This window comes from Caballeronia sp. GAWG1-5s-s (genome assembly GCF_023631445.1).
Classification (GTDB): domain Bacteria; phylum Pseudomonadota; class Gammaproteobacteria; order Burkholderiales; family Burkholderiaceae; genus Caballeronia.
On the sequence record NZ_JALQDC010000021.1, the window covers coordinates 1 to 48560 of the forward strand.

The 48560-nt window shown below is 61.6% G+C and carries 35 protein-coding genes, 2 pseudogenes and 2 CRISPR repeat arrays; of the genes and pseudogenes, 16 read left to right on the forward strand and 21 right to left on the reverse strand.

Going from position 1 to position 48560, the window contains the following annotated elements:
* Window positions 1–98 precede the first annotated feature (98 nt).
* Window positions 99–1028: direct repeats of the CRISPR family, unit length 28 nt; unit sequence TTTCTAAGCTGCCTACGCGGCAGCGAAC.
* A gap of 130 nt (window positions 1029–1158) precedes the next feature.
* The 4 genes and pseudogenes from cas6f to csy1 all read right to left on the reverse strand — a co-directional run bounded on the left by cas6f (window position 1159) and on the right by csy1 (window position 5045).
* Window positions 1159–1725, reverse strand: a complete 567-nt coding sequence (gene cas6f, locus NCR34_RS14175; protein ID WP_250500169.1) for a type I-F CRISPR-associated endoribonuclease Cas6/Csy4 — start codon at window positions 1723–1725, stop codon at window positions 1159–1161.
* A 5-nt stretch (window positions 1726–1730) separates the two neighbouring features.
* Window positions 1731–2747 carry a type I-F CRISPR-associated protein Csy3 gene (gene csy3 / locus NCR34_RS14180; protein ID WP_250500170.1) on the reverse strand — a complete coding sequence of 339 codons (1017 nt, stop codon included), beginning with the start codon at window positions 2745–2747 and terminating at the stop codon, window positions 1731–1733.
* Window positions 2748–2810: 63 nt separating this feature from the next.
* Entirely contained in the window at window positions 2811–3863 is a 1053-nt protein-coding gene (gene csy2, locus NCR34_RS14185; RefSeq protein ID WP_250500171.1) for a type I-F CRISPR-associated protein Csy2, read from the reverse strand.
* Window positions 3864–3876: 13 nt separating this feature from the next.
* Window positions 3877–5045: pseudogene (gene csy1 / locus NCR34_RS28205) on the reverse strand (type I-F CRISPR-associated protein Csy1).
* Between the two features lie 3 nt (window positions 5046–5048).
* Between csy1 and NCR34_RS14195 the strand changes: the two are divergent.
* Window positions 5049–5228 (forward strand): hypothetical protein, encoded by a 180-nt coding sequence (locus NCR34_RS14195; RefSeq protein WP_250500173.1) that lies wholly within the window; start codon window positions 5049–5051, stop codon window positions 5226–5228.
* Between the two features lie 78 nt (window positions 5229–5306).
* Here NCR34_RS14195 and NCR34_RS14200 read toward each other — a convergent pair.
* The 4 genes and pseudogenes from NCR34_RS14200 to gnd form a co-directional block, all read right to left on the reverse strand.
* A pseudogene (locus NCR34_RS14200) lies at window positions 5307–5989 on the reverse strand (helix-turn-helix domain-containing protein); the annotation flags it as partial.
* Window positions 5990–6333: 344 nt separating this feature from the next.
* Window positions 6334–9855 (reverse strand): type I-F CRISPR-associated helicase Cas3f, encoded by a 3522-nt coding sequence (cas3f, locus tag NCR34_RS14205; RefSeq protein WP_250500174.1) that lies wholly within the window; start codon window positions 9853–9855, stop codon window positions 6334–6336.
* Window positions 9852–10844, reverse strand: coding sequence for a type I-F CRISPR-associated endonuclease Cas1f (gene cas1f, locus NCR34_RS14210; protein WP_250500193.1), 993 nt, complete (start codon window positions 10842–10844; stop codon window positions 9852–9854). The genes cas3f and cas1f overlap by 4 nt, the downstream gene beginning before the upstream one ends.
* 208 nt (window positions 10845–11052) lie before the next feature.
* Window positions 11053–13309: direct repeats of the CRISPR family, unit length 28 nt; unit sequence TTTCTAAGCTGCCTACGCGGCAGCGAAC.
* Window positions 13310–13758: 449 nt separating this feature from the next.
* On the reverse strand, window positions 13759–15165 hold the full coding sequence (gene gnd, locus NCR34_RS14215; RefSeq protein WP_250500175.1) for an NADP-dependent phosphogluconate dehydrogenase: 1407 nt from the start codon (window positions 15163–15165) through the stop codon (window positions 13759–13761).
* Between the two features lie 284 nt (window positions 15166–15449).
* Here gnd and NCR34_RS14220 point away from each other — a divergent pair, with 284 nt between their 5' ends.
* The 11 genes from NCR34_RS14220 (at window position 15450) to NCR34_RS14270 (ending at window position 25314) form a co-directional block, all read left to right on the forward strand.
* Window positions 15450–15791, forward strand: a complete 342-nt coding sequence (locus NCR34_RS14220; RefSeq protein ID WP_206469091.1) for a hypothetical protein — start codon at window positions 15450–15452, stop codon at window positions 15789–15791.
* A gap of 39 nt (window positions 15792–15830) precedes the next feature.
* Window positions 15831–16769 carry a 2-dehydropantoate 2-reductase gene (panE, locus tag NCR34_RS14225; protein ID WP_250500176.1) on the forward strand — a complete coding sequence of 313 codons (939 nt, stop codon included), beginning with the start codon at window positions 15831–15833 and terminating at the stop codon, window positions 16767–16769.
* Window positions 16770–16849: 80 nt separating this feature from the next.
* A complete protein-coding gene (locus NCR34_RS14230) occupies window positions 16850–17395 on the forward strand; it encodes a chromate transporter (protein ID WP_206469094.1) in 546 nt (181 codons plus the stop codon).
* Window positions 17392–17919, forward strand: coding sequence for a chromate transporter (locus tag NCR34_RS14235; protein ID WP_250500177.1), 528 nt, complete (start codon window positions 17392–17394; stop codon window positions 17917–17919). Before NCR34_RS14230 ends, NCR34_RS14235 begins: the two co-directional genes overlap by 4 nt.
* A gap of 211 nt (window positions 17920–18130) precedes the next feature.
* A complete protein-coding gene (locus tag NCR34_RS14240; protein ID WP_175940888.1) occupies window positions 18131–18469 on the forward strand; it encodes a thioredoxin family protein in 339 nt (112 codons plus the stop codon).
* A gap of 101 nt (window positions 18470–18570) precedes the next feature.
* The gene (locus NCR34_RS14245) at window positions 18571–19275 is read left to right on the forward strand and encodes a FadR/GntR family transcriptional regulator (RefSeq protein WP_250500194.1); all 705 of its coding nucleotides are present in this window, start codon (window positions 18571–18573) and stop codon (window positions 19273–19275) included.
* Between the two features lie 27 nt (window positions 19276–19302).
* Window positions 19303–20196 carry an L-threonate dehydrogenase gene (ltnD, locus tag NCR34_RS14250; RefSeq protein WP_250500178.1) on the forward strand — a complete coding sequence of 298 codons (894 nt, stop codon included), beginning with the start codon at window positions 19303–19305 and terminating at the stop codon, window positions 20194–20196.
* Window positions 20197–20248: 52 nt separating this feature from the next.
* Window positions 20249–21037 carry a 2-oxo-tetronate isomerase gene (gene otnI / locus NCR34_RS14255; protein ID WP_250500179.1) on the forward strand — a complete coding sequence of 263 codons (789 nt, stop codon included), beginning with the start codon at window positions 20249–20251 and terminating at the stop codon, window positions 21035–21037.
* Between the two features lie 28 nt (window positions 21038–21065).
* Window positions 21066–22031 carry a D-erythronate dehydrogenase gene (gene denD / locus NCR34_RS14260; protein WP_250500180.1) on the forward strand — a complete coding sequence of 322 codons (966 nt, stop codon included), beginning with the start codon at window positions 21066–21068 and terminating at the stop codon, window positions 22029–22031.
* Window positions 22032–22411: 380 nt separating this feature from the next.
* Window positions 22412–23524 carry a DedA family protein/thiosulfate sulfurtransferase GlpE gene (locus tag NCR34_RS14265; protein ID WP_250500195.1) on the forward strand — a complete coding sequence of 371 codons (1113 nt, stop codon included), beginning with the start codon at window positions 22412–22414 and terminating at the stop codon, window positions 23522–23524.
* Window positions 23521–25314, forward strand: coding sequence for an FAD-dependent oxidoreductase (locus NCR34_RS14270; RefSeq protein WP_250500181.1), 1794 nt, complete (start codon window positions 23521–23523; stop codon window positions 25312–25314). The genes NCR34_RS14265 and NCR34_RS14270 overlap by 4 nt, the downstream gene beginning before the upstream one ends.
* 18 nt (window positions 25315–25332) lie before the next feature.
* Here NCR34_RS14270 and NCR34_RS14275 read toward each other — a convergent pair whose 3' ends face one another.
* Both NCR34_RS14275 and NCR34_RS14280 read right to left on the reverse strand, forming a co-directional pair.
* Window positions 25333–26769, reverse strand: a complete 1437-nt coding sequence (locus tag NCR34_RS14275; RefSeq protein WP_502800077.1) for a heavy metal sensor histidine kinase — start codon at window positions 26767–26769, stop codon at window positions 25333–25335.
* The gene (locus NCR34_RS14280; protein ID WP_206469105.1) at window positions 26766–27437 is read right to left on the reverse strand and encodes a heavy metal response regulator transcription factor; all 672 of its coding nucleotides are present in this window, start codon (window positions 27435–27437) and stop codon (window positions 26766–26768) included. The genes NCR34_RS14275 and NCR34_RS14280 overlap by 4 nt, the downstream gene beginning before the upstream one ends.
* Before the next feature lie 235 nt (window positions 27438–27672).
* Here NCR34_RS14280 and NCR34_RS14285 point away from each other — a divergent pair, with 235 nt between their 5' ends.
* The 3 genes from NCR34_RS14285 to NCR34_RS14295 are packed head-to-tail and all read left to right on the forward strand — an operon-like array spanning window position 27673 to window position 29627.
* Window positions 27673–28194 (forward strand): cytochrome b/b6 domain-containing protein, encoded by a 522-nt coding sequence (locus NCR34_RS14285; protein WP_250500197.1) that lies wholly within the window; start codon window positions 27673–27675, stop codon window positions 28192–28194.
* A 4-nt stretch (window positions 28195–28198) separates the two neighbouring features.
* The gene (locus tag NCR34_RS14290; protein WP_250500182.1) at window positions 28199–28966 is read left to right on the forward strand and encodes a molybdopterin-dependent oxidoreductase; all 768 of its coding nucleotides are present in this window, start codon (window positions 28199–28201) and stop codon (window positions 28964–28966) included.
* A 49-nt stretch (window positions 28967–29015) separates the two neighbouring features.
* Window positions 29016–29627 (forward strand): DUF5666 domain-containing protein, encoded by a 612-nt coding sequence (locus tag NCR34_RS14295; RefSeq protein ID WP_250500183.1) that lies wholly within the window; start codon window positions 29016–29018, stop codon window positions 29625–29627.
* Window positions 29628–29943: 316 nt separating this feature from the next.
* Here the strand turns inward: NCR34_RS14295 and NCR34_RS14300 are convergent, their stop codons facing one another.
* The 11 genes from NCR34_RS14300 to NCR34_RS14350 form a co-directional block, all read right to left on the reverse strand.
* On the reverse strand, window positions 29944–31344 hold the full coding sequence (locus NCR34_RS14300) for a KPHS_23130 family T6SS system protein (protein ID WP_250500184.1): 1401 nt from the start codon (window positions 31342–31344) through the stop codon (window positions 29944–29946).
* Between the two features lie 304 nt (window positions 31345–31648).
* On the reverse strand, window positions 31649–33298 hold the full coding sequence (locus tag NCR34_RS14305; protein ID WP_250500185.1) for a hypothetical protein: 1650 nt from the start codon (window positions 33296–33298) through the stop codon (window positions 31649–31651).
* Window position 33299: 1 nt separating this feature from the next.
* On the reverse strand, window positions 33300–34712 hold the full coding sequence (locus NCR34_RS14310; protein WP_250500186.1) for a hypothetical protein: 1413 nt from the start codon (window positions 34710–34712) through the stop codon (window positions 33300–33302).
* Window positions 34702–37275 carry a type VI secretion system Vgr family protein gene (locus NCR34_RS14315; protein ID WP_250500187.1) on the reverse strand — a complete coding sequence of 858 codons (2574 nt, stop codon included), beginning with the start codon at window positions 37273–37275 and terminating at the stop codon, window positions 34702–34704. Before NCR34_RS14315 ends, NCR34_RS14310 begins: the two co-directional genes overlap by 11 nt.
* A gap of 108 nt (window positions 37276–37383) precedes the next feature.
* Complete coding sequence (locus NCR34_RS14320) at window positions 37384–38295, reverse strand: phage late control D family protein (protein WP_250500188.1); 912 nt, start codon at window positions 38293–38295, stop codon at window positions 37384–37386.
* Between the two features lie 354 nt (window positions 38296–38649).
* Window positions 38650–41355, reverse strand: coding sequence for an aconitate hydratase AcnA (gene acnA, locus NCR34_RS14325; protein WP_250500189.1), 2706 nt, complete (start codon window positions 41353–41355; stop codon window positions 38650–38652).
* Between the two features lie 69 nt (window positions 41356–41424).
* Window positions 41425–42876 (reverse strand): bifunctional 2-methylcitrate dehydratase/aconitate hydratase, encoded by a 1452-nt coding sequence (locus tag NCR34_RS14330; protein ID WP_250500190.1) that lies wholly within the window; start codon window positions 42874–42876, stop codon window positions 41425–41427.
* A gap of 31 nt (window positions 42877–42907) precedes the next feature.
* Complete coding sequence (locus NCR34_RS14335; RefSeq protein ID WP_248322940.1) at window positions 42908–43429, reverse strand: hypothetical protein; 522 nt, start codon at window positions 43427–43429, stop codon at window positions 42908–42910.
* A gap of 89 nt (window positions 43430–43518) precedes the next feature.
* Window positions 43519–44691, reverse strand: coding sequence for a bifunctional 2-methylcitrate synthase/citrate synthase (gene prpC, locus NCR34_RS14340; protein WP_250500191.1), 1173 nt, complete (start codon window positions 44689–44691; stop codon window positions 43519–43521).
* A gap of 110 nt (window positions 44692–44801) precedes the next feature.
* Complete coding sequence (locus NCR34_RS14345) at window positions 44802–45794, reverse strand: HpcH/HpaI aldolase/citrate lyase family protein (protein ID WP_250500192.1); 993 nt, start codon at window positions 45792–45794, stop codon at window positions 44802–44804.
* 161 nt (window positions 45795–45955) lie between these two features.
* Complete coding sequence (locus NCR34_RS14350) at window positions 45956–46942, reverse strand: malate dehydrogenase (RefSeq protein ID WP_175940903.1); 987 nt, start codon at window positions 46940–46942, stop codon at window positions 45956–45958.
* A 572-nt stretch (window positions 46943–47514) separates the two neighbouring features.
* Here NCR34_RS14350 and NCR34_RS14355 point away from each other — a divergent pair.
* Complete coding sequence (locus NCR34_RS14355; RefSeq protein ID WP_175940905.1) at window positions 47515–48321, forward strand: GntR family transcriptional regulator; 807 nt, start codon at window positions 47515–47517, stop codon at window positions 48319–48321.
* Window positions 48322–48560: the final 239 nt, after the last annotated feature.

The following is a 48560-nucleotide window of genomic DNA, read 5'->3' on the forward strand; positions in this document are numbered from 1 at the left end:
TGCATGTGTCCACGCGGACACATAGGTTCAGACCTTCAGCCGCTCATTGGAAGGACGTTGTTTCTGGACCGCATACGTTCGAAACGGCATCTTGCGAATTTCTAAGCTGCCTACGCGGCAGCGAACTACAGGTCGTCGTTCTCAACGTCGAGCATGAATTTCTAAGCTGCCTACGCGGCAGCGAACGCCTGGCCACCTTGACGGGCGTCGCGCTGGGCTTTCTAAGCTGCCTACGCGGCAGCGAACGGCGAGCCCGCCTACTCACCTTCTCGTCAAATTTTCTAAGCTGCCTACGCGGCAGCGAACCAAGCGAAGCAGAGCGACGAAGCCGCGAAGCTTTTCTAAGCTGCCTACGCGGCAGCGAACGCGGAATGTGTCGTGTTAGATGTGCAGTGGCCTTTCTAAGCTGCCTACGCGGCAGCGAACGAGCAATTGGCGGCCAAGTGCGCATAGGCGTATCTCTAAGCTGCCTACGCGGCAGCGAACACGCCGTATCAGCTGGGGCTAAGTGTCTTCACTTTTCTAAGCTGCCTACGCGGCAGCGAACAAGAATATCTAGAGGCATGGGGCGCACTTAAGTTTCTAAGCTTCCTACGCGGCAGCGAACGGACACGCGCCGATGCAGTGCTGTTCCTGAAATTTCTAAGCTGCCTACGCGGCAGCGAACGCATCAGCCGCCGGTCTTGAGCTACTCGATCTTTTCTAAGCTGCCTACGCGGCAGCGAACATTACATGGCTAACCGTATGAACGAGTCGAGCCTTCTAAGCTGCCTACGCGGCAGCGAACGTCGTAGCGATCCTCTGCTCATAGGTGCGGACTTTCTAAGCTGCCTACGCGGCAGCGAACGCCAACCAGTGCGGGATGCCCTCGACGCAGTGTTTCTAAGCTGCCTACGCGGCAGCGAACGCAATACGGCAGACCAACGACCGTTTCCGCACTTTCTAAGCTGCCTACGCGGCAGCGAACATACACAGATCGTCGGCGTCGTTACGGGGCAGTTTTCTAAGCTGCCTACGCGGCAGCGAACTAGGCCCAAATGACAGCAACCCGCTGATTCAAAAGAAAACTAGCGAAGATACGGCCAAAGTACCCAAATTCTCGAACAGATCGCAACCCGTTGATCCTTCAGGCCCCGGAGCTCCACCGCCAAAAAAGGGTTAAAACCAAGGCACGCTGCCACCGCAACTGAGCCCGTAAGCGTTGAACGCACCTGCCACCGCACCAGACGCCGACACCACCTGCTCCACGAACAGGCAAAACGACTGCCCTGTGCTGGCACTGCGGAGTTGCACATACGGCAGATGCGGACGTCGTTCGACGCTGTCCGGAATCGCAGCCGCAGCCTGCTCCGCCGATTCGCCCTTGCGTCGCATACGACGTCGCCGCAACCGCTCGGCATTGGTTTTGAACTGCCGACGTTGTACGACACAGTGCGCCACATCCGGCGGCACCGATACGCAGCGCGTGACCTTCACATGATCCCTCATGCCCTGGAGCCAAGCTTGCGCCATCAGCGACTGCAGCTCGGCTTCCGTGCCATGCAATCGCAAAACGTCGCCCAATGTACGCGGGCGTAAGCTATACCCAGGAAAACTGATGCCGATCTGCTCCGCATGAAGCCGCACCAACGCTCGATGCAGCTTCGCCACGAGCGCGCCCAGCAGATGCGCCCGGTTGAACTCGGGATCGGGTAACAGCGTGATGTCGATGTAGTGGCTGGTCATGGCCGTCAGCTCGCATCGCCGAAAACGCCGCCACGGATCATCACGGCCATGACGAAGTGTTGCTGCTCGACAGGCGGCGTCTTGTCTCTGAGCAACCAGTCATCCAGTAGCGTGTAGAAATCCTGCTTCTGCTTGGGCTGACGATACGCCTTGCCTTGCGTCGTGACAGAGCCGTACGGCTCCACGGCAATCGGCCCGAGTTCGTGTGCGTCCGGGTACCACGTGTCGATGGTCCGCACAGCGTTTCCGATCTTTTGCGAGTGAATGGCTGCAACATCCTGCACGTCGTAGAGCGTTTTGCTTTTTCGGCTGCTGCCCTTGTCGAGAATCAGCTCTTGTGACGGGAACACTTCCTGTCCGAACCCAAGGCGCACGTAGGCCGTGACCTGCAACAGCACATGCGCATCGCCAGCCAGGCCGGCAGCTATCAGTTGACCCAGTGCCGCGATATCCGAATCGAATTCGCTCATCGCGCGAAGGCTGACGGACAGGGCGTCGAAGGACCAGGCTCGTTCGGATTGGCCGTTCTTCTGTTGCGCCACGTCCACCTGCACGCTTTCCGCTCCCATGCGGTTGCGCCAAAGGAAGCGTCCGTTAGCCAGATTGGCCGCGTAACGGGTCGCCAATTCGGTATAGCCTTGTTGCGCGACGTAGCTATCAACGACGCCTTGCAGTTTCGCCCGGTAAGGTGCGCTATTACACGCCGATGGCGTGCCCGCGCCCGACAGCACTCGCAATGTGAACTGAACCCTGAGCGTGTCGGCGTCGGCGGGCAACGCGGCGACATCGACTGTTTGCAGGTTGGGATTCTGGATGGACGCATCCAGCTTCGCCGGATCCTGATCCTTGGTCTTCTGACGGTTGGAGATCGTGCCGCGCACCGATTTTTCTCGAATACGGATCGGTGTCCAGGCGGATGCATCGCCGCGATCGTCCCAGCGGCCCGAGTGGAACAAGGCGTCCGATGGATCCAGTTTGCGCTCGAAGGCGAGGACGGATGCGGTAGTGATTTTTTCAGACATATCTTAGCTTAACTAAATGAGGTGATGAAAGGACGTGATGAGCCCGGCGTGGGCTACATTGATTCAATCGAATTCGAGGTTCTCGGTATCGGTCCGTGAGAGAGCCGAGTCATTGAACACGTAACCGCTTCGGCAGCGATATAAACCGGTCGCAGGATCGGTTTCCGGCCGCCACATCAGTTCATGGACGCCGCTCAGTCGATGGAGGCTGATCCATTCGCCGAACGAGTAGACCGACTCCACGAAGACGAAGGGTGTGGAAGCATCGCGCGCGTTGGCGACGCTGCCGGCAGGATGCGGCTCTCGGAGCGCCGCGTACCCTACGGGTATCGGCACGGTCCAGCCGCCGCCCTTTTGCCTGGCGGGGTCTGCCCATCGCAACTTTTTACTCGATGTTTCCTGAGCGTCGCCCTCCGACACGGGCTGATGATTGAACCGCGCCGCGTGTAGCCAGGCATCGAGCAACGTAGCACCGGACTCTTCGTTACTCAGTGTGCGAAGACGATCGGTCAACAGATCGTCGCGCCCAACCAGCGCATAGCCTGGCAGCCACTGGCGTCGCCAACGAGCGAAGGCGCGTGTCTTTTCATCGTGGTCTTCCGGAAGCAATGCCATCCACGGCCGTGTGCGTCGTCCCGGTTTGGGACGAGTCGGAAGCACGCTCCCGCCGGCGATGCGCATACGCGCGACCACTTCGCCGATCTGCGCAGCCCATTCGCCGAATTGCGCTTCCTGATTCAGTGGCCACGGAGCGCTGACACCGTTGTTTGCGTGCGGTGTCGCCAAAAAAAGCAAGGTAACGTCCAAATGCATCCGACCTTCTTCTGCAATGGCCGCACTCTGGCCGCTGCTATCGAGGGGATTGCGCGTCAGGCGAAAGGTCTTGACGTATCCATCCGTTACCTGCTCTTCGTGGTGATGGCACACCACGCCCACCGCGTCGAGCTTGATGGGTATATGAGCGGCAACGAGCTTGCGTTGCAATGCCCACATATGCCCCGTGAAGGCGGTAATGGACGGGAAGCCATGTGTGAGGGGGCTCGAAATGGCGTTGGCGTTTTGCACGCGCAGATGCGGCAGTACGAGCAGCGCCTCGGGAGCGTTTGATCTGGTCATGTCTGTGACCCTGTTAGCTGGTTATTGCGCATCGGGAATCGAGCCGTTCACGTACGATGCGTAGGTGTTGCATCCAGCTACCCTCATCGTCCAGGAGGATTCTTCGCCACTCGCGAGACTCGAAGTATCCGACCTCGGGTAGCTTGTCCCGCAGCCGGGCATTGAGCCATTTGCCGAAACGTTCTCCCACATGCGCGGGCCAGTCCAGCGACAACCAGCGGCTGGCGAACTCGCCTTCTTCCGGCAATTCGGCCCGAAGCGGATCGAGCCACAGTTGCTCCTCTTCCGCCAGATCCTCAAAGGCTTCGTCCCTCGTCCAGCCCGCCGGATGTTGGAGCAGTTCGCCGGCGTAGGCGACGAGTTCATCGACAAGCTCGTTGACGAGCTCGCCGACGCGATCGCGCGTGTGCATGTTTTTCGGTCGGCTGTCTAACAGTACGGACTCGAGTTCGCGCAGGACCGTACGCACCAACGGGCGCGCGCCGAATGCTCTTTCGAAGATGGAGCGCGCATTGACGGGAAGGTAGTGGCGCTGGCTCTGCCAGACGGGCGGTGGCAGCGACGACAGTAAGTAGTTGTTCCCGCCGCGTTCGCTATTGAGTTGGGAAATGTTCTGCGGCTTCGTGCCTCCCAATTTCTGAACGGCGAGATCACGGTATTCTCGGTACACGCCGTCGAAGGGCAAGCCGTCGCGGCGAGCTTGCCGGGCGAGCTTGTTCTGCTCGCCGAAACGCACGTCTTGAACGTCCTCGTAAACCGTTTGAGCGAGCGAGGTGGCGTAAGCGGCGCGAGAAGATGATATTGCGCATCGTCAGCGGCATCTTCACCTACGAGCCAATACAACTGCTTGGCTCTTACATGTGAGGTAGCGCCGGCATCGCGCTCGTCGGTCAGGCTGATTAGTGCGTCTCTTAGTGACTTGGCTTTGGCGGGTTCATCGTCGAGCGCTTGGAGCGCGTCTGTGTCGTTGGCACGGAGGGCCTCCAGCAAGTTGCGCCCCTGGACCTGCAGCTTTAACAGCTTGTACACATCCAGTGCTGCTGCGTTTCCCACGACATCTACCGCAAACTGACTGCCGAGCGCGTGACTGCCTAACTCGTTCAGCGCCGGCAAACTGGATGGTGTTATGTAGATGTTGGTGCCGCGTGCCTCGGGATGCATCGGTTTCAGGGAATGCGTCACGGCTTGAATCTGCTCGACGCGCCGCGCTGCGCTTTCGAGCCACGTGTCGCGTTCATAATCCGCGATAACTTCGGCGCGCCTCGGATCCTCGGGCGGAAGCTTGTCGAGTTTTGTTTGAAGACGGTTAAGCAGGAATGCATTGATGGCGGCACCGAAGTTCGGATGATCTTCAATGGCGGGTGAGTCGGACATTGGGCTTTCCTTTTGGGCAAAGACTCATAAAAGGGTTGATATAGGCTTACCGAAATTCTGCGCAGACTACGCCTCGATCTTCATTTCGTATGCCGTAGTCATGACGATGGCGATCGCGATCGCTTCGATGCGCGCCGCGATGCGATCGGAACGCTGCTCGAGCAGGCGCGGGCCGTCTCGCGCGAGCGTCCCGCGCTGATCCACAGCAACTGCCGGCCGAGCGGATCTACCAGCACCGTGGCGTGTCGATGGCACCTGTGTAGCGGAAACTCGTCAATCACCAGATACTGGACGCGCGACGAGAGGGGCGCCGCGACGCGCTTACGCAGGCGCATCTGGTCGATCGAATTGACCGTATGACAGCTCAGACCGTAGAAAGCCGCTACCGCGTTCACACTGGATGTCTGCAGTCGCTTCTCGCACGCTTTGGCAAGACGCTCGGTTATCCGCCGGTAGCGGCCCAGCCACGGCAACCTCTCCAGTCGCGGTCCACCGCAGCGTTCGCACCAGACCCGGCGGCGCGGCACGTGCAAGACGACCGGATATCCGTTACACGGCAGGTCGCGCACGCGTCGCATGGTCGTCTCATGAACCTGAGTGCAACGACTTCCGCATTGCCCGCAATGCATGACCTTGCTAATTGGCTTCAGATGCACCGATAGCGTAGGACCTTCGTCTTGCACCCATTCGACCTGCTCTGGCTGATAGCGAGGCCAGCAACCGTGCGCCTGAAGTTCACTCATATTAAGCAAATTGGTCTCCTAAACACTGTAAAGTTGGACGGGCACCACGCAGCTGCGCTGGAAAGCTCCACGGTCTCCTGCCATGAACCCGTAGAAAGCATCGCTCGGTGCTAGGACCGGCGCGGCGCGCGTCTGGCATATGCTTAACATCGGGCGCGGGACGAAGAGTCTCCCGTGTTGGAGAAGCGTATTCGGCTCGTGGGGAGCCAGTCAACTCTCAGAGAATAGATTTCGGAATAACCTCAACTATTTAGTTATGCGGTATGATTAACGCTCATGCTGCCGAAGAGGTAGCTCAGCAAAGTCAGCTCTCCGGAATTGGCGTCTTTTTCTGCCGCACAGGCAGCCCTCTGTCACACCTTCTTGAAGCCCAATGCCGGGTGGTATTTCCAGCCGTCTTCCGACTTGGGCAAGCTGACGACCGCCATACTTCGAGCACTGGCCAAGAGACTCTGATCTTGCGCGACGGCCCATTGCCGCAGAAGGTCAATGAGGTCGACGTGGAACCATGAGCCAATGCCGGGACCGCTCAGATCAGAGTCCGAAATCGTGAACAAGAGATTGCGAATATCGACGAAAGGCCTCTTCTCGCCATCCGACTGATCGATGACACGATACAGGCGCAACCTGTTCTCGTCCTCCGTGGGCAGCAACACGACGTCTTCGCGTGGCTGAGATTCGCGGCGAAATCGCTGCAACTGCGGCAGCACACCGGTTAGCCAAATTCGCGTCTGCCGGTCTTCCCGACTGTACCAATGCCGTGTGGCATCGCGGGAGACGGGCGTGCAGAGCCGGCTGGTTTCGTCGCGCGGCAACATCGTGTCACGCATGCGGGCGTGCTCTAGGTCGGCCAGGCGGGAACGCGGATGCAGCGTTTTCGGCTGCTGAATGCGGGGCTGCGCATCGATAGGCCAATCATTGTCGGAAGGAGGCAGATCTAGCAAGCTGCTCAACTGATGCGACTCCAGATGGAAAAACTCCTGGGAGTCTTTTACGTGGTCAGCTCGATTGCCGGTGCGTCTGTTCATCTCGAAGCCGGGCTTGGAGAAGACGGGGTCCGCTTCGCTGCGCCGCTCGAAGTACCTCAGGTTCGTATCGAATAGCGCGATGTTCGCCCGCTCGACGCACCCGGACCGATGGCGTCGCACACGCCCAGCAAGCTGGATGAACGAACGCATCGACGACGGTTCGGCGATCGCCCAATCCGCATCCCAGTCTCGACCGACTTCGCAAACCGGCGACGCAAGGACCACGAACACGTGGTGCGGCTCATCGTGCGCTTCTAGCAAAGCGCGCACGGAAGGGTGCTGCACTGATGCACTTCTCTCGTGCGCACTCGGGCGGCGATCGAACACGGCATCCAACTGCTGCTCGATGTGCGAGCGCGCGATAAGCGGGAATTGCGAGTGATACACGCAAAGGTGCACGCGCACGCCCTCTGCCGGTGAGCCCTGCCGATACATCGCCAGTGCGACGTCGAATAGCGCGTCGATATTGGCCATTCGAATCAGGCCGAAACTCACACGCTTGCCTGTCGCGGGGTCGACGGTGTGGTTCTGCGCGTCTTGGTGCAAGGTCCACGCGCGCTCGAGTGCAAGCGATGCGAACGCTTCACGGCGCTTCTGCTTGCGCATCGCTTTCCATTCCTGCACAGGCACTTTTATCAGTTGGACTCGTCGCCGGACTTCCGCCTTGGCCAGATGTAAGCAGCGCTTCTGCACGAACGCATCATGCACTGCTGAGAATTCGTCGCCAGTGGCGCAGTCCGCATGCGATTGCGCGAACTCGTCGACCCACAGGCACGGGACACGCGGCGGTTCGTCGGGCCGTTCGCCGCGGTTACGTTGATAGTGACGCCGACCATCCAGATAGGCGAGATACAGCCCTTGCACCAACGCCGGCGGCAAGGTAGCTGAAGACAACAGCACGCGCGAACCCAGAAGCCCTGCCCAATGCACGAGTCGCGTCAGCGCGGGAAGGTCGTCCATGTCGAAATCGTCCGGCTCGTCGAGAACCAGATCGCCAGTCATCAGCCGCAGCATCGGTGCAATCTGGCGCCCTCCGCGCAGACTTTCGGTGGCGGGCGTCAGGTGGTCGACGGTGCAGACGAGCAACGGGGCCGCGATGAGCGAACGCATGCGCGGATCATCGACTAGTCGCTGTAGAAGGGGATGGCGGTCGTTGCCCTCGAAGAGCACCTGCCCGCCTTCGTCGAGCAAGTCCTGAGCGGATGCAGATCCGGTCGATTCAGCCTGACTCTCTCCATATTCGAATAACGCACGGCTGGCCGCTCCGCCCACCTTGATGGCTAGTTGTTCGTCGTTCAGCGCGAGATCACGCTGGAAGCTGCGCCCCGTTTGCAAGGTGAGCGTACGAAGGCCGATTGCAAACGCACAGCGCATGCCAAACTGTGGGTCGGCAAGCGCGTTCATGATCCGTGCGTTGCCGATTGTTTTGCCGCAGCCCGTCGATGCCATGTTGACCACGAACGCACCATGCTCGGCCGCACGTAGCCGTACACCGGCAGCAAGATCGGTTGCTTTGTCCTGCCATTGGAAGCGCGGGTCGGTGTTGCGTTTCTTTAGGCTGCGATGGTTCTGAAGCGTGGGCAGGCTGCGCGCCAGCGTCGGCAGCGAACGCGTGATGAGCGAAGCGTGTGCTTGCACACCGAGCAGGTGCTCATCTAGCGTTTGATTGAACGCCAGACGCGGCAACTGGTCGGAGTTCGTTTGACGGCGCGTATTCGCGTACAGCGGATAGTCTGGATTGAGATACGGCTTGCGACGCGCTTCGTCTTCGATGCTCGAATAATGATGATCCGCAAGCATCAGGCATAACCGCGACACGTGCATCATGAACGGATCGTCCAGCGCGGTGGGTATGGCTGCTTTCGGCAAGTCCAGTAGCTTGCGTGCGTAGCGCGCCGCTTGTTTCCGCCAAGAAGATGTCGCAACCGGCAGGCCGAAGGGAAAGGACCAGTGGGCGTCCAGTACGGCATGCGACACGTCTTCCCGAGGCTCATTCCAGTCCGCGTCAACTCGACCGAGTAAATCGAGCAGTTCGTGCTGATGCACCGATCTGAGGTTGGCTCCGAAACGGCGCCAGCGGTGCTCCGGCTCCTCGAGATCGGCGTCCACGTTGCCGTCTTCTTTTCTGACCGGTTTGCACGGCATGCGGTGATGCGTCATGATCAGCCATGCCACGGCCTGCGCCAAAGGCGGCATGGTGGCGAACGGCAAGCGAGCGCTCGCTTGCGGCTCATCGCGTCCGTCGCGCAGCAGGCGACCGCCTCGGTGATCAAGCCACTGCGCCTCGAACGCCTGCACGTCGGTGGACGCATCCGCACTGGATGCCAGACGACGCAGCCAGTCCGCATCGTCCTGCGCGTCCCCGACGAACGCCTGAAACAAGCGCACCGATACCCATTCATGACGGTAGTGATTGCGCTCCCTCAAGCCGGGATTGCGCAGTCGGTCCTGAAAAGCCCGGGAGGACTTGCCCAAGTCATGCAGCAGAGCGGCGAGGGCGGACAGTGCCGACACCGCGGGTAGCCGGTGCCACGCGGTTTCATCGTCGGCATGCAGCACGTCGTTCGCGGTGACATTGGTCGGCACTGCTCCTTCAGCATTGAATTGCCGTGCATCACCGACGATCCACAGAAGCTCGCTGTGGTCACGCGCGCGTATCCAATGGCAAGCGACGGCCGTGTTCTTGCGCGCGTTTTGGCGCAACAGCTTGCGTACCGTATCGAGTCCCGCTTGCGTGATCGGCGTCTGCCAAGTGCGGTCGCCGCGCCGTTCGGCGAACTGGTCGAGAACGCGCCGTGTCTCAGTGAGCGCGCGCTTGGTACATTGCGAGACGAACAGCACGTTCATGGGAGAACAGCGGGTGGCTTGGCGCGAGCAGCAGTTTCGATGGCGATGGCTTTCAGCGCGTCGATGATGAAGTCCACTGACTCGTCGCGCGTGAGCGCCTCGATGCATTGCCGGCGGAACTGCTGCTCGTCGTCGCCGCGCATAGCCGACAAAAATGCCTGCGGTAGTATCACGGCATCCTTGATCAAATCGGCGGCATCGAACACGAGCGCACCGCGTCGCGTTTTGCAGTGCAACACGGCGAGTCCGTGGGGCAGGCCCAGAACCCAGGTCGCCGTGGCGCCGAGGCCGTAGCCGAGATAGTTGCCGTGATCGAGGAAACGATTGGCGGCATCGGTGCCGCTGCCACGTTTCGCGCGAGTGAATTCCCCGTAGCCGACGGTGTCCACCGCGAGCTTGAAGGGAGCCTTGGTCAGGCGAGCTTCGACGGTGAGCAGCGCGGTAGAGTCCGGTGCATGCGCGATCTGGTCGACAGCCTGCCGGACGAGCGCCTGCAAACGGTCGACGTCGACGGAGAATCCAGTCTCTCGCAACGGTTGTGCGGTCCACGCCTGCTGAAGTCGTTCGAGCCGCTTTGTCTGCAACTGCTTGGCGGCGGCTAGACGCAGCGCATCGTCGAACCAGAAGCGAACCCACGCCTGAAGATACTCGGTCGGCCGGTATTCGCTTTGAGGCGACATCCACGCCACTTCGACGTCAGTCTCGTTCGCGCTGAAGAGCGGCGTGCCGCCACCGCCGCAAAAGCCCACCAGCACTCCCGCCTTGGCGAGCTCGCGCATGGCCGCCTGCGTGACGGACGTGCCTGTTCCGAGCAGAATACTGGTTGTATTGGCGATCGGGATATTCCAATAGAGACTTTTCTTACCCGCGTCAGTCACGTATTCGACGCGTCCACCCTTCACGAGTACGCGGCAATGTTCCAAGTAGTACAGATTGGCGCGCTTTGAATGCAGGATGGTCTTAAGGTCCGTAGTCCGTATCGATTCCATGCTGCCTTGAATGTGTGTGAAGAGTCCGATTGGTCGATGTGGGATCGACTCTAGCAGAGGGGTAATCGATTGTCGTACTCGGGAATCGTCAATTTTGCGCTGGCGCAAGGAGGGCGAGGGTTGAGGGTTTGTTTATGGTCCTTCCGGGTGGTTCTAGCTGCCTGGCGGCAGCGGATAACATGGACCGTTGCAAACTGGTCTTCAACGCTTTGTGAGCTGCCTACGCGGCAGCGAACCCGGGCGTGTCACCGTCAAGAGAATCATCGTCTTTCTAAGCTGCCTACGCGGCAGCGAACACCGTGTCAGTAACTTCCTTTCTCATGCGATGTTTCTAAGCTGCCTACGCGGCAGCGAACTATCTCTCACGGCAGCAGCGGTCGCCGCGTCATTTCTAAGCTGCCTACGCGGCAGCGAACTCGCCGTAGCGCGGGATGTAGCCCTCCATTTCTTTCTAAGCTGCCTACGCGGCAGCGAACCGCACACGATCGCGTCGTCGGTGCCTGGCACCTTTCTAAGCTGCCTACGCGGCAGCGAACGCGCAATACACTGTCCGCGCTGATGCACAAACTTTTCTAAGCTGCCTACGCGGCAGCGAACAAGTCGAAGCTCTTAACTGGGCCATCAACAATTTTTCTAAGCTGCCTACGCGGCAGCGAACTCGCCGCGGTGCTGGCCGGGAATCGCTTCGTTTTTCTAAGCTGCCTACGCGGCAGCGAACGGCGTGCCGGGGCCGGGCGCCCCGTAGGCTCATTTCTAAGCTGCCTACGCGGCAGCGAACGCGAACACGATGCTCGAGTCGTCATGACGTGAGTTTCTAAGCTGCCTACGCGGCAGCGAACGTTCTCTGATCCGCTCATCGCTCGGCGCAGCATTTCTAAGCTGCCTACGCGGCAGCGAACCAAGGTTTGCAGCAGTGTGCTTCTTGCAGGAGTTTCTAAGCTGCCTACGCGGCAGCGAACGCGAAGCGGATCGGTCATCTCGATCCTCGGTGCTTTCTAAGCTGCCTACGCGGCAGCGAAGTCTTCCCGAAGCAGGACAGCGTGCCGGCCGACTTTCTAAGCTGCCTACGCGGCAGCGCACGATACGAGCGAAAGACGCTGGCTCCCGGTGACTTTCTAAGCTGCCTACGCGGCAGCGAAAGACTTGCGTGCTTCCCTTCACTGCCATGACGATTTCTAAGCTGCCTACGCGGCAGCGAACGCATTCAAAGCAGCGTTATGCGCGGCAACGATTTTCTAAGCTGCCTACGCGGCAGCGAACGCGGATCGCTGCTCCCGCAAGCCCCGGTGTGCTTTCTAAGCTGCCTACACGGCAGCGAACGCAGCGTCGCATCGTCTATCCGCTCGCGCACTTTTCTAAGCTGCCTACGCGGCAGCGAACTTGACGCAGCCTTCCCGTCACTGATCCATCGATTTCTAAGCAGCCTACGCGGCAGCGAACGGCTGCACGCGCGTCATCAACGGTCCGGCAATTTTCTAAGCTGCCTACGCGGCAGCGAACTACACAGACGATGTTTCTTTTCAGCCGATGGATTTCTAAGCTGCCTACGCGGCAGCGAACTTCCGGGCAACAGCGATGCAGGCGGCGGAGGTTTTCTAAGCTGCCTACGCGGCAGCGAACTCAGGCCAGCGATGTTCAGGAGGCACCTGAGTTTTTCTAAGCTGCCTACGCGGCAGCGAACTTCAGCGTCTTGTCCATCTTCACTCCTGTCGGTTTTCTAAGCTGCCTACGCGGCAGCGAACAACGGGTGGCCGCTTGTGTCTTGATGCGACGTTTTCTAAGCTGCCTACGCGGCAGCGAACAGTGGAGGCCGGCGTACGGGTCCGAGGTCATGTTTCTAAGCTGCCTACGCGGCAGCGAACTCGAAACTGCAGCGCGGTTGCGTGCCGGTCGCATTTCTAAGCTGCCTACGCGGCAGCGAACTCGTGCGGTTTTCGACGGACGGCCCCACGACGTTTTCTAAGCTGCCTACGCGGCAGCGAACGATGCGTCGCACGAGCGTGCGGCGTTTGCAGTTTTCTAAGCTGCCTACGCGGCAGCGAACGTTGGTCGCGCGCAGGCGGTGCCACTTGCTGTTTTTCTAAGCTGCCTACGCGGCAGCGAAACCGGCGAGATGCGAGTGCGCCCACGCACAAATTTTCTAAGCTGCCTACGCGGCAGCGAACTGCCAAGCCCGGCGCTTAGAGCGCACCACATTTTTCTAAGCTGCCTACGCGGCAGCGAACGGCACACCGAGACGCGAGGAGCCGCTCGGCAATTTCTAAGCTGCCTACGCGGCAGCGAACCCGCCGTTCGCGGTCGGCTTGTATTGCAGATATTTCTAAGCTGCCTACGCGGCAGCGAACCGTTCATCGACTGGCCGACGCTCGTCGTATAGTTTCTAAGCTGCCTACGCGGCAGCGAACGGTGAGCCATTGACGCAGCCGGTGCCGATGATTTTCTAAGCTGCCTACGCGGCAGCGAACTAGACACAAAAGACACCAAACTATTGATCCGCAACGGATTCGCCCGTTGCCAGACTAAGATACCCAAAAAACCGGCATCGTCGCAAACCCTTGAATCAAAAGGCTCGAATTAGCCCAACAAAAAAAGGGTAGTTCGCAGTCGGCAGACTCCTCTGCACCCGTTCCCGCGATTCTACCGATCGACGCCACAGACGTGCACATCCGCAGTGAGCGACTGCGTATCAAAGCGTGTCGCCGGACGCTCAATTGCGGGGAAGTCGACAAGCGCGCCGCAAGAGTCCATAGCGAGCTGGCGCCGTCGACAGCGCAACCCCCGATGCGCGCTCCGAACCCCGAGAGTGCAACCGCAGCACGAAGCCACAAACGAAAAGCCCCGGCCAAAGCCAGGGCTCCCTCAGCGCTCAGTGCAACACAAACCGCCCATCACACCTAACGCCTAAACCAACTCCTCAAGCCCAATTCGCGTGAAAACTCCCCGCCTTATCCGTCCGTTCGAACGTATGCGCACCGAAGAAGTCCCGCTGCGCTTGCACGAGATTCGCCGGCAGCCGCTCCGACCGATACGCATCGAAATAAGCAATCGCCGATGAGAAAGCCGGCACCGGAATACCCGCCTTCACCGCCGCGACGACGACATCGCGCAATGCGTCTTGATACTTCGCGGCAATATCGCTGAAATACGGATCGAGCAGCAGATTCGCAAGCGCCGGGTTCGTCGCATAAGCGTCCGTGATCTTCTGCAGGAACCGCGCGCGGATAATACAGCCCGCACGGAAAATCTTCGCGATCTCGCCGTATTGCAGATTCCAGTTGTACTCTTCGGACGCCGCGCGCAACTGCGCGAAGCCCTGCGCATAAGAAACGATCTTCGAGAGATACAGCGCACGCCGCACCGACTCGATAAACGCCGCGCGATCGCCGTCGAACTTCGGCGACGGCCCCGACAGCACCTTGCTCGCCGCCACGCGCTGATCCTTCAGCGACGACAGCACGCGCGCAAACACCGCTTCGGTGATCAGCGGCAGCGGCGCGCCCACGTCCAGCGCGTTCTGGCTCGTCCACTTGCCCGTGCCCTTTTGCGCGGCGCGATCCAGAATGACATCGACGAGGTCCTTGCCGGTTTCCTCGTCCTTCTTCGAGAAGATCTTCGACGTGATTTCGATCAGATAGCTGTCCAGCTCGCCCTGATTCCACTCAACATAGACCTTGCCCAACTCTTCGTTCGACAGCCCCGCGACGCGCTTCAGCACATCGTAGCTTTCGGCGATCAGCTGCATGTCGCCGTACTCGATGCCGTTGTGCACCATCTTCACAAAGTGGCCCGCGCCGTCCGGTCCCATGTACGCGACGCACGGCTCGCCGTCCGGCGCTTTCGCGGCGATTTCAGTGAGGATCGGCGCGACGAGTTCGTACGCTTCCTTCTGTCCGCCCGGCATGATCGACGGCCCTTTCAGCGCGCCTTCCTCGCCGCCCGACACGCCCGTGCCGATGAAATGCAGGCCCGACTTCGCGAGGTCCTGATTGCGGCGGATGGTGTCGGTGAAATGCGTGTTGCCGCCGTCGATGAGAATGTCGCCTTTTTCGAGCAGCGGACGCAGCGCCGCGATGGTGTCGTCGGTGCCGGCGCCGGCCTTCACCATCATCAGGATGCGGCGCGGCGTTTCGAGCGACTGCACGAACTCTTCGAGCGTGTACGTGGGCACGAGCTTCTTGTCGGGGTGTTCGGCAATCAGTTCGTCGGTTCTGGCGCGGCTGCGGTTGTAGACCGACACAGCGTGCCCGCGGCTCTCGATATTCAAGGCCAGATTGCTGCCCATGACGGCGAGACCCACCACGCCGATAGCTTGTTTGCTCATGCTTGATCTCCGAATGACCGAAGCGATCGCGGCTCGTGGCGCGTGTCGCTCCGGGAAAGAAACGTGTCGATTGAATGCGGGCTTCGCGCGGGAGGGGTCGTCCTCATGTCCGACCGGCGAAGGATTGCGCCGCCGCCCGGCCGGTGCGCGAGCGCAGACCGCCCGAATTTACCACTTCGGGCGTTATCCGGCAGCGTGCGCGGTTGTGCGCGGCGCGGTTCGCCGGCATAGAATGGACGCCCGCCATCGGCGCAACGCGCCAAGAGCCACGCAATCAACGAATCATGGCGCTTTCCCGGCGCACGCGAGCGCATCACTATTCGGTTTATGTCGTCGAACTCTCGGACGCGGTCTGGAACGAGGCGCGCTTTCGTCGTGCGAATCCGGATTACGTGCTCGGCAAGCCGTTCGTGTATGTCGGCATGACGGGCGTGGACCCGGACGTGCGTTTCGACAAGCACAAGGCGGGCATCCAGTCGAATCGTTATGTGCGCGAATTCGGGCTGCGGCTCTTGCCGCATCTGTACGAGATGTACAACCCGATGCCCTACGACGGCGCACGCGACATGGAAGTGGAGCTTGCGATCGGCTTGCGCGAAGCGGGTTACGGGGTTTGGCAGGCGTAAAAGCGAAGATCCAACAACTATTGCGATAAGGAGCGAGACATGCGGATTCTGGTCGTAGGCGCGGGGGCGATCGGCGGCTATTTCGGCGCTCGGCTACTGGAGGCGGGCAGGGACGTGACCTTCCTCGTGCGTGAACGCCGCGCCGAGCGGCTGCGCGAAAGCGGCCTGAACGTGCGAAGCCCTGAAGGCGATCTGACGTTCGCGAATCCGCCTATCGTTCTCGCGCAGGATATCGACCAGCCTTTCGACCTCATTCTGCTGAGTTGCAAAGCCTACGATCTGCAAGGCGCGATCGATTCGTTCGCGCCCGCCGTGGGTCCGAACACGGCCATCTTGCCGCTCCTGAACGGCATGGCTCATCTCGATGCGCTCGACGCGCGTTTCGGCGCCGCGAACGTGCTCGGCGGCCAATGCGTGATTGCCGCGACGCTCGATGCAGAAGGCACGATCCTGCATCTGAACAACATGCAGTCGATGACCATCGGCGAGCGCGCGGGCGGCCGGACGCCGCGCATCGACGCCATCGCGCAGCAACTCGGCGGCGCGCGCTTCGAATTGAACGTGAGCGAGAACGTCCTTCAATCGATGTGGGACAAGTGGGTCTTTCTCGCGACGCTCGCGAGCGGCACGTGTCTGATGCGCGCGCCGATCGGCGACATCGTGGCCGCGCCGGGCGGCGAAGAGCTGCTGCGACGGCTGTTCGACGAGTGCCGCGGCATCGCCGCCGACAACGGCCACGCACCCGGCGACGCCGTGCTCGCGCGTGGGCGTGCGTTCTTCTCCGAGCGCGGTTCGCAGATGACGGCTTCCATGCTGCGCGATATCGAGAACAACGCGCCGATCGAAGCGGACCACATCGTCGGCGATCTGCTCGCGCGGCGAAAGTCGGCGGTGGATGCGTCGTCCTCCGTGCTGGCAACGGCGTATGCGCATCTGAAGGCATATGAAGCAAGGCGGGCGCGCGCTTCTCAGGCATGAACCCGCGCGCGGACCGCTTCTGCCGCGCGGCCCGACGCTGTACGCTCTCGGCTTTTGCCGCTTTCTCCCCTCACCGCGCCATGCCACCGGATTCCGCCCGTCCCACGATCCCCGAACTTTTCTTAGGCTTTCTGACGCTCGGCCTCACGGCGTTCGGCGGCGCGCTGCCGCTCGCGCGACGCGAGATCGTCGAGCGCCGCAAATGGCTCGACGCCGAAGCCTTCACGGATCTACTCGGCCTGTGCCAGTTCCTGCCGGGCGGCAACGTGATCAATCTGTCCGTGGCTGTCGGCATGCGCTTTCGCGGCGTGCCGGGCGCGATTGCCGGTCTGCTTGGTCTGCTCGTCGGGCCGTCGCTGATCGTGATCGGGCTCGGCGTCATCTATCAACGCACGCATCAGGACCCGCGCGTCGCGCATCTCTTCGCAGGGCTCGCGGCGGCCGCGGCGGGACTCTTGATCGCGATGGCCGTGAAGCTGCTCTGGCCGCTGCGCAAGAAGCCGGAGGCCGCCGCCGTCGCGCTCGTGATGTTCGCTGGCATCGCGTTGCTGCGCACGCCGCTGCTCCCGTCGATGCTTGTGCTCACGCCCATTTCCGTGCTGATCGCCTGGAAGGTGCGCCGATGAAAGACGATCTATTCTCGCTCGCGGCCATCTTCAGCCAGCTGTCGCTGCTCGCGTTCGGCGGCGGCAACACTATCCTGCCGGAGATGCAGCGGCAGGTCGTGCAGGTGCATCACTGGATGACGAAGGCGGATTTCTCCGCGCTTTTCGCGCTCGCGCAGGCCGCGCCGGGGCCGAACATGATGGTCGTCACGCTGATCGGCTGGCATGTCGCGGGATGGCCGGGCGTGCTGGTGACGTCGCTCGCGAAGTTCGGGCCGTCGTCGCTCGTGACGATTCTCGCGCTGCACGCGTGGGAGCGCTTCAAGGACCGCCCGTGGCGGCGCTATGTGCAGCTCGGGCTCGTGCCGATTACCGTCGGACTCGTCGCGGCGAGCGCGCTGCTGATTGCGGAGGCGTCGGACCGCGCGGCGGTGCTCGTCGGCATCACGGCGGCGGTCGCGGTGCTCGCGTACAGGACGAAGCTGCATCCGCTGTGGCTGCTGGCGGGCGGCGCGCTGATCGGGCTGTCGGGCTTCGGGCAGTGACCGAACGACGGCGAATGATTGTGACTGTCGGTTCTTCGGAAGCAAACGAGCAAGGCAAGAGGGCGCTAACGGCTAACGCCGCGCTAATGTTCGGCTCGGGGCAGCAACCGACGAATGACTAGCTGCCGCGCTTCGGCCACGAACCGGCTGAACGCCAACCTGGCAGGCTTCCTGCTGCTTCTCAAGCCGATGCAAACATGAGGAACGCGCCATGACCATGACCACCGAATACGCGAAGACCGCGCCCGACCGCAGCGAAATCGACGCGATGACCGCGCCGACCGTCGTCGAATTCGGCACGGACTGGTGCGGCTTCTGCCGCGCCGCGCAGCCGCTCATCGCGCAGGCGTTTCAGGCGCATCGCGGCGTGCATCACATCAAGATCGAGGATGGCAGCGGCCGGCCGCTAGGCCGATCCTTCCGCGTGAAGCTGTGGCCGACGCTCATCTTCATGCTCGAAGGCAAGGAAGTCGCGCGCCTCGTGCGCCCGGGCGACGTCGGCGAGATTCGCGACGCGCTCGCGCTCATCGACGAGCCGCTCGCCGAATGACCGCTCGCGCTTTCTAGCGCGCTCAGGGTTATCGCCAGCAAGACAGCGCCGCGCCTGACTTGTATGATGACCCGATGACTTCACACCCGTCCACGCCGCGCCTGTTCGAAAAGATTCCGCCTCGCGCGCTATCGGACACGGTCGCGCAGCAATTGCAGACGCTGATCGAGAACGGCAGTTTCGCCGCGAGCGGCAAGCTGCCGAGCGAAGCCGTGCTCGCGCAGGAGTTCGGCGTGAGCCGCACGGTGATCCGCGAAGCCGTCTCGCGTCTGAAGAACGAAGGCATGGTCGAGCCGCGGCAGGGCAGCGGCGTGTTCATCGTGGAGCGCGCGGGCATCCGGCCGCTGCGCATCGACTACGCGCAGGCCGTCGAGCCCGGCGCGGTCGTGCAGATTCTCGCGCTGCGTCGCGCCATCGAAGCCGAAGTGGCATCCGAAGCCGCGATGCATCGCACTGAAGCGCATATGCAGGCTATCGACGCGGCGCTCGGCCGTATCGACGAAGCCGTGCGCGAGGGACGCGACGGCGTGGCCGAAGACGTGGCGTTTCATCGCGAGATCGCGAACGCGACCGGCAATCCGTATTTCCTGAAGACGCTCGCTTTTCTCAATCAGTATCTGGAGGCCGGCACCGTGGTCACGCGCCGCAACGAAGCGCTGCGCGAGGACTTCTCGCGGCAGGTGCGCGAGGAGCATGCCGCGATTGCCGATGCCATTCGCGCGGGCGACGCCGTGGCCGCGCGCGACGCCGCGCAGACGCATCTTATTAACGCCGCGCGCCGTCTCGCGGAAGCGGGCATTCGCTAACACTTCGCATCAAACCAGAGGAACGCCATGTCGAGAAACGTCGGAGTCATCGGGCTGGGCGCGATGGGAATGGGCGTCGCGCGCTCACTCTTGCGGGCGGGATTCGCCGTCCATGCGTGCGATGTGCGCCGCGACGTGCTCGACGCCTTCGCGGCGGAAGGCGGCATCGCGTGCGCGTCGCCGGCGGAGTTGGGCGGCAAGTGCGATGTCGTCGTGACGCTCGTCGTCAACGCGGCGCAGACGGAAGCCGTGCTGTTTGGCGAGTCCGGGGCCGTCGACGCGATGAAGCCGGGCAGCGTCGTGCTGGCCTGCGCGACCGTCGCGCCCGCGTTCGCCGTGCAGCTGGGCGAGCGCATCGCGCAAAAAGGCGTGCTGATGCTCGACTCGCCCGTGTCCGGTGGCGCGGCGAAGGCGGCATCCGGCGAAATGACGATGATGACTTCCGGCCCCGCCGCCGCCTACGCCGCGTGCGAAGACGTGCTCGACGCGATGGCCGGCAAGGTGTATCGGCTGGGCGACGCGCACGGCGCGGGCTCGAAGGTCAAGATCATCAATCAACTGCTCGCGGGCGTGCATATCGCGGCGGCCGCCGAAGCGATGGCGCTCGGCTTGCGCGAAGGCGTCGATCCGGAGGCGCTCTACGACGTCATCACGCACAGCGCCGGCAATTCGTGGATGTTCGAGAACCGCGTGCCGCATATCCTCGCGGGCGACACCACGCCGCTTTCCGCCGTCGATATCTTCGTGAAAGACCTGGGCCTCGTGCTCGATACGGCGCGCACGACGAAGTTTCCGCTGCCGCTTTCTGCCGCCGCGCATCAGATGTTCATGATGGCGTCGACGGCCGGGTACGGGGGCGAGGACGATTCCTCGGTCATCAAGATCTTTCCCGGCATCGAGCTTCCCAAAACTGCGAAGTGACGCCTGAAGCAACAAGCCGAGCCGCCACAAGGACACTGAAGGAGAACACGCGATGCCCCGCTTCGCCGCGAATCTGACGATGATGTATCCCGAACACGCGTTCCTCGACCGCTTCGCCGCCGCCGCGAAAGACGGCTTCAAGGCGGTCGAATTCCTGTTCCCGTACGACTTCCCCGCCGCCGACATCAAGGCGCGCCTGACCGACAACGGCCTGACGCAGGCGCTGTTCAACGCGCCGCCCGGCGACTGGGCGGCGGGCGAGCGCGGCATCGCGTCGTTGCCGGGGCGCGAGGACGAATTTCGGCAAAGCATCGACAAGGCGCTCGAATACACGGCCGCGCTCGGCAACAAGAAGCTGCACGTGATGGCCGGCCTCATCGCGCCGGATCAGCCGCGCGACGAGCACGGCGCCGTCTATCTGCGCAATCTCGAATACGCGGCGAAAGCGGCGCAGTCGGCGGGCGTCGGCATCGTGATCGAGCCGATCAACACGCGCGATATTCCCGGCTTCTTCCTGAATCGACAGGACGAGGCGCAAGCCATCTGCGATGAAATCGGCGCGCCGAATCTGCAAGTGCAGTTCGACATCTATCACTGCCAGATCGTCGAAGGCGATATCGCCGTGAAACTCAAGCGCGACATGAAGCGGCCGAACGCCGGCATCGGGCACATTCAGATTGCGGGCGTGCCGGACCGCAACGAGCCGGATATCGGCGAGCTGAACTATCCGTATCTGTTCGAACTGATCGATTCGCTCGGCTACGACGGATGGATCGGCTGCGAATACCGGCCGAAAGCGGGCACGTCCGAAGGTCTCGGCTGGCTGAAGCCTTATCTGTGATGCATGTGATGCGTTCTGGAGCGACGACATGAAAATCCTGATCACGGGCGGCGCGGGCTTTCTCGGCCAGCGGCTCGCCAAGCGGTTGCTGGAACGCGGCACGCTCGACGGCCAGCCGGTCACCGAACTGCTGCTGCTCGACGTGGCGCGTCCCGCCGACGCGCAGCTGCTCGCCGACCCGCGCGTGCGCGCCGAAACCGGCGATATCGCGGAGCGCGCGGTGCTGGAACGCTGCATCGACGGCGAGACGCGCGCTATCTTTCATCTCGCGGCCATCGTCTCCGGCCAGGCCGAAGCGGAGTTCGATCTCGGCATGCGCATCAATCTGGATGCGTCGCGCACGCTGCTCGAAGTGTGCCGCGCGTCGGGGCACGCGCCGCGCGTCGTGTTCACGAGTTCGGTCGCGGTGTATGGCGGCGTGCTGCCGGACATCGTGCAGGACGACACGGCGCTGAACCCGCAAACGTCGTATGGAACGCAGAAGGCCATTGCCGAACTGCTGCTCTGCGATTACTCGCGGCGCGGCTTCGTGGATGGCCGCGTGCTGCGGCTGCCGACCATCAGCGTGCGGCCGGGCAAGCCGAACGCGGCGGCGTCGTCGTTTGCGAGCGGCATCATTCGCGAGCCGCTGAACGGCGAACGCTCGGTGTGTCCGGTGGACGGCGACACGCGGCTGTGGCTGCTCTCGCCGAAGAGCGCCGTCGATGCGCTGATCGCCGGCTGCGAGATCGATCGCGCCGAGTTCGGCATGCGGCCGATCATCAATCTGCCGGGGTTGTCGGTGAGCGTGAACGAGATGGTTGCGGCGCTGCGCGAAGTGGCGGGCGACGAGGTCGTGTCGCGCATCGACTGGCAGCGCGACGAGCGCATCGCGAAGATCGTCGCAAGCTGGCCGGGCGCGTGGGATACGTCACGCGCCCAGCAATTGGGACTGACGGGCGACCGGTCGTTCGCTGACGTGATTCGCGCTTACATCGAGGAAATGCGCGGGTAGCCGCGCAAGTCGGCGAGCGCTCATGCGGAAGCGGCGCGGCCGAACTATCGGGTGATGCCGCCGCCGACGTCTTCGCCGCGCTCGTCGCGCGAAGCTCGCGCAAACCTGCGCAGCGTTTAGCGCGAAGAGCGCAAACACTCGCAGCTAATTCAAGGAGCGGATAGCTAACGCCATCGCGCCCGGCATGCCGCGCACGTGTCACGCTTACATCCTTATTTCCGCGCTACACTCCTCTCTTCAGTGTGACGAAGGCCGCAGTGGATCACGGGCGTCGCACGCCCGTTTCTCCCTCGCTCGCGGCCGGATTGCCGCCTTCGCCGCGCTCGCGGCAAGCGCTTCGGTCACGTCAGAACGCCATCGCGCACGCGGGAGATCCCATGTTGCTCCACCAGCTAGTCGATCGTTTCGGCCCGGCGATCGTTTTCATCAACGTCATGGGCTCCGCGCTCGGGCTGCCCGTGCCCGCCATGCCGACGATGATCATCGTCGGCGCATCCACCGCGCTCATGGCCGTGAACGGCGGAGCGTTCTGGCCGCCGCTCGCGGGCGTTCTGGCCGTCGCCGTGCTGGGCGGCGTGCTCGGCGATCTCGTCTGGTTTCAGGGCGGGCGCAAGTACGGCGACCGCACGCTCAAGACCATCTGCAAGCTGTCGCTCTCGCGCGATACCTGCGTGAAGAAGACCGAACGCTTCTTCGGACGCTGGGGCGTGCGCATTCTGCTCGTCGCAAAGTTCATCCCCGGTCTGTCGCTCGTGTCGGTGCCGCTCGCGGGCGCGATGGGCGTGCGGCTGCGCAGCTTCGTCCTGCACGACGGCGCCGGCGTCGCGTTGTGGAGCGCGGTCGGCCTCTCCGTCGGCGTGGTGTTCGCGGCGGAACTGGAAATGGTCTTCGCGATGATCTCGCGGCTCGGGCGGCAAGCGGTGATCGTGGTCGCGGTGCTGCTCGCCGTCTACGTGACCTACCGCTGGTGGCGCCGCCGCGCGCTCATGGCGACGCTGGAGAAAGCGCGCATCTCGGTGGATGATCTCTACGCGCTGATGCACGGCGATCCGCTGCCCGTCATCTTCGATATCCGCTCGGCGGAAAAGCGCATGCTCGACCCGTACGTGATTCCGGGCGCGCTGTTCGCGGACGAGCGCGAGTTGCAGAAGATCATCGAGAACTACGACAAGGACCGCAAGCTCGTCATTTATTGCTCGTGCCCGAACGAAGTGTCCGCCGCATGGATGGCGAAGACGCTGCGCAACGCGGGCTTTCGCGATGTCTTGCCGCTCACGGGCGGCCTCGACGCATGGCGGCTCGCCGGCTTCGAAGTGGCGAAGCTCACGGAGTTCGGCGAGATCGTCGCGGCGACGCCGGAAGAAGCGGAGCAGATCGCCAATACGTGCTCGCTGCCGATGGTGCGAGATGCGGCGTCGCCCAACACACCGTCCGCCAACATTACGTCGGCGCCCCTGCATGAACCCGGCTTACCTCACGGAGATCACGCATGAGCACCACCCCGAACAGCGATCGCGCCATGCAGATGCCGAATGTCGTGGCGTGGAGTCCGGGCATGCCGCCGCCGGACGATTCGGGCACGCCGGCGCCGACCGCGGCCGCGCCCGAAGCGGAGAGCGCGCCGTTTTCGCCGCTGCAAACGCGGGCGCACCAGATGTTTCCGCGTCTCACCGACGACGAGATCCAGCGCATGTCCCGCTTCGGCAAGGCGGCGCGCTGGCGCGCGGGCGAGTGGATGTTCCGCACAGGCGAAGTCGGGCGCGGCATGGTGGTCATACTGAAGGGACTCGTGCGCGTCACCCGGCGCGACGCGCTCGGCAAGACGCATATCGTCGTCGAACACGGCGCGGGGCATTTTCTCGCGGAAGTGGCGCAGCTTTCCGGCAAACCGTGTCTGGTGGACGGCATGGCGGCCGAAGATGTCGAAGGCTTCGTGATCCCGCCCGAACGGCTGCGCGCGCTGCTCGTCGCCGAAGCGGAACTCGGCGAGCGCATCATGCGCGCGCTGATCCTGCGGCGCGTCGGCTTGATCGAGAAGGGCAGCGGGCCCGTGTTGCTCGGCCAGGCGGACGATGGCCGGCTCATCTCGCTGCAAGGCTTCTTCCGGCGCAACGGCTATCCGCACACGGTCATCGACGCGAACACGGACCCGGACGCCATCGCGCTGCTGGAGCGCATCTCGGCCTCCACGGCGGATTTCCCGCTCGTCATTTGTCCGGACGGCACGGTGTTACGCGCGCCGGACGAGAATCAGGTAGCGACGCAGCTCGGCTGGCTGCCGGAGTTCGATTCGAACCACGTCTACGATGTCGCGATAGTCGGCGCAGGGCCGGCCGGTCTTGCGACGGCCGTTTATGCGGCGTCCGAAGGATTGTCGGTGGCCGTGTTCGATTGCCGCGCGCCGGGCGGTCAGGCGGGCGCGAGCTCGCGCATCGAAAACTATCTCGGCTTTCCGACCGGCATCTCCGGTCAGGCGCTCGCGGGGCGGGCGTTCGTGCAGGCGCAGAAGTTCGGCGCGCACATCGCCATTCCGACGCGCATCAAGGCGCTGCATTGCGGCGAGTCGCCCATTCAGATCGAACTGGAAAACGGCACGCGCGTCTCGACACAGACGGTCGTGATCGCGTCGGGCGCGGCGTACCGGCGGCCGGCCATCGAAGGGCTGGAACGTTATGAGGGCCGCGGCACGTACTACTGGGCGTCGCCGGTAGAAGCGAAGCTCTGCAAGAACGCCGACGTCGTGCTGGTGGGCGGCGGCAATTCGGCGGGGCAGGCGGCGGTGTATCTCGCATCGCACGCGCGTCACGTCGACGTGCTGATTCGCGGCGCGAGCCTCTCGGCGAGCATGTCGCATTATCTGGTCGAGCGCATCGGCTCGTTGCCCAACGTGACGGTACGCACGCATACGCAGATCGTCTCGCTGGAAGGCGATGACCGCGTGCTCACGGCCATCAACTGCAAGACGCCGGATGGGCCGCTCAAGCTCGAATCGCGGCATCTGTTCCTGTTCACCGGCGCGGACCCGAACACCGACTGGCTGCGCGATTGCAGCGTGAATACCGACGCCAAGGGCTTCGTGCTGACCGGACCCGAGGCGCACGAGGGACGCACCGAAGGCGTGATGGGACTGGAGACGAGCGTGCCGGGCGTGTTCGCCATCGGCGACGTGCGCTCCAGTTCGACCAAGCGCGTGGCGGCGGCCGTGGGCGAAGGCGCGGCGGTCGTCTCGCAGATTCACGCGTTGCTGGCGCAGCGCGAAGTGGCGAGCGTCGCGGGATCGTGATCGCTAGGCGGGACGCGCTCAGGCTGCGGCGGGAAAGCGTAGCGTGAACTCGATCCAGCCGTCAGCCGAGCACTCCGCCGACGCGCTTCCGCCGTGCATCCGCATGATCGCCTGCACGATGGCGAGGCCGAGTCCGCTCGATTCGGTCCATTCGCTGCGCGCTGCGTCGCCACGATAGAAGCGGTCGAAAAGCCGCGCGAGTACTTCGCGCGGAATCGGCGCGCCGCGATTTCCGACGACGATGCACGCGCCCTCGGCATCCGCGTGGCCGGACAGACGCACGACGCTGTCCGGCGTCGCATACCGCACCGCGTTCACCACGACATTGCCGATAGCGCGGCGGCACATGATCGCGTTGGCGTGCATGTCGCCGGTTGCGTCGATATCGAACGTGATGCGGCGCTCTTCCGCGATGCCTTCGAAATACGCGGCGATGCTCTGCAATTCGTCGCGTAGGTCGAGACGCTCGCGCTCGATGGCCTGCTCGCCGTGATCGGCCTGCGCGAGAAACAGGATGTTCTGCGCGATGCGCGCGAGCCGCTCCAGTTCTTCGAGATTCGATTCGAGCACGCTGCGATATTCCGGCGCGCTGCGCGCGTGCGCGAGCGTGACCTGTGTTTCGCCGATCAACACGCCGATGGGCGTGCGCAGTTCGTGCGCGAGGTCCGCCGAGAATTGCAGCAGGCGCTCGTAACCGGTTTCCAGACGGTCGAGCATGGCGTTGAACGACGCGGCGAGGCCCTGCAATTCAGTCGGCGCATGCGCCACGTCGAGACGCGCGGACAGGCGGTGGGGCGTGATCTCGGCGGCTTTGTCGGCCATGAGCTTGAGCGGTCGCAGGCCGCGGCTCGTGGCCCAGTACGCCAGCAACATCGCAATGAGCGCCGCGCCGATCATGTTGACCCACACGCGAACGAGGTACGTGGACAGCACGCGTGCTTCCTGCGTCATCACATGCGCCGCGACGATCTCGACCACTTCGCCGCTCTCGCCGATGCGCGCCTGCGCGCCGATCCAGCGCATGCGCACGCCGTCGGCACGGGCGCCTTCGTACAGATCGTCGAGCCCGATCGCGCGGTTGACCGGCACGATATGCAGCGGCGGCAACGGCATATGGTCGAGATTGACGTTGATGAACGCCGCCGATCCCGCGCGCCGGAAGATGATCACGTCCTGCCGGTCGCCGAGCATGGTTTCGAAGAGCCGGGGGCGCGCTTCGATCTCGTTGATCGTATAGAGATCGTGCAGCAGCGAGCGAAAGTGCTCCACGCGTCCGATCAACTGATAATCGGCGCGCGTCGACAGCGCCGAGTTCGTCGCCTGATACAGCGCCACGCCGACCATGCCGACCACGATCCACACGATGGCCGCGAACGACAGCGCGATGCGCAGCGCAAGCGAGCGCGAGCGCGGAATCAAGCGCTGGTTCAAGCGCTGGTTGAAGCGCAGGTTCAAGCATCCTCTCCGAACGAATAGCCGATGCTGCGCACCGTGTGAATGAGCTTCGGCTCGAACGCATTGTCGATTTTCGCGCGCAGGCGTTTGACGGCGACATCGACCACGTTGGTGTCGCTGTCGAAGTTCATGTCCCACACTTCGGATGCGATGAGCGTGCGCGACAACGCTTCGCCGGGATGCTTGCAGAACAGATGCAGCAGCGCGAATTCCTTGTTGGTCAACACGATGTCGATGCCCTTGCGCGTGACCTTGCGGCGCAAGACATCCACATGCAGATCGGCGATCTGGAACGTATCGGACTCGCGCATCACGCCGCGACGCAGCAGCGTACGAATGCGCAAGACCAGTTCGGTGAAGGAAAACGGCTTGACGAGATAATCGTCCGCGCCGAGTTCGAGCCCGTGAATGCGGTCCGTGACGTGATCGCGCGCCGTGAGAAAGATGACAGGCAAGTCACGCTTCGCGCGTAACGCGGCCATGACCTGCCATCCGTCGATGCCGGGCAGCATGACGTCCAGCACGATCAATTCGTACGGGTTGGCGAGCGCCTGATGCAGACCGTCCGTGCCGTTGCGCACGAGGTCCACCTGATAGCCGGACTCGATGAGCCCTTTTTTCAGGTAATCGCCGGTCTTGCGGTCGTCTTCGATCACGAGAATGGTCATGCGCGCGAGCTTCGTTATCAGGTTGACGTGATTCTATCGAGCGTCTGCCTTGTCGCGCCGCAAATGACAAAAACGTCATGGAGACGTCATCGATCGATCAGCGCGCGGCCGTTAGCATGCGTCCATGCTCGATCATCGACCCGTGAGGCAATACGTGCAAGAACGAACACTTCGGCCGGTTCAGCCGCTCTGGTTGCGCATCACGCATTGGGTGAATGCGCTCGCCATCGTTGTGATGGTGACGAGCGGCTGGCAAATCTATAACGCGTCGCCCATCTTCAAGGCGCTCACGTTTTCACCCGCCATCACGCTCGGCGGCTGGCTCGGCGGCGCGCTTCAGTGGCATTTCGCGGCGATGTGGCTGCTGGTCGCGAACTTCATCGTCTATCTCGCGATGAATGTGGCGACCGGCCGCCTGCGCCGTCGCATGTTTCCGTTGAGCATCAAGAGCGTGCTCAGCGATGCGTTCGCGGCGCTGCGCGGCAAGCTCGGCCACGACGATCTCACGCACTACAACGCGGTGCAGAAGTTCGCGTATCTCGCGGTGATCGTGGATATCGTCGTCATCATTCTGTCGGGGCTGGTCGTGTGGAAGTCCGTGCAGTTTCCGTGGCTGCGCACGCTGATGGGCGGCTATGACAACGCCCGCGTCGTGCATTTCTTCGGCATGAGCTTTCTCGTTGCGTTCGTCGTGCTGCACGTGGCGATGGTCGCGCTCGTGCCGCGTTCGCTCGTATTGATGATCAAAGGACGTTGACGCCATGCCGATCAACAAGGACACACTCGACGCCGAGTCCATCATCAAGGACGCAGCGAAGGAACTCAAAGCGCCCGCGCGGCGCCTGTTCGGCAAGCGCATTCTTTCGCTCGGCGGACTCGTCATGCTGTCGGGCTGCAATATCACCGACGACAAGTCAGTGAACGCGATGCTGCGCAAGATTTCGTCGCTGAACGACGATGCGCAGGCGCTGCTCTTCGATCCGAACAAGCTCGCGCCGACGTATCCCGAGTCGATGATCACGCGGCCGTTTCCGTTCAACGCGTTCTATGACATCGACCAAGTGCCTGAAGTGGATCCGTCCGCGTACAAGCTGGCAGTCGGCGGTCTTGTGAAAGGCAAGCGCGTGTGGACGCTCGACGAACTTCACGCAATGCCGCAGGAAAGCCAGATCACGCGGCATATCTGCATAGAAGGCTGGAGCGCGATCGGCAAATGGGGCGGCGTGCGCTTCGCGCATTTTCTGGCGCGCGCAGGCGCGGATACGAGCGCGAAGTATGTCGCGTTCCATTGCGCGGACAACTACTCGACGAGCATCGACATGCCGACCGCGCTGCACGCGCAGACGCTGCTCACGCTGACCTACGACGGCCAGATCTTGCCGCCGAAGTACGGATTCCCGATGAAGCTGCGCATGCCGACCAAGCTCGGCTACAAGAACCCGAAGCATATCGTCGCGATAACCGTGACCAACGAATACCCCGGCGGCTATTGGGAGAACCAGGGCTACAACTGGTTCGGCGGTTCCTGATCAGACGTTGATTCAACGCTTGTCTTTTGTTCAACCAGAAGGAGATTGCATGTCCATTCGCATGAAACTCGGCGTCAGCATCGCGGCGCTCGCATTCACGGCTGGTGCTTTTGCGCAGACGCCCGCTGCCAAGCCAACGCGTATTCGCGGCGATATCGTTGCGCTGTCGGGCGATACGCTCACGGTGCATCGTCGTAGCGGCGATACGGTCAAAATCACGGTCAAAGCCGACACGCCCGTGACGGCGCTCAGGAACATCAAGCTGCAGGACATCAAGCCGGGCGAATTCGTCGGCACGGCGGCGACGACGGGCACCGACGGCAAGCTGACGGCGACCGAAGTGCTGGTGTTCCCGGAAGCGGCGCGCGGCACGGGCGAGGGACATTACGCGTGGGACTTGGGCCCGCAGAGCTCGATGACGAATGCGAACGTCGATCAGGTCGTGCAGGGCACGAGCGGACGTGATCTGAAGCTGTCGTACAAGGGCGGTTCCAGTTCGATCACGGTGCCGGAGAACGTGCCGGTGGTGACGTTCGCGCCTGCCACGCATGATGATCTGAAGCCTGGGAAGAAGGTGTTCGTCGTGGCGAGCCCGGCGGGCGGGGAGTTCGCGGCGCAGCGGATCGTGGTGGAGAAGGAGGGGGTTGTGCCGCCGATGTGAGGGGGCGGTGGAACGCTAACGTCCGAAGGAGATGCGCCAAGTTGTTCTGTTGCGGGGTTTCAGGAAGAGCTGTCGGAAATCTCGCAACGGACGCATTGTTAGCCGACGTTCGCGCCGGAAGCGTCCAGTCGCAACGCATCGGACCCGCTGAGTTGCTGGAACAGCAGTCGGCGGACTATTCACCACATGCCATCCGCGAGGCCGTGATCAGTGAGCAAACGCGGCGCCGGTGTTACGCGTGGAGGTAAGGGCATACCATCGACAGTCTAGGCACTGCCCGGTCCGCGCGTGCCTAGCGTCATGGTCTTTGTGCCTGTTACCGTATGCACACACGCCAGAACTCATCGACGAGCGCCTTGTAGCGCAGGTGCTTCGCCCCGGCAAGCGCGCCGCTGAGGATAACAGCCGCCGTCAAAAGAGCCGTGTCGAGGGTTTTCCAGCCATCGCGAGCATCAAGAAGCAGGATGCCAGCGATGCCGAAGGTCACGGACACGATCTCGGCAACGGGGACGAGAGAATAGGCGTAACTGTCTTTCCATGGGGCGTTCACCCCTCTGAGCGCCCGAGCGGCCAGGCTCAGCGTCACCCCGATCTCAGCAGGCAGCGCCACCAACTGAGCGCCCTGACCGAAGTGCGCCATCTTTGCTGCCAGCGCATACATGAGCCACCGTGATGCGGGAGCCTGTGGACCAATAGCAGCGTCGAGCACATGAGTTGATACCTCCAGTCCGCTGTCCCTCACTGCGCCGAGAGTCGCATGCTGCGCGATGCCTCTCAGGCGGCTATGCCAGAAGTTGCGAATGCGCTTCGTTTCGACCTGCTCGGCCGCAAGCAATGCCGTCAGCGCGTCTCCGACTTCGGCGGCCTCGGCTTCGATCCCACGCAACAGCCACGATTGCGGCTTGAGCTTGTCGCGCAGATTCCACCAATTCTCGTGCGACGTCAGCAACAGCGCCACGGCGAATTCGGAAGACTCGCTCGACGGATCATCCGTATCGTGCAGATGCCAAGCCAGTACGAGTCGATATGACGGATCCCCGTCAGCGGCGAACCACTCGTCCGCAAATTTGGGCGCGGTGTGCGCTGGCATGATGACAACTCGCGGTGAGCCTGGCAGTTCCAGCATCTTCCACACAGCAAGAACGACATCAGAGGATTCATCCCGGTCGCCCTGCATGATGAGCTGGAACGAATCGCTCTTCATCGCTTTCGCCAGCTTCGATATGAGCGGCCGCAGCAGTTGTTTCAGCACGGCGTGCAATCGAGATTCGGCCCCTGTGTCGTCCACCTCGATTGTCATTACCTTGCCCGGATTATGCGGTGGCGTGCCGTCCAAGCCCAACATGCGCTCGCCTAAGTCGGGTTCCGGAGCGAGTATCACACTGTCGAGCACGGCCATACCGGACCGTCCGTTCCGTTGCCATGAGCGGCGCAATTGCCAAGCCTCATGATTGATGACAGCCGTGTCGAAGGCGTGCGCGCCATGACATATATGGTAGATTGAACTTGACAGCGACCCCCAAAAGAGCGGCCCGATCAGTAGAATCCCCCTCAAAAAGTCGAACGACGCGACTGGTTTGCCTGTGGGCCACGACACGACGGTAATTGCCAGCGCAACGCACTCTACGACGACGAATAGCACCAGGTATATCCAGATGGGCGGCGGATCGCCGATCTCTTCCTCTTCAGGTATGACCTGATTCCAACGAAAAGCCATTGCTCCTCCGCTTTAGCCTTCGTATGTCCAGTCGTGCTGAGAAGCGATCAGCGTCGGCGGGGGAGTGCAGCGACAACGACAGAAGTCGCCTTCCAGCGCGGGCAATTTGTCCTCCATCGCATCATCGCTTGAACGCGCACCTTTGGCTGCGATAACCCCGATGGAACCGCATGCCGGGCACTGCACGCGTGCCCCGAGGTAGCTCATACCGCGCTCATCCGGGCCAACGCCGTCGATCCCGTCAAGGACAGTCCCGTTCGCCGTGGTTCGGTCCAGGCGGAGAATACAGGCGCGCTCTGTCATCTCAGACTCCCAACCATTCCCACTCGGCACCGTCGTTGCGCGCAGGCATACGCTGTCCCTGGCGCATCGTGACAATGCCCGCGAGATCGTAGCGGTACGCGTTAGAAGAACTGCCTGCGCGAACGCGCGCAAGCCAGCGGCCACTACGCGGACAGACCTCGCTTGATTTGCAGAACTGCTTTGTGTCTTCTATCGTTTCGGACGACCATTGTTTGACAGGTGTCGGCGCACTGCCTTCCCACAGCCATTGGACCGGCCCGTTAAGTTCGGCGCCGCTCGCAGATGCCATCAGCATCTTCACGTTTTCCGTTGTGGCGATGTCGCCCGCCTTGAACGGTACGAGTTGCAGGCTGCGATAGGCGCCGTTGTCGGCCAGTCGGACGGCACGGTAGAGGCCGTGCTCCGCAAATGTCTGACCGGGCTTCACGGGCTGGTGCGACATTGCGGCGCGATGTGTTGCCTCCCATTGCTCGCGCTCCCTTGCCGTCGAGGGGTAGTCCTCGTCGACTGTAACAGGCCGTCTTATCGGCTTGAAATCGACCTGTGAGGAAAGGCCCCATCCGTACCCGTCGTACTCGATTCTCATAAACGCAATGCCAGAGAATTCGTAATCGCCTTTGACTGCACTGTAGTCCGGAGTCGATTCGAATTTCAGAATCTTAATATCACCTGGGTTCAACGTAACGATGCCCTGCGGAAAATCCTCACGGTTGATCAGTCTCCTCCCGCTCAAGCCGAACGCCCACGACTTCTGGACCTTGTCACTGGCGCCGTTCACGCCATTTCTGCTAACCGCTCCTACCCCTAGCCGCCCCCCAGTGATAGTTCCTTCCCATTGATCAGGCGTACTGAACCGTATCCATCGTGTACCGGAATTGATAAATCGAACGGATACGAGATAGCGTCCGTCCTTACGTTCAACACTCAAGGCAGAAAAGTCCAACTTTATCAGCTTGCGGCCATCCGTCCTCGCCTGCTCCGATAGCCTCAGAGGAACATCGAATACCTGATGCCTAAAACGCTCAGGAATGAGCCGCAGAGAGCCCGACCTCCGCACGGCTTTGCCATCATTCAGGCACACAACGCTGAACGTCGCGGCAGGATCGTAGGTTTCCGGACCACCCGTCTGAACATCCGGATCACACAGCGCTTGTGCGACATTTTTCAAGGCTTGGACATCGCTTCTTTGTAGACTCAGGGCGAAAACGCCGACACCTGTCTGTGTCTCATCGTTGATGGTGTCACCGTTGGCAAAATATAAAGTCTCCTCACCATCGAAATTTATCTCACGGGAGCCGTATTCCAGTCCGCCGGACCAGGAAAGCGAGAACGCGCCGCGGTTCATGCCACCACTTCTGACGCCATCTGCCATTGCGATGTCAGCCCACGTCCACATAAAGATAAAAAGCAGAACGTGTAGAATTTGTCGAATAGCAATCTTTGACCTCAATGCCGTCGACGGATGAAGTCTTCTCTGAATGACGTCGTGCCCTGAACGCGCGTAGTTCGCGACTACCAGCCCGATGCGACTGCGTGCGGGGCGCTGAACGGCCATACCGCGTTCATTCAGGCCAACGCCTTCGAACCCTTCCAGGGCAGTCGCGTTCGCCAGGGTTTGATACAGGCGGAGATTACAGGCGCGCTCGGCCATGTCAGACTCCCAGCCATTCCCACTCGGCACCGTCGTTGCGCGCAGGCATACGCTGCCCTTGGCGCATCGTGACAATGCCCGCGAGATCGTAGCGAAGCGCTTTAGAAGAACTGCCCGAGCGAATGCGCGGAAGCCAGCGGCCACTGCGCGGACAGACCTCACCGGCTTTGCAGAACTGCTTTGTGCCTTCTATCGTCTCGGACGACCATTGTTTGACGGGTGTCGGCGCACTGCCTTCCCACAGCCATTGGACTGGCCCGTTGAGTTCGGCGCCGCTCGCGGATGCCATCAGCATCTTCACGTTTTCCGTTGTGGCGATGTCTCCCGCCTTGAATGGTACGAGTTGCAGGCTGCGATAGGCCCCATTGTCGGCCAGTCGCACGGCACGGTAGAGGCCGTCCTCCCCGAATGTCTGACCGGGCTTCACCGGCCACCACGACAGTTCGGCACGATGGATTCTCTCCCAGTTTTCGCGCTCTTCGGGAGTCGAGGGATAGTTGCGATCGAATGTTATGCGAGTGGGATCCTTATAGTCCGAATGGAAATCAACGTAAAGCAGACTGGACTCGATGCCAACCACCTTTATGCTCATGAAAGCACTTGCATGTAGATCATAGGTGCCGGCGGCAAAGCTGCCGATGTTGGTCGTCTTGACTCTCAACACTGCGGCACTATGGGGCGCGAGACTGATTTCTCCATCAGGGAAATCTGCTGGATCAACCAAAGGCTGACCGACCAGATCAAGTCCGAATTTCCCGCCCATGCCGCTCTTTGCATCACTTACACCCAAGGTATCCTTGCCAATTCTGGAATCCCACTTGTCGGGCGTCTTGAATGTGATGGGGTAGTCGCCGCCATTCGTGAATCTGACGGACACCAAAAAAGCGTCGTTCGCACGCTCAATGGATAACAATGAGACGTCAAGTTTCACGAGCTGTCGCCCGTTCTTGAATCCTGCGTTGGTAAGTCGTCCCACCAGTTCGGAAATTTCGATCGCCATTTCGCGACTGAAGTCACTTGCAAAACTGCTTTTCAGCGCACCGTTACACTTGGCGATATATAAATCGGTCGTCGGAATTCCGGGTGAAGATGCCTTAGGGCTACAGAGCAGTTCCGCAAATTTTCGCGCCGCGTTGAGATCTTCGGATTGGAGCTTCAGTTCATAGATTCCTACACCCGTAATGTTACGATCCATTAGCGAGTCGCCAATCTGGACTCGCAGCACATCGCCAGAAACAGATACTTCATTGTTTCCAAATCGATTGATGCTGCCATCGGCAGCGCCATTCGTCGTATAGCTGAACTGCATAAATTGGTTCTCCGCTTTTACCGTCGCAGCGTATGCATGGCCTAGAAAGAGTAACAACACGATGACGAGATGCGCAATATGCGTAGTCCACCGTTTATGATTCATAGCCCACCCTCCACAATCTGTTCGTCGCACGCGAGAATTGTTGACGCACATACTCCAAGTAATAAGGCGAGATTTTCGCAGTGCCGTGGTCGGTAGCCAGATTTGCACCGTCACCCATCAAATTCGCAGTAGAATGAGCTTGCCAGAACAGTGTCCCTGCCTTTGCATCCACAAGAGAGAAATCGATTTCTTGGTCCTTTATATATGACTCGTGGATTGAACCGCCCTGATCATAGTACTCGTCAGGAAAATTGAAGTAATGTCCGCATTCATGCGCCTCAACGTGAGATTGGGGGAAGTCGCGGAATATTCCATTCTCAAGGTATTTTCGCTTCTCTCCCCACGCTCCGGTATCAGGACGAATAACGGCAGGAAACAGGAGGGAAACATGCGGCCTGAAGCCGTCAATCGGAGCGCCCTTTATTGACACACGAAAATCGACTTTGAAGGCTACTTTTACCCTGCAGCCGCACGCCGCGCCTTTGGAGCAGCCATCTAAGATCAATCTGTAATCGCCCTGGTTTAAGACGGCTTCGACACGCGTTCGCAACCGATCAACGTCATAGTCTTTCCCGACCGCATCGCGATAATCCATCTTCAAACCATTGCTCACCGATCCGGGTACCATGAATTTATGAGAAAATGAGTCGTATGGAACGGAGGTGTCCTCGTTAGCCACAGACATATCACGCACCCCATTTGCATCGATACGGAACAAGTCCATTGGAATCAGCGTTGCCCTCAGGGTGCAGGTAATCGTTTTTTTCTCATCGCTAAAAGCGAATTCAAAACGAGAGTCCCTTGAGCCGCCCCCTTGGTACTGCATATTGGTGTTCGGGTTTATCCACTTCGTTCTATCCTCCCGCACCGCCCAGTAATATGTCGTCTCGAGCCAGCAATGCACATCGGCTTTGATATCTGCGGCACTCCAGTCACAAGGAACAGCAGAAGTCATTTTTATGGGATCGGGTGTTACATAAGCCTGTTTCTGGTCGTCAGGCGTATTCAGTTTGACTCCAGTCGTGGGAATGTTGGCATCAACGACCGGGTACTTACCATCAAATGGCGAATAGTCACTCATCGCCCCTACGCGTTCGGGCGAGGATGTCGGACTAGAGGTGGGGGCAGCATCGGGGTTGACTGACGGCGCAGGAGCAACCGCTCCCGTGTTACCAAGCGATCCCCATTGCTCCGCGTCCGGCTTAACCGAAGCCGCACCCTCTGGCGCCACGAAGTCCGGATTAGTACGCCACACTTCGCACGCAGTCGTGTAGGGAACAAACGTCGGCGCGAACGCAGCGCCGCCCAAGTCCATCTGCGCCGGTCCGACCTTCTTTAAGCCACTCGTCTTGAATACAGCCCCGCCTCGTGAACCAAATTCAATACCGCCAGGCGTCATGCGCAGATACGAGCCGCCGACATTCAGCACGATCTCCTTTGACGACTTCACGTGCAGCGCGCCGTCCACCGTTTCCACGGTCATGTCGCCTTGCGAGGCGAGCTGCATGCGGCCACGCTGCGCCTGTGCCACGAAATCCCCCGCCGATGTGATGAGGCTCATGCCCTTCTGCGAAAAGAACGACATCACATCGCGCGCAGCCGCCGTGAGACGTTTGAGCGAAGTAAGGTGAACCCCTTTCTTTGCTGTACCGATAATTGAGCCGTCTGCGGCCACATGAACGCCGTCCCCTGACGCGATGCCGACCGGTCCCGGACCAGTCAAGAGCACGCCGGGCTTCTTCAGTTCATGTAAGGCGTCATGAATCGCCTTCTGTGCTTCGGTGTCCGTAGGCGATGCCTTCGACGCCCCGGCAGATCCGGCGATTGACTCGGCCAGATTCTGATGGTCCTTGAGTTGCGCATCCGTCTCGTCCATGGCGAGCACTTTGCCGCTGCCACCACCCTGGTTGTACGCCGTGACCATCACGCCCGCACCGCCACGATTGACAAGATGCGCTCCCGTGCGAAGCTCCGCGCCGGTCCCGCGTTCCTTCAGTTCGCCATCCGGAATAAAACCGAGGTTGAGCTGCGAGCGGTCCGAGTGCTCCGTACTGAGTTCGACGCCTTCCTGACCTTCCCAATCCTCCATCCACATCTTGTTGCCGGACTGAGTGCGGATCTCGTTACGCGACATGCGGCGCCGCGAACTGTTGATGAGATCGGGCCGCGTGCTGTTCGGCAGAAACGCGAGAATGAATGGCTTGTTGGGATTCGCCTCGCGAAAGGCGATCTCCGCTTCGTCGCCGTCTAGCGCAGGCATGTGCATTCCGGTATTATTTTTACCCGAGAAGGCCTTCGCCACTCGCAGCGGAATACTTTCACCGCCTTTCGGCCAGTTCCCAAAATCACAATGTAAACGAACGACGTACTCACCCTTTTCGGTGAGATACGCGTAGCGATAGCTATTCGGAGAACAGACCGTTGCTCCCAGTGTGCCGTGAATTTTGGGCCACCGGCTTTCGTCAATCCGCTTGCCCCAGACACGGTCCGCAGGAATTGCACGGATCGAATTCGAATAGCTCTCGTTGCGCCCACCGCGATGGATCACCCTTGTGATGACCATACCGTGCGGCGCATCTTCTTGTGAGCGATCCGTTTTTAGCGTGCGCCCGGGATGGGCTCCAAGAATCGTGCTCTCGATGCGGTACTCGACCTGACGCGCAAGCGCTGCCTAGTGACGCAGCAACGCCTCGCGCTCTGCGCCGCTCTGATCAAGATGATGCGTGCCCCAAACCACGGGTCTGCCCAGCATGGTGCCGTCATCGTCGGTGTAGTCGACGCTCTTCTCCGCTCTTATGCGCTCCCACGCTGCGTTGGGGTTGAAGTCGCCCACCGTATAGCTTCGCGGTACAGAACGCGTGCGGACCTTGAACGAGTGAATCTCTTCTTCGAACGTCAGCAGGCTCGACGTTGGACGGTCCCGAACCTCGATTGGCGGATAGGTGTAACCATCGATATCGTCTGCTATGACCAGGTCGTCGCCATCCTTGCCGGGCCGCGTGTACCAGTACAGGCCGTCCTGCTCCATTTGCAACTGACAGAACGCCAGATCGGAGAGGTTGTACTGAAAGCGGAATGCGTGGCGCGCATGTGTGCGGCGCAGGTTCGTCTGGACCTGCATAAAGAACTTCAAATCATGACGCCCCAGAACCTCCTCGATGATCTCCGGTGACGACTTGCCTTGATAGGTCGCGCAGTTCAATGCGCCGTCGAGAAGGGCGATATGCTGAGGTACGACCACCTTGTAGGTGAACTGGTCGCGCGATTCGGACACGGCGTCGAAAGCGGAAACGAAGCCACTAAAATCCCGCACAGCTCGTCCATCTTCGGGCTGGATGGTGAAGCGCGCCATCTGTCCGAGAATTTGCTTGCGAGATACGGCATTGGACGCGGTGACGAGTAGTTTGATGCGATACGGCTTATTGAACTCCTCCCGCGCCTCCCAGGAGACGACAGAAAGTTCTGGTGCGGTAAGCGTCTTGTCGTCATCGCGCCGCCGTGGCGACTGCTTCAGGATGATTTTCAGGTGGGCCGACTGCCGGCCGGTCAATAACTGATTGCGAACACCATCGAATTCAGCCATGTGCTTCCTTGTATTTGACGTCAGTTCCGACTACGAACGTTATCGGACAGAAATCTAACGGCATTTGAGGTCGATTTATAGTGCATCGGTGATCTCTGACGAAATTTGATATTTGTACAGGCAGCAGCGCGCGGCATTTAAGTTGGGACAACTATTAATTGCTTCGAGGCAAGCAAAATCGAGTGCAATGTCACGCAAGATGATGTCCCTACAGACTCCCACGACGGCGGCAATCGTCCTGAGAACGCGAACTGCACTACGCCGTGATCTCGATGAACGAAAAAAAACCCGGCCAAGGCCGGGTTCAATGTTCCCGCGCCCTTTCGGGCGCGGTCACCTGCAAAACACTTGCGCTTAAGCCGCGAGCAGCGAGCGCAGCACGAACGGCAGAATTCCGCCGTGCTTGTAGTAGTCCACTTCGATCGGCGTATCGATACGCAGCAGCACCGCCACGCGATCTTCCTTGCCGTCCTTGCGGTGAATCACCAGCGTCACTTCCTGCTGCGGCTTGAAGTCGTCGCCGAGACCTTCGATATCGTACGTCTCTTCGCCCGTGATGTTGAGCGACTGCACGCTGTCCGAGCCCTTGAACTGCAGCGGCAACACGCCCATGCCGACCAGATTCGAGCGATGGATCCGCTCGAAGCTGCGCGCCACCACGGCCTTCACGCCGAGCAGTTGCGTGCCCTTCGCCGCCCAGTCGCGCGACGAACCCGTGCCGTACTCCTCGCCCGCGAACACGATGGTCGGCGTGCCTTCGTCGATGTACTTCATCGCGGCGTCGTAGATCGAGAGCTGTTCGCCGCTCGGCTGGTGAATCGTCAGGCCGCCTTCCACGCGCGTGCCGTCTGCCTTCGGCGGGATCATCAGGTTCTTGATCCGCACGTTCGCGAACGTGCCGCGCATCATCACGTCGTGGTTGCCGCGGCGCGAGCCGTAGCTGTTGAAGTCGGCCTTCTGCACGCCGTTCGCCTTCAGCCACACGCCCGCCGGCGACGTTTCCTTGATCGAACCCGCCGGGCTGATGTGGTCGGTCGTCACCGAGTCACCGAAGATGCCGAGCGCGCGTGCCTTCGTCACCGCCGGAATCGAATCGGCCGGCTTCATCGAGAAGTCATTGCCGAAGAAGGGCGGCTCCGCGATGTACGTCGACTTCGGCCAGTCATAGACCTGACCGGTTTCGCCCGCAATCTTGCTCCACAGATCCCCTTCCTTCGTGAGCTGCGAGTAGTTCTGGCGGAACGCATCCGCGTCGAGGGCGAACTTGAGCAGCGCGTGCACTTCTTCGCTCGTCGGCCAGATATCGCCCAGGAACACGTCGCGGCCATCCTTGCCTTGGCCGACCGGCTCGGTCATCAGGTCGCGCGTGATGTTGCCGGCGATCGCGTAGGCGACGACCAGCGGCGGCGATGCCAGGAAGTTCGCGCGGATGTTCGGGTGAATGCGCGCCTCGAAGTTGCGGTTGCCCGACAGCACGGCCGCCGCGACGATATCGTTCTTCACGATGGCGTCGTTCAGTTCCGGCGTCAGGTCGCCCGCATTTCCGATACACGTCGTGCAGCCGTAAGCGGCCAGCGTGAAGCCGAGCTGGTCGAGATACGGCAGCAGGTTCGTCTTCGTCAGATAGTCGGTGACGATGCGCGATCCCGGCGCGAGCGACGTCTTGATGTGCGGCGCGACCGTCAGGCCGGCTTCGACCGCCTTCTTCGCGAGCAGGCCGGCGGCGAGCAGCACGCTCGGGTTCGACGTGTTCGTGCACGAGGTGATGGCCGCGATCAGCACGTCGCCGTTCTTCACTTCGATGCCGTCTGCCGTCTTGTACGTGGCTTGCAGGTCTTCCGGCTTCTTTGCGAAGCCGTTTTCGCCGACCGGCTTCGAGAACAGGTCGGTGAACGTGCTCTTCACATTGCCGATCTCGATGCGGTCTTGCGGACGCTTCGGGCCTGCGAGCGACGGCGCGACGGTCGACAGATCGAGCGTCAGCGTCTTCGTGTATTCGATGTCGCCGGCCTTCGGCACGCCCCAGAGGTTCTGCGCCTTGAAGTAGTTTTCGAACGCCGAGATTTCTTCGTCGGTGCGGCCCGTGCCGCGGAAGTAGTCGATGGTCTTTTCATCGACCGGGAAGAAGCCCATGGTCGCGCCGTATTCCGGGGCCATATTGCCGATGGTCGCGCGGTCCGGCACCGCGATCGACGCCGTGCCTTCGCCGAAGAACTCGACGAACTTGCCGACGACCTTCTCCATGCGCAGCATCTCGGTGATGGTCAGCACGAGGTCGGTGGCCGTGCAGCCTTCGCGCAGCTTGCCCTTCAGCTCGACGCCGACCACGTCCGGCGTCAGGAAGTAGACCGGCTGGCCGAGCATGCCCGCTTCCGCTTCGATGCCGCCCACGCCCCAGCCCACCACGCCGATGCCGTTGATCATCGTCGTGTGGCTGTCGGTGCCGACGAGCGTGTCCGGGTAATAGACGCCGTCCTTCTTGTGGACGCCGCGCGCCAGGTATTCGAGGTTCACCTGGTGCACGATACCGACGCCCGGCGGCACGACCTTGAACGTGTCGAACGCCTGCATCCCCCACTTCATGAACTGGTAGCGCTCGTTGTTGCGCTGGAATTCCAGCTTCATGTTCAGGTCTAGCGCGTTCGGCTCGCGGAAGTGGTCGATCTGCACCGAGTGATCGACAACGAGATCCACCGGAACCAGCGGCTCGATGGCCTTCGGGTCCTTGCCCGTGCGCTTCGCCACGCCGCGCATCGCGGCGATGTCGGCGAGCAGCGGCACGCCGGTGAAGTCCTGCAGCACCACGCGCGCGACGACGAACGGAATTTCATCGACGCGGGCGGCGTTCGGCTTCCAGTTCGCGAGCTGCTTGATGTGCTCCTCGCTGATCTTCTTTTCGTCGTAGTTGCGCAGCACGGATTCGAGCACGAGACGAATCGAAACCGGCAGGCGCTGAATGTCGACGTTCAGTGCTTTTCCGAGTTGCGGCAGCGAGTAGTACTTGCCTTTGCCGGAGCCGCTGTCGAATTCCTTGAGCGTGTTGTGGAGATTGTGGGCCATGGTTATTTTCCTAGGGCTAAACGAGGAAATAGCTTCGATGCAACGTTTCTGTATGACCGAGTCGATCGACTAAATCACGTACAGATCGACGTATTCATTGACCGGCATTGCTTCCAGCTTTGCCTGGTCCAGCGATACCGCGAGGATCGCCTGTTGTTGCCTGGTGGGAAAGCGCCGCGCGAGGTTCGTCTTGAACTTCTCGACGAGCAGCGGAATACCGTCCGCGCGGCGGCGCTTGTGTCCGATCGGATAGTCGACCGCGATTTCATCGAGCTTCGTGCCGTCGTTGAACTCGACAGTCAGCGCATTCGCGATCGAACGCTTGTCCGGGTCGAAATAATCCTTCGTGAATTGCGGGTCTTCCACGCATTCCATCTTCGCGCGCAAGGTGTCGATGCGCGGGTCTTTCGCCACGACATCTTCGTAATCCGCAGCCGTCAGCCGGCCGAAAATCAGCGGCACGGCGATCATGTACTGAATGCAGTGATCGCGGTCTGCCGGATTATCGAGCGGGCCTTTCTTGTCGATGATGCGAATCGCCGCTTCGTGCGTGCGAATGGTGATCTTCGCGATGTCTTCGACGCCCTTACCGACTTCCTTCAGCTTGTCGTGCAGCGTCATGGCCGCTTCGACCGCCGTTTGCGAATGGTATTCGGCAGGAAAAGAAATCTTGAAGAGCACGTTCTCCATCACGTACGAGCCATACGGACGCTGGAACTTGAACTCGTTGCCCTTGAAAAGGACGTCGTAGAAGCCCCACGTCTTGGCGGTCAGCACGGACGGATAGCCCATTTCGCCGGTCTTCGCGATCAACGCGAGGCGCACGGCGCGCGAAGTCGCGTCGCCCGCCGCCCAAGATTTGCGTGAGCCGGTATTCGGCGCATGACGGTAGGTGCGCAGCGAGTGGCCGTCCACGAAGGCGAGCGATACCGCGTTGATCAGTTCTTCGCGCGACAGGCCGATCATCTGCCCGACCACCGCTGTCGATGCGACCTTGACGAGCAGCACGTGATCGAGCCCGACCTTGTTGAACGAGTTCTCGAGCGCGATGCAGCCTTGAATTTCGTGCGCCTTGACCATCGCGATCAGGACGTCTTTCATCGTGAGCGGCTGCTTGCCGGTCGCGACGGCGTTGCGCGAGAGCCAGTCCGCGGTGGCGAGAATGCCGCCGAGGTTGTCCGACGGATGGCCCCATTCGGCGGCGAGCCACGTGTCGTTGAAGTCGAGCCAGCGGATCATCGCGCCGATGTTGAACGCGGCCTGAACCGGATCGAGCTGGAATTGGGTGCCCGGCACCTTCGCGCCGTTGGGGACGATCGTGCCGGGCACGATCGGTCCCATCAGCTTGGTGCAGGCGGGGTACGAGAGGGCTTCGAGTCCGCAACCGAGTGTGTCGATCAGGCAATTGCGCGCGGTTTCCAGCGCAAGGGCGCTGTCGACGTCGTAATCGAGAACGTAGTCGACTATGTCGACGAGTACCTTGTCCGGTTCGGGCCGGACATTGGAGATCGGTGCGGACATCGAGGATTCCTGTATTGAATACTGATGTGGCTTATTCCGCCGGCTTGAGCATCAGCGGGTTCTGCTTCAACGCTTCCGCCTGCGTGGGCGCCGTGGCGCCGGCTGCCATCTCGGCCGTCACGCATTCGTCGGCGAGACGCGACGAGTCCTTGTCCGAGAACAGCATCGCCTTCGTCGGGATGACGACGAGGTCCATGCCGGTTGCGGCGTCGTGGAAGCGGTCTGCGCCGGTCGTGGTGTCCTGACGCGGCAGCTTGTAGTCCTTCTTGGCCCAGTTCACCGTGACGATCGCGTCACGCTTCATGTCGCCTTTCAGGTAGAAAGCCATGCCGTCCTTGCAGGACCACTTGACTGCGCCGTCGGGGATCGGGTCCGTCTTCGCTGCCGCGGCCGCTTCGGCCTTGGGCTTGCGCTTGATCAGGCGGCGTGCCGGAGCGGGGCGTTTGGCCTTGGCCGCGCTCGATTCGGTTGTCGCGGCGAAGGCGTCGGCACTCACGAACACGCTCGACGTGGCGAGCGTGCCGACGATTGCAGCGATCAGAAGTTTATTCATCGGTGAAACCTTTCAGAAACATTTGGGTTGAGTGGCGGTTGCTGCGCGGATGGGAGTCGCCAAAACGCGAATTCCGATCGCGCAGCCCGCTATTTTCGCTTATTTATCGGCACGAACTTCAAATTCTCCGGTCCCGTGTAATTCGCGCTCGGCCGGATGATCTTGTTGTCGATGCGCTGCTCAATGATGTGCGCGCTCCAGCCCGACGTACGCGAGATGACGAAGAGCGGCGTGAACATCGCGGTCGGCACGCCCATCATGTGATACGACACCGCGCTGAACCAGTCGAGATTCGGGAACATCTTCTTCGCGTCCCACATGACGGTTTCGAGGCGTTCCGCGATATCGAAGAGCTTCGTGTTGCCCGCTTCTTTCGACAGCGACTTCGCCACTTCCTTGATGACCTTGTTGCGCGGATCGGAGATCGTATACACCGGATGCCCGAAGCCGATCACGACTTCCTTGTTCTCGACGCGACGCTTGATGTCGGCTTCCGCCTCGTCGGGCGTCTCGTAGCGCGATTGAATTTCGAATGCGACTTCGTTCGCGCCGCCGTGCTTCGGACCGCGCAGCGCGCCGATTGCGCCGGTGATCGCCGAGTACATGTCCGAGCCCGTGCCTGCAATTACGCGGCTCGTGAACGTCGACGCATTGAACTCGTGCTCGGCATACAGATTGAGCGAGACATGCATGGCCTGCACCCACGACTGCGACGGCTCCACGCCATGCAGCAGATGCAGAAAGTGCCCGCCGATAGAGTCGTCATCGGTTTCCACTTCGATGCGCTTGCCGTTGTGCGAATAGTGATACCAGTAGAGCAACATCGAGCCGAGCGAGGCCATCAGCTTGTCGGCGATATCTCTCGCGCCCGCGATGTTGTGATCCTCCTTCTCCGGCAGAATCGTGCCGAGCACGGAGACGCCGGTGCGCATCACGTCCATCGGGTGCGCGGAGGCGGGAATCCATTCGAGCGCAGCCTTCAGGTTCGCAGGCAAGCCGCGCAGCGCCTTCAGCTTCGTCTTGTACGCCTTCAGTTCCGCGACGTTCGGCAGCTTGCCATGCACGAGCAGATACGCGATCTCTTCGAACTCCGACGTGGTCGCCACATCCAGAATGTCGTAGCCGCGATAATGCAGATCGTTGCCGGTCTTGCCGACGGTGCAAAGCGCGGTATTGCCCGCTGTCACGCCCGACAGCGCGACGGATTTCTTCGGCTTGAAACCACCGGCTGCGGCTGCGTCGCTCGATACGGTGTCGCTCATTGCTTCAAGTCTCCTGTGAACGCCCGTCCCGCGGCGTCGTCTCTTTCGCTTGAAACGCGCGCCGGGCTTGCGCTCGCGCCGCGTGACCAAAGGCTCGTGTCAGCTTGCATCTAGTTCGCGCCGAAAAGCGCGGCGCACCCGTCGGGCAGCGCGTGTCCCGTCGACTTCGCCCGGCGCAGCACCGACCAGTAATAGCGATAACTCGCGCGGTCGTGCAGCGTGTCGCCGTGGCGCGTCGGTCCCCACTGCGCGCGCTGTGCCGCGAGCAGAATCTCGGCGGCCAGCGTGATCTCGTCGGCGCGCGGCGAGAAAGCCTCGGCAATCGGGCGAATCTGTTCCGGATGAATGCTCCACATGCGCGTGTAGCCGAACTCGTTGCGGGCGCGCGCGGCATCGTTCGCGACGACCGCCATATCGCGCACTTCCGTTGACACGTTATGCGACGGCACCTTGCCATGCGCGTGACATGCGGCCGCAATCTCCAGCTTCGCGCGTCGCACGAGCGGATGATCGAACTGACCGGGCGAGCGCATCGCGGAATCCGGAATTGCGCCGTTGTGCGCGGACACGAAGTCCATCAGTCCGAAGCTCAGTGACTCGACGCCGGGCAGCGCGGCCAGCCGGAAGACATCCGCGAGCGCGCCGTGCGTTTCGACCAGCACATGACAGGCAATGGGCTTCGCGATGCCCAACTCGCGCCGCGTGGCCTCGATGAACGCGACCATCTCGGCGGCATCCGAGACACTGCGGATCTTCGGCAGCATCACATAGGCCGGCGCCTGCTTCGCCTGACGCAGGATGATGCGCACGTCGTCGCGCCATGTGCGATGCTGGAAGTCGTGAATGCGCACGCCGACGCGCCCGAAGCGGTCGTCCTCTCCGCCGACGAACGACGCCACCATCTCCGCATGTTCGGCCTCGCGACCGACCTGCGCGCCGTCCTCGCAATCGAGCGTGATGTCGAACACCGGGCCGAGCTGCGCCTGCAACGCGAGCGACTTCCTGATCAGCTTCTCGCTGCCCGCGTAGTGATCGCAGGGCGGCAGAACTGCGGGTTGCGGCTCGCCGTCAAACAGCACGTCGGCGGGGGAGAGAGCGGGCATTGTCGGCGTCGGGTCCGAAGAAATGTGAATTCGATGCTGCTCGTGTTCTGATTCGGCCGCGCTCGCAGCGGTACGCGAGGTACGCAAGCGCGACCGGATCAGGCGCGAACCGTGAAGTCCGCGCTGAAGGGAAGCGCGTGCGCTTCCCCGTGCCGCCGTGCTTACTTGCCCAGCAGATGCGCGACGCCGTCGCGCTCTTCGAGCAGTTCGTTCAGCGTGTTGTCCATCTTCTCGCGCGAGAACGCGTCGATTTCCAGGCCTTCCACGCGCTTGTACTCGCCGTTTTCGCACGTGACGGGCACGCCGTAGATGATGTCTTCCGGAATGCCGTACGAGCCGTCCGACGGAATGCCCATGGTGACCCACTTGCCGTTGGTGCCGAGCACCCAGTCGCGCACATGGTCGATCGCCGCGTTAGCCGCCGATGCCGCCGACGACAGGCCGCGCGCTTCGATGATCGCCGCGCCGCGCTTGCCGACGGTCGGGATGAACGTGTTGCGGTTCCATTCGTCGTCGTTGATGAGCTTCGTCAGGTTCTCGCCTTCGGCCGTCGCGAAGCGGAAGTCCGGGTACATGGTCGGCGAGTGGTTGCCCCACACGGCGAGCTTTTCGATGGACGCCACCGGCTTGCCCGACTTGGCCGCCAGTTGCGACAGCGCGCGGTTGTGGTCCAGACGCAGCATGGCGGTGAAGTTCTTCTTCGGCAGGTCCGGCGCCGACTTCATCGCGATGTAGGCGTTCGTGTTCGCCGGGTTGCCGACGACCAGCACCTTCACGTCGCGGCTCGCGACTTCGTTCAGCGCCTTGCCCTGAACCGTGAAGATTTCGGCGTTCGCCGAGAGCAGGTCCTTGCGCTCCATGCCCTTCGAACGCGGACGTGCGCCGACGAGCAGCGCGATGTCGGCGTCCTTGAACGCGACCTTGGGATCGTCCGTGACGACGACGCCCGCGAGCAGCGGGAAGGCGCAGTCTTCCAGTTCCATCACGACGCCCTTGACGGCGGCTTGCGCTTGCGGCAGATCGAGCAGCTGAAGAATCACGGGCTGGTCTTTGCCGAGCAGATCGCCGTTGGCGATGCGAAACAGCAGCGAGTAGCCGATTTGACCTGCGGCGCCGGTGACGGCAACGCGCTTTGCGGACTTAGCCATTGAAACTCTCCTGGACGGTACGTGGAACGCTAGGGAAAAACGCCATTTTATGCGCGTTACGCAAAGCGTTGATGATGTCATGCCGGACATGCCGCCCGCGGATTGCTGAGAGCCTTCCGCCACGCGGGCCGCGCGCCGCATGGCTGCGTGGCGGCATGACCGTCATGCCATGAATCCTTCTATGAGCGGAAAGTGCGGGACTGCCCGAGGAGGCGCATTTTCGCTAGAGTCTGACGGCAAGCGCCCATTCGAGACGGCGCTGGACGTTGCGAGGCGGTAGACAGGCAGCGGCGCGCGAATCGTGTGGCCGATCGGCGTAAGGCGAAGCGAAAGGGCGTGCCTGGCGGTTGGTGGCGTGGACCCGGCGCGCGCCCGACACTGGCGATTCCGGCGAAAACCGCCGGAAAAACCGCGCCGAACTAACGTTTCCGGAACCGTGCGACGACCCGCAAACCCTTGCTCGACAAGGAGTGTAGGATTGCCCGCAGGCAAAGTCAACACTATCTTATGTCTTATATAAGACATAGAACCTCGCGCGAAAATGTGGACGCGCGACGGGCCTTTGTGTTGAAATGCGCGGCATGAATTCGAACGCGCCAAACTCGGCGGGCACGCCCCCACAGAACGGCAGCGCACAGGCGGGCGAGCCCGCGGGCGCGCCGTCGCCGACGTTTAGCCCGCTGTATCAGCAAATCAAGGCGCTCATCACGCAGGGCCTCGAATCCGGCGAATGGAAGCCGGGCGAGATCATCCCGAGCGAGGTCGAGCTCGCGGCCCGCTACAAGGTGAGCCAGGGCACCGTGCGCAAGGCGATCGACGAACTTGCCGCGGACAACCTGCTCGTGCGCCGCCAGGGCAAAGGCACGTTCGTTGCGACGCACAGCGAAGATCGCGTGCAATTCCGCTTCCTGCGCCTTCTGCCCGACGATGGCGACATTCATCCCCATGTCAGCCGCCTGCTCGAATGCCGACGCCTGCGCGCGCCCGCGGAAATCGCGCGCCAGCTCGATCTCAAGCCCGCCGATCCCGTCGTTCTTATCAAGCGTCTGTTGCAATTCGATGGCGTGACCACGGTCTTCGACGAAATCTGGTTGCCGGGCGCCGTGTTTCGCGGGCTGACGGCGGAGCGCCTCGCCGACTACAAAGGCCCGCTCTACGCGATGTTCGAAACGGAGTTCGGCACGCGCATGATTCGCGCGTCGGAGAAGATTCGGGCGGTCGCGGCGGAAGAGCCGGTCGCGCAATTGCTGGATGTGCAGCCGGGCTATCCGCTGTTGTCGGTCGAACGTATTTCGTACACCTACGGCGATCGTCCGGTGGAAGTGCGGCGCGGCTGGTACGTGACGAGCGGCTATTACTATCAGAACGACTTGAGTTGAGCGCGCGGGCTTGGGTCGAGTGGTCCGCCTGGATGGAAGCGGCCCGGCAAGGGCATTCGAGGGCGCTATTTTCGCGTGGGCGGCAACAGTCTCTTGGGCCGCTTTTCGCTGCGTTGCGGAATGAAAAGGCGCTAAAATCGCGGGTTAGTGTAATAACAAGTTGGGGTCTAGCATGGCTGAAGCCGTAAAAAAACCAAGGCCCGAGTACCGGAACATCGGGCTTGGACAGATCGCGAAGT

Excerpts from the sequence above, each read along its gene's own strand:
- cas6f (WP_250500169.1), bottom strand. The coding sequence starts at position 1,725 with ATGACCAGCCACTACATCGACATCACGCTGTTACCCGATCCCGAGTTC.
- csy3 (WP_250500170.1), bottom strand. The coding sequence starts at position 2,747 with ATGTCTGAAAAAATCACTACCGCATCCGTCCTCGCCTTCGAGCGCAAA.
- csy2 (WP_250500171.1), bottom strand. The coding sequence starts at position 3,863 with ATGACCAGATCAAACGCTCCCGAGGCGCTGCTCGTACTGCCGCATCTG.
- cas3f (WP_250500174.1), bottom strand. The coding sequence starts at position 9,855 with ATGAACGTGCTGTTCGTCTCGCAATGTACCAAGCGCGCGCTCACTGAG.
- cas1f (WP_250500193.1), bottom strand. The coding sequence starts at position 10,844 with ATGGAATCGATACGGACTACGGACCTTAAGACCATCCTGCATTCAAAG.
- gnd (WP_250500175.1), bottom strand. The coding sequence starts at position 15,165 with ATGAGCAAACAAGCTATCGGCGTGGTGGGTCTCGCCGTCATGGGCAGC.
- NCR34_RS14220 (WP_206469091.1), top strand. The coding sequence starts at position 15,450 with ATGGCGCTTTCCCGGCGCACGCGAGCGCATCACTATTCGGTTTATGTC.
- panE (WP_250500176.1), top strand. The coding sequence starts at position 15,831 with ATGCGGATTCTGGTCGTAGGCGCGGGGGCGATCGGCGGCTATTTCGGC.
- NCR34_RS14230 (WP_206469094.1), top strand. The coding sequence starts at position 16,850 with ATGCCACCGGATTCCGCCCGTCCCACGATCCCCGAACTTTTCTTAGGC.
- NCR34_RS14235 (WP_250500177.1), top strand. The coding sequence starts at position 17,392 with ATGAAAGACGATCTATTCTCGCTCGCGGCCATCTTCAGCCAGCTGTCG.
- NCR34_RS14240 (WP_175940888.1), top strand. The coding sequence starts at position 18,131 with ATGACCATGACCACCGAATACGCGAAGACCGCGCCCGACCGCAGCGAA.
- ltnD (WP_250500178.1), top strand. The coding sequence starts at position 19,303 with ATGTCGAGAAACGTCGGAGTCATCGGGCTGGGCGCGATGGGAATGGGC.
- otnI (WP_250500179.1), top strand. The coding sequence starts at position 20,249 with ATGCCCCGCTTCGCCGCGAATCTGACGATGATGTATCCCGAACACGCG.
- denD (WP_250500180.1), top strand. The coding sequence starts at position 21,066 with ATGAAAATCCTGATCACGGGCGGCGCGGGCTTTCTCGGCCAGCGGCTC.
- NCR34_RS14270 (WP_250500181.1), top strand. The coding sequence starts at position 23,521 with ATGAGCACCACCCCGAACAGCGATCGCGCCATGCAGATGCCGAATGTC.
- NCR34_RS14280 (WP_206469105.1), bottom strand. The coding sequence starts at position 27,437 with ATGACCATTCTCGTGATCGAAGACGACCGCAAGACCGGCGATTACCTG.
- NCR34_RS14285 (WP_250500197.1), top strand. The coding sequence starts at position 27,673 with ATGGTGACGAGCGGCTGGCAAATCTATAACGCGTCGCCCATCTTCAAG.
- NCR34_RS14290 (WP_250500182.1), top strand. The coding sequence starts at position 28,199 with ATGCCGATCAACAAGGACACACTCGACGCCGAGTCCATCATCAAGGAC.
- NCR34_RS14295 (WP_250500183.1), top strand. The coding sequence starts at position 29,016 with ATGTCCATTCGCATGAAACTCGGCGTCAGCATCGCGGCGCTCGCATTC.
- NCR34_RS14300 (WP_250500184.1), bottom strand. The coding sequence starts at position 31,344 with ATGGCTTTTCGTTGGAATCAGGTCATACCTGAAGAGGAAGAGATCGGC.
- NCR34_RS14305 (WP_250500185.1), bottom strand. The coding sequence starts at position 33,298 with ATGGCCGAGCGCGCCTGTAATCTCCGCCTGTATCAAACCCTGGCGAAC.
- NCR34_RS14310 (WP_250500186.1), bottom strand. The coding sequence starts at position 34,712 with ATGAATCATAAACGGTGGACTACGCATATTGCGCATCTCGTCATCGTG.
- NCR34_RS14315 (WP_250500187.1), bottom strand. The coding sequence starts at position 37,275 with ATGGTCATCACAAGGGTGATCCATCGCGGTGGGCGCAACGAGAGCTAT.
- NCR34_RS14320 (WP_250500188.1), bottom strand. The coding sequence starts at position 38,295 with ATGGCTGAATTCGATGGTGTTCGCAATCAGTTATTGACCGGCCGGCAG.
- acnA (WP_250500189.1), bottom strand. The coding sequence starts at position 41,355 with ATGGCCCACAATCTCCACAACACGCTCAAGGAATTCGACAGCGGCTCC.
- NCR34_RS14330 (WP_250500190.1), bottom strand. The coding sequence starts at position 42,876 with ATGTCCGCACCGATCTCCAATGTCCGGCCCGAACCGGACAAGGTACTC.
- NCR34_RS14335 (WP_248322940.1), bottom strand. The coding sequence starts at position 43,429 with ATGAATAAACTTCTGATCGCTGCAATCGTCGGCACGCTCGCCACGTCG.
- prpC (WP_250500191.1), bottom strand. The coding sequence starts at position 44,691 with ATGAGCGACACCGTATCGAGCGACGCAGCCGCAGCCGGTGGTTTCAAG.
- NCR34_RS14345 (WP_250500192.1), bottom strand. The coding sequence starts at position 45,794 with ATGCCCGCTCTCTCCCCCGCCGACGTGCTGTTTGACGGCGAGCCGCAA.
- NCR34_RS14350 (WP_175940903.1), bottom strand. The coding sequence starts at position 46,942 with ATGGCTAAGTCCGCAAAGCGCGTTGCCGTCACCGGCGCCGCAGGTCAA.
- NCR34_RS14355 (WP_175940905.1), top strand. The coding sequence starts at position 47,515 with ATGCGCGGCATGAATTCGAACGCGCCAAACTCGGCGGGCACGCCCCCA.